The organism is Erythrobacter sp. HI0063 (assembly GCF_001635685.1).
In the GTDB taxonomy this organism is placed as follows: domain Bacteria; phylum Pseudomonadota; class Alphaproteobacteria; order Sphingomonadales; family Sphingomonadaceae; genus Qipengyuania.
Map to the genome: position 1 here is coordinate 1 of NZ_LWFF01000288.1, position 46,015 is coordinate 46,015.

General features: G+C 65.5%; 41 protein-coding genes. 13 read left to right on the forward strand and 28 right to left on the reverse strand.

What is annotated here, in order from left to right; translation table 11 throughout:
• The 21 genes from A3736_RS09875 to A3736_RS09975 form a co-directional block, all read right to left on the reverse strand.
• A partial coding sequence (locus tag A3736_RS09875; RefSeq protein WP_156502073.1) for a tetratricopeptide repeat protein occupies window positions 1-842 on the reverse strand: 842 nt, incomplete at its 3' end.
• 124 nt (window positions 843-966) lie between these two features.
• Entirely contained in the window at window positions 967-2,778 is a 1,812-nt protein-coding gene (gene ftsZ, locus A3736_RS09880; protein WP_067682441.1) for a cell division protein FtsZ, read from the reverse strand.
• A gap of 139 nt (window positions 2,779-2,917) precedes the next feature.
• A complete protein-coding gene (gene ftsA / locus A3736_RS09885; protein ID WP_067682445.1) occupies window positions 2,918-4,198 on the reverse strand; it encodes a cell division protein FtsA in 1,281 nt (426 codons plus the stop codon).
• Window positions 4,198-5,124 (reverse strand): cell division protein FtsQ/DivIB, encoded by a 927-nt coding sequence (locus tag A3736_RS09890; RefSeq protein ID WP_067682448.1) that lies wholly within the window; start codon window positions 5,122-5,124, stop codon window positions 4,198-4,200. Before A3736_RS09890 ends, ftsA begins: the two co-directional genes overlap by 1 nt.
• Entirely contained in the window at window positions 5,117-6,115 is a 999-nt protein-coding gene (locus A3736_RS09895; RefSeq protein WP_245173892.1) for a D-alanine--D-alanine ligase, read from the reverse strand. The genes A3736_RS09890 and A3736_RS09895 overlap by 8 nt, the downstream gene beginning before the upstream one ends.
• The gene (gene murB / locus A3736_RS09900) at window positions 6,085-7,047 is read right to left on the reverse strand and encodes a UDP-N-acetylmuramate dehydrogenase (RefSeq protein WP_082851430.1); all 963 of its coding nucleotides are present in this window, start codon (window positions 7,045-7,047) and stop codon (window positions 6,085-6,087) included. Before murB ends, A3736_RS09895 begins: the two co-directional genes overlap by 31 nt.
• Window positions 7,044-8,468, reverse strand: coding sequence for a UDP-N-acetylmuramate--L-alanine ligase (gene murC / locus A3736_RS09905; protein ID WP_067682451.1), 1,425 nt, complete (start codon window positions 8,466-8,468; stop codon window positions 7,044-7,046). Before murC ends, murB begins: the two co-directional genes overlap by 4 nt.
• The gene (gene murG / locus A3736_RS09910; RefSeq protein WP_067682454.1) at window positions 8,465-9,688 is read right to left on the reverse strand and encodes an undecaprenyldiphospho-muramoylpentapeptide beta-N-acetylglucosaminyltransferase; all 1,224 of its coding nucleotides are present in this window, start codon (window positions 9,686-9,688) and stop codon (window positions 8,465-8,467) included. Before murG ends, murC begins: the two co-directional genes overlap by 4 nt.
• Window positions 9,685-10,953 carry an FtsW/RodA/SpoVE family cell cycle protein gene (locus A3736_RS09915; RefSeq protein WP_067682457.1) on the reverse strand — a complete coding sequence of 423 codons (1,269 nt, stop codon included), beginning with the start codon at window positions 10,951-10,953 and terminating at the stop codon, window positions 9,685-9,687. Before A3736_RS09915 ends, murG begins: the two co-directional genes overlap by 4 nt.
• Window positions 10,950-12,248 (reverse strand): UDP-N-acetylmuramoyl-L-alanine--D-glutamate ligase, encoded by a 1,299-nt coding sequence (gene murD / locus A3736_RS09920; protein WP_067682460.1) that lies wholly within the window; start codon window positions 12,246-12,248, stop codon window positions 10,950-10,952. The genes A3736_RS09915 and murD overlap by 4 nt, the downstream gene beginning before the upstream one ends.
• The gene (mraY, locus tag A3736_RS09925; RefSeq protein WP_067682463.1) at window positions 12,245-13,315 is read right to left on the reverse strand and encodes a phospho-N-acetylmuramoyl-pentapeptide-transferase; all 1,071 of its coding nucleotides are present in this window, start codon (window positions 13,313-13,315) and stop codon (window positions 12,245-12,247) included. Before mraY ends, murD begins: the two co-directional genes overlap by 4 nt.
• A gap of 6 nt (window positions 13,316-13,321) precedes the next feature.
• Window positions 13,322-14,791 (reverse strand): UDP-N-acetylmuramoyl-tripeptide--D-alanyl-D-alanine ligase, encoded by a 1,470-nt coding sequence (gene murF / locus A3736_RS09930; protein WP_067682466.1) that lies wholly within the window; start codon window positions 14,789-14,791, stop codon window positions 13,322-13,324.
• The gene (locus tag A3736_RS09935) at window positions 14,788-16,281 is read right to left on the reverse strand and encodes a UDP-N-acetylmuramoyl-L-alanyl-D-glutamate--2,6-diaminopimelate ligase (RefSeq protein WP_067682469.1); all 1,494 of its coding nucleotides are present in this window, start codon (window positions 16,279-16,281) and stop codon (window positions 14,788-14,790) included. The genes murF and A3736_RS09935 overlap by 4 nt, the downstream gene beginning before the upstream one ends.
• Complete coding sequence (locus A3736_RS09940) at window positions 16,278-17,972, reverse strand: penicillin-binding protein 2 (protein WP_067682543.1); 1,695 nt, start codon at window positions 17,970-17,972, stop codon at window positions 16,278-16,280. The genes A3736_RS09935 and A3736_RS09940 overlap by 4 nt, the downstream gene beginning before the upstream one ends.
• Window positions 17,973-18,025: 53 nt before the next feature.
• Window positions 18,026-18,562 carry a hypothetical protein gene (locus A3736_RS09945; protein ID WP_067682472.1) on the reverse strand — a complete coding sequence of 179 codons (537 nt, stop codon included), beginning with the start codon at window positions 18,560-18,562 and terminating at the stop codon, window positions 18,026-18,028.
• A complete protein-coding gene (rsmH, locus tag A3736_RS09950; protein ID WP_067682475.1) occupies window positions 18,562-19,491 on the reverse strand; it encodes a 16S rRNA (cytosine(1402)-N(4))-methyltransferase RsmH in 930 nt (309 codons plus the stop codon). Before rsmH ends, A3736_RS09945 begins: the two co-directional genes overlap by 1 nt.
• Window positions 19,488-19,979: a division/cell wall cluster transcriptional repressor MraZ gene (locus A3736_RS09955; protein WP_067682478.1), complete on the reverse strand. Its 492-nt coding sequence runs from the start codon at window positions 19,977-19,979 to the stop codon at window positions 19,488-19,490. The genes rsmH and A3736_RS09955 overlap by 4 nt, the downstream gene beginning before the upstream one ends.
• Window positions 19,980-20,390: 411 nt before the next feature.
• A complete protein-coding gene (locus A3736_RS09960; protein WP_233999347.1) occupies window positions 20,391-21,113 on the reverse strand; it encodes a GldG family protein in 723 nt (240 codons plus the stop codon).
• 91 nt (window positions 21,114-21,204) lie between these two features.
• A complete protein-coding gene (locus A3736_RS09965) occupies window positions 21,205-21,621 on the reverse strand; it encodes a hypothetical protein (RefSeq protein WP_197465577.1) in 417 nt (138 codons plus the stop codon).
• Between the two features lie 39 nt (window positions 21,622-21,660).
• On the reverse strand, window positions 21,661-22,689 hold the full coding sequence (locus A3736_RS09970; protein WP_067682484.1) for a cysteine synthase A: 1,029 nt from the start codon (window positions 22,687-22,689) through the stop codon (window positions 21,661-21,663).
• A gap of 82 nt (window positions 22,690-22,771) precedes the next feature.
• Window positions 22,772-23,089: a 2Fe-2S iron-sulfur cluster-binding protein gene (locus A3736_RS09975; RefSeq protein WP_067682486.1), complete on the reverse strand. Its 318-nt coding sequence runs from the start codon at window positions 23,087-23,089 to the stop codon at window positions 22,772-22,774.
• 86 nt (window positions 23,090-23,175) lie between these two features.
• Here A3736_RS09975 and A3736_RS09980 point away from each other — a divergent pair, with 86 nt between their 5' ends.
• Entirely contained in the window at window positions 23,176-23,793 is a 618-nt protein-coding gene (locus tag A3736_RS09980) for a DNA-3-methyladenine glycosylase (RefSeq protein ID WP_067682488.1), read from the forward strand.
• Between the two features lie 35 nt (window positions 23,794-23,828).
• Window positions 23,829-24,632 carry an SDR family oxidoreductase gene (locus A3736_RS09985; protein WP_067682491.1) on the forward strand — a complete coding sequence of 268 codons (804 nt, stop codon included), beginning with the start codon at window positions 23,829-23,831 and terminating at the stop codon, window positions 24,630-24,632.
• 8 nt (window positions 24,633-24,640) lie between these two features.
• On the opposite strand, the gene A3736_RS09990 is transcribed toward A3736_RS09985, so the two are convergent.
• Window positions 24,641-24,931, reverse strand: a complete 291-nt coding sequence (locus tag A3736_RS09990) for a 4a-hydroxytetrahydrobiopterin dehydratase (RefSeq protein WP_067682547.1) — start codon at window positions 24,929-24,931, stop codon at window positions 24,641-24,643.
• 52 nt (window positions 24,932-24,983) lie between these two features.
• On the opposite strand from A3736_RS09990, the gene ccmA reads away from it, so the two are divergent.
• Both ccmA and A3736_RS10000 read left to right on the forward strand, forming a co-directional pair.
• Window positions 24,984-25,604: a heme ABC exporter ATP-binding protein CcmA gene (ccmA, locus tag A3736_RS09995; RefSeq protein ID WP_067682494.1), complete on the forward strand. Its 621-nt coding sequence runs from the start codon at window positions 24,984-24,986 to the stop codon at window positions 25,602-25,604.
• Entirely contained in the window at window positions 25,601-26,254 is a 654-nt protein-coding gene (locus tag A3736_RS10000; protein WP_067682551.1) for a heme exporter protein CcmB, read from the forward strand. The genes ccmA and A3736_RS10000 overlap by 4 nt, the downstream gene beginning before the upstream one ends.
• Before the next feature lie 9 nt (window positions 26,255-26,263).
• Here the strand turns inward: A3736_RS10000 and map are convergent, their stop codons facing one another.
• On the reverse strand, window positions 26,264-27,088 hold the full coding sequence (gene map / locus A3736_RS10005) for a type I methionyl aminopeptidase (RefSeq protein ID WP_067682497.1): 825 nt from the start codon (window positions 27,086-27,088) through the stop codon (window positions 26,264-26,266).
• 17 nt (window positions 27,089-27,105) lie between these two features.
• A complete protein-coding gene (locus A3736_RS10010) occupies window positions 27,106-27,960 on the reverse strand; it encodes a PdaC/SigV domain-containing protein (RefSeq protein ID WP_197465578.1) in 855 nt (284 codons plus the stop codon).
• Between the two features lie 58 nt (window positions 27,961-28,018).
• On the opposite strand from A3736_RS10010, the gene A3736_RS10015 reads away from it, so the two are divergent.
• The 8 genes from A3736_RS10015 to A3736_RS10050 all read left to right on the forward strand — a co-directional run bounded on the left by A3736_RS10015 (window position 28,019) and on the right by A3736_RS10050 (window position 35,442).
• Complete coding sequence (locus A3736_RS10015) at window positions 28,019-29,416, forward strand: M17 family metallopeptidase (RefSeq protein ID WP_067682554.1); 1,398 nt, start codon at window positions 28,019-28,021, stop codon at window positions 29,414-29,416.
• 102 nt (window positions 29,417-29,518) lie between these two features.
• Window positions 29,519-29,866, forward strand: coding sequence for a hypothetical protein (locus A3736_RS10020; protein ID WP_067682500.1), 348 nt, complete (start codon window positions 29,519-29,521; stop codon window positions 29,864-29,866).
• Window positions 29,867-29,869: 3 nt separating this feature from the next.
• Window positions 29,870-30,799, forward strand: a complete 930-nt coding sequence (gene argC, locus A3736_RS10025; protein WP_067682505.1) for an N-acetyl-gamma-glutamyl-phosphate reductase — start codon at window positions 29,870-29,872, stop codon at window positions 30,797-30,799.
• Window positions 30,800-31,063: 264 nt separating this feature from the next.
• Window positions 31,064-31,402 (forward strand): P-II family nitrogen regulator, encoded by a 339-nt coding sequence (locus A3736_RS10030; RefSeq protein WP_067682508.1) that lies wholly within the window; start codon window positions 31,064-31,066, stop codon window positions 31,400-31,402.
• Window positions 31,403-31,466: 64 nt separating this feature from the next.
• On the forward strand, window positions 31,467-32,876 hold the full coding sequence (glnA, locus tag A3736_RS10035) for a type I glutamate--ammonia ligase (protein ID WP_067682511.1): 1,410 nt from the start codon (window positions 31,467-31,469) through the stop codon (window positions 32,874-32,876).
• Window positions 32,877-33,063: 187 nt separating this feature from the next.
• The gene (locus tag A3736_RS10040) at window positions 33,064-33,654 is read left to right on the forward strand and encodes a lysozyme (RefSeq protein ID WP_067682514.1); all 591 of its coding nucleotides are present in this window, start codon (window positions 33,064-33,066) and stop codon (window positions 33,652-33,654) included.
• Between the two features lie 88 nt (window positions 33,655-33,742).
• Window positions 33,743-34,825, forward strand: coding sequence for a hypothetical protein (locus tag A3736_RS10045; RefSeq protein ID WP_067682517.1), 1,083 nt, complete (start codon window positions 33,743-33,745; stop codon window positions 34,823-34,825).
• Window positions 34,826-34,839: 14 nt separating this feature from the next.
• Window positions 34,840-35,442 carry a fasciclin domain-containing protein gene (locus A3736_RS10050; RefSeq protein ID WP_067682520.1) on the forward strand — a complete coding sequence of 201 codons (603 nt, stop codon included), beginning with the start codon at window positions 34,840-34,842 and terminating at the stop codon, window positions 35,440-35,442.
• Here A3736_RS10050 and A3736_RS10055 read toward each other — a convergent pair.
• From A3736_RS10055 to A3736_RS10070, 4 genes are all read right to left on the reverse strand, one after another.
• The gene (locus tag A3736_RS10055) at window positions 35,436-39,671 is read right to left on the reverse strand and encodes a translocation/assembly module TamB domain-containing protein (RefSeq protein WP_067682523.1); all 4,236 of its coding nucleotides are present in this window, start codon (window positions 39,669-39,671) and stop codon (window positions 35,436-35,438) included. The two genes, A3736_RS10050 and A3736_RS10055, sit on opposite strands and share 7 nt — an antisense overlap.
• On the reverse strand, window positions 39,671-41,776 hold the full coding sequence (locus tag A3736_RS10060; RefSeq protein ID WP_067682526.1) for an autotransporter assembly complex family protein: 2,106 nt from the start codon (window positions 41,774-41,776) through the stop codon (window positions 39,671-39,673). Before A3736_RS10060 ends, A3736_RS10055 begins: the two co-directional genes overlap by 1 nt.
• A gap of 88 nt (window positions 41,777-41,864) precedes the next feature.
• Window positions 41,865-42,725 carry an arginyltransferase gene (locus tag A3736_RS10065; protein ID WP_067682528.1) on the reverse strand — a complete coding sequence of 287 codons (861 nt, stop codon included), beginning with the start codon at window positions 42,723-42,725 and terminating at the stop codon, window positions 41,865-41,867.
• A gap of 184 nt (window positions 42,726-42,909) precedes the next feature.
• Complete coding sequence (locus A3736_RS10070) at window positions 42,910-44,166, reverse strand: threonine ammonia-lyase (protein WP_067682531.1); 1,257 nt, start codon at window positions 44,164-44,166, stop codon at window positions 42,910-42,912.
• Between the two features lie 109 nt (window positions 44,167-44,275).
• Here A3736_RS10070 and A3736_RS10075 point away from each other — a divergent pair, with 109 nt between their 5' ends.
• Window positions 44,276-45,961: an amidohydrolase gene (locus tag A3736_RS10075; RefSeq protein WP_067682535.1), complete on the forward strand. Its 1,686-nt coding sequence runs from the start codon at window positions 44,276-44,278 to the stop codon at window positions 45,959-45,961.
• The last annotated feature ends 54 nt before the right edge of the window (window positions 45,962-46,015 follow it).

Consider the following 46,015-nt stretch of genomic DNA (forward strand, 5'->3'; position numbering starts at 1 on the left):
GCCGCGCCGGCGCCGCGTGCGACGCGCGGATTGGCAGGAGCGTAGCTTGCTATGGCGGCATCGTCGCGCCCGATCTCGTTCGCCCGCGGGAAGGCGCCGAGATTGGCGGCTGCCGCCTGCTGTGCACGGGTCAGGCGCGGCATATAGCGCAGATAGGGCGCCATCCGCAGCGCCAGATCCGTCGGCATCAGCGCTTCGGCGATCCCCACAGCATCGTCCGCATCGCCCAGAATCGCGAGGCCGAAGGCCCGCGCCCGGAATGCCGAGCGGTCCTCACTCTCCAGCAGGGGGAGCAGCGTGGCTTCGAATTCCTGCCGGTTTCCGGTCATCGCCAGGCTGAGCGCCAGGCGGCGGCGGGTTTCGGGATCGTTGCCCTGTGCCAAAGCCGCGCGATAAAGCGCCTGCGCGCTCGCATTGTCACCAACAAGGTCGAAGGCGAGGCCGCGATCGGCGGCCATCGCCGCTTCCGGGATGCCCGCATTCTCAGCCTCAGCATAAAGCCGCAAGGCTTCGATCGGCTGGCGCTGCAAGGTGAAGCATCGCGCCAAGCCGAGCATCGCGCGGCCGTTGTCGGGCGCGATATCCTGTGCACGGGCGAAGAAACCGATCGCGGCGTCGATATCGCCCACTTGCACCGAAGCCTCGCCCGCATCGAGCAGCGCACCCAGATCGCGCGGCGAACGGGCAAGACGGCGCAGCGCATCGTTGAGATCGGCGGCCTCGCGAGGCGGAAGGGGCTGCACCACGGCCTGCGCGGATACGGATTGAGGCAGGGCGACACCCGCGGCGGCCAGGCCGATGACCGAGGCGCTCAGAAGTGACAGTCGATTCAGTATTCGCAAACCCGCGCTCCGTTTTCGGCGGGTGTCCGATGCCCGCGCTTTCGTGTCGTTGCGATCGCGACGATGGCGGCCCCGGTCTGGCTAGCGCCTGAACCGGAGCCGATCGTTGCCCGAACGGACCGAACTATTGGTTGTTCTGGCGGCCCAGGAAGCGCGGAATGTTAAGCGCGCCGCCCGTATCGTCGTCGTCATCGTCGCGGTCGTCGGCAGGTCGCGGTGCGCTGCCGCGCGAAAGGTTGGCCATCCGCTCGAACAGCGTGCTGCCCGATCCGCTACCGCCCGATCCGCCAGCCGGACGTGCCGCGCCCTTGCCCTTGTCGCCATCGGCGGTGCTTTCGCCGCTGCCGCGTGCGGGCTTGGACTGGAGGGGGCTGCGCGAGTCGGCGGCCATCTGGTCGTTGCCAAGCTGAAGCTCGTCCTGCGCTCCCTTCCGGCCGCTTTCCGTGCCTTCCGACAGATCGAGCGTCGGACGGCGTCCGCTGTCCCGGCCCCAGCCTTCGTCTTCCATATCGGTTTCAAGCGAACGGCTGTCCGTCGGGGACGCGAGCGAGGCGCTTTCCGAACGGTCGAAGCGCTCGGTATGCTCGTTACGCAGGCCCGCCAGCGGATCGACGATGTCGTCCACATCCTCGCCCTCGTCTTCGTCGAAATCCGAATAGGTTGCTGCGGTGCCGCGCGATCCCGCCCGACCGTCATCGGCGTAATTCGCCGAAGTCAGTTCCATCGGAGCGTCATCGGCCTGCGCACTGGACGGCGTAGGAGCCGGCGAGGGGACCGCTGGCGAGGGAGCGGGCGCAGTCGCGAAGCCGCCGGACATTGCATCGCTCTCGGCTTCGGCGGAGAGACCTTCGCTCAATTCGAAGGGCTCCTCGTCCTCCTCTCTCTGGCGCGGCAGGTCGAGCGCGGGGCGCTTGGGCGCGCGCGATTCGGACATGGCGAAGCCGCGCGACTGGCTCGGCATTGCCTGCCCGTCATGCTCGATACCGGTGGCGACCACGGAAACGCGGATCTTGCCGTCGAGATCGGGATTGAAGGCCGAACCCCAGATGATGTTCGCATCTTCGTCCACCAGCTCGCGAATGTGGTTCGCGGCTTCGTCGACTTCGAGAAGCTTCATGTCCTCGCCGCCGATGATCGAAATGATCACGCCCTTGGCGCCCGCCATGCTGACCCCGTCGAGCAGCGGGTTGGCGATGGCGCGCTCCGCAGCTTCGAGCGCGCGATTGTCACCTTCGCCCTCGCCGGTTCCCATCATCGCCTTGCCCATTTCGCTCATCACCGAACGCACGTCGGCAAAGTCGAGATTGATGAGGCCCGGCATCACCATCAGGTCGGTGATCGAACGCACGCCCTGCTGCAGCACTTCGTCAGCCAGTTCGAAGGCTTCCTTGAAGGTCGTTTCCGCCTTGGCGACCAGGAACAGGTTCTGGTTGGGAATCACGATCAGCGTATCGACGTGCTTCTGAAGCTCGTCGATGCCCGCCTCGGCGGCGCGCATGCGGCGCGTGCCTTCGAACAGGAACGGCTTGGTCACGACGCCCACGGTCAGCACGCCCTTCTTGCGCGCAGCTTCCGCGATGACGGGCGCGGCGCCGGTGCCGGTGCCCCCGCCCATGCCCGCCGCGATGAAGCACATGTTCACGCCTTCGAGCGCATGCTCGATATCTTCGACCGTCTCTTCAGCCGCCGCCTTGCCGACTTCGGGCCGCGCGCCTGCACCAAGGCCGCCGGTGATGTCGGGGCCGAGCTGGATGCGCTTTTCGGCAGCTGCATTGCTCAGCGCCTGCGCATCGGTATTGGCCACGATGAAATCGACGCCTTCGATCTGCGCTTCCATCATGTTGGCAATCGCATTGCCCCCGGCGCCGCCCACGCCGATCACGGTGATGCGGGGACGCAGATCGTCCGACGAAGCGGGGCCGATATTGATGCTCATTCGATATTCCTCCGGCGAAGACGTTTCGCCCTAATTTGCATGGCCTGTAGTCTGCCACATTCCGATTCGGCGATGCAAAGGGTTAATCGCCTTTTTTCACAGTGCTAGCTCCTTCAACGGCCCGGCCGCCGCGAGGTGCCTAGAAATACTCCCGAACCGCCTGCAACACTCTGTTTACGAGGCCGAAGCCCGAATAACGCCGGGTCGGCTGATAGCCCGGATCGACCGAGCGGATATCGACCGGATCGTCCGCCGCATAGAGACACAGACCCACCAGCGAAGCGAAGCCTGGGGTCGCATGCGCTTCGGGCAGGCCCTGCAGGCGCGGCGGCTTGCCGATCCGCACCGGGCGGCCGAGCGCGGCCTGAACGAATTCGGCGATGCCATGCAACTCCGCACCCCCGCCCGCAAGCACCACCTGCCCGCCCCTGCTGCCCGAAAAGCCCATGTCCTTGAGCGAACGGTGCATTTCGCCGGTCAGGTGCGCCAGCCGATCGGTGACGACCGCGACCAGCTCGGCGCGCGCGATGCGGTTGTGTTCGTCCGCTCCGCGCGCGATCGGGCCTTCGCCCTCTTCGCCCGGCGCATTGACCGGTATCATCTCGGAGTGATCGGTCGGGCTGGCCATCGCCGAACCGGATACGCATTTCAGCCGCTCCGCTTGGCTGCGACGGATCCCGAAGCTGGAAGCGATCGCATCGGTGATGTCGTTCGACCCAAGGGGGATGGACTTCAGCCCCAGCAGCATCCCCGCCGAATGGACCGAGATATTGGTGACTTGCGCTCCGATCTCGATCAGCGCGACGCCCAATTCGCGCTCTTCCGGCGTGACGCAGGCATAGGCGCTGGCGAGCGGGCTGGCGACCACCGCCTCGACATCGAGATGCGCGGTCTGGACCGCTTCGATCAGGTTCCTGACCGGCGCGCTTTCGGCCACCGTCACATGGATATCGACGCCCAGCGCCTCCGCATGGAGACCCGCCGGATTGGCGACGCCGTGCGCCCCGTCCAGCGTATAATGCGCGGGCTGGGCGTGGAGGACCATGCGCCCATCGGGCTGAATGTGGTCGCGCGCGGCATAGAGCAGGTGCTCGATATCGTCTTCTTCGATGCGCCGCCCGCCGATCGCGATTTCGACGCTGGCGATATGGCTCGACAGGCCTGCGCCCGAACAGCCGATCCACACGCTCGACACGCTGGTGCCCGCGCTCGCCTCGGCCTTTTCGAGCGCCTGACGGATGGCGAGGCTGGCGGCGCGCATTTCGGTGACATAGCCGCGCTTGACGCCTTCGGATTTGCGGTGGCTCGACCCCAGTACCACCATCGCGCCGTTCTCGTCCTGGCCCATGATCATGGCCGAGATGCGGAAGGAGCCGATATTGACTGCGCCATAGGCCCGCGTGATGCGGGGGCCAGCCATCAGTTGTCCGCTCCCGGGGCGGAAGCCCGTTGTTCGAGGCCGTTCATGCTGCAAGGCCCGCCCGTGCAGCGGAAATAGGCCTGTTCGGGCACGCGCATATCGACCGCGACGACCTTGCCGCCCAACAGCCGGTAATGCCCGTCCAGCTTGGCGAAGGAGACGAGCGCGCTCGCCGACTGATCCTCGCCTTCGGGAAGCGCGAGCATCTGGCCGGTCTTGAAGGTCAGGTTCCAGCGGCGATTGCCGACCCATTCGGCCTGTTCGACCTGGGGTTTGAGCGCAGGCGCGGCGTCGAGCAGCAGGTCCAGTTCGCCGACCTGCTTCTGTGCGCCCGGCCCGGCGATGGTGAGCTTGCCCTTGGCATTGGTGCGGCTGATGGGTTCGAGTTCGTGCCCCTCGGCATCGACCAGCATCAACCGGTCGGGCTTGGCGAGGACGGCGTGCTCTTCACGTTCGACGATGTCGACGATCAGCGTGTCGGGAAGCTGGCGCGACACGCGCGCATCCTTGACCCAGCTCAATTCCAGCAGGCGATCGCGCAGCGCATCGAGATCGACGAGAGGCATCGGCTGATCGCGCATGGCAAGCGCGCGTTCGTAAACCGTCAGCTCGTTCATTCGCTCGACGCCCGTCACCTTGACGCGGCGCACCTCGAACCCGGCATCGGACGCGGCTTCGGCCAAACGCGCATTGGCGAGCGCGGGCAGACCGGCCAGGCTGGCGACGAACCACGCAGCGGCAAGCGCCAGCGCCAGGATCGCGGCGACGAAAGCCTTGTGCAATTGCTCGTCCGTAAAAGGCAGCAGGGCCAGCATCTGGTCGAACAGGCCGACCGTGTGTTTCTTGGCGGCGCGCGTCTTCTGCGTCCGATTGCGCGCAGCGGCGGAGCGGCGCACGCCCGGGCTGGTGCGCTTGACCTTAGCCATCGGCAGGAGCCTTCACGGCGAAGTCGCGCAGAGCCGCGGCGATGATTGTCTCGACCAGCTCGCCATATTCCATGCCCGCATGGCGCGCCTGTTCGGGCACCAGGCTGAGCGGCGTCATCCCCGGCTGGGTGTTGGTTTCGAGCACGAACAGGCCGTCTTCGCCCTGTTCCTCGTCCCAGCGGAAATCGGTGCGGCTGGTGCCGCGACAGCCGAGCAGCTTGTGAGCCTTCAGCGCGATTTCGAGACAGAGATCGCGGATCGTCTCGGGAATATCGGCGGGACAGATATGGTCGGTCATCCCGTCGGTGTATTTGGCGTCGAAATCGTAGAAGCCGCTTTTCGGCTTCAGCTCCGTCACCGCGAGCGCACGCGGCCCGTCCTCGAAATCGACCACCGCCGACGTCATCTCGCGGCCCTTGATATAGGGTTCGGCGAGCAATTCGGCGAAATCCTGCCACGGGCCTTTCGCATCGCGTGCGATCGGGTTGCCGTAATTGCCATCCTCGGTGACGATGGCGACGCCCACCGAGCTGCCTTCGTTGACGGGTTTCAGCACATAGGGGCGCGGCAGGGGATCGCGCTCGAACAGGTCTGCGGTCCTAACGATCCGCCCGCCGGGCATGGGCACGCCGTGCGGCACCAGCGCCTGCTTGGTCAGTTGCTTGTCGATCGCAATGACCGAGGTGGCGAGGCCCGAATGGGTGTAGGGCACACCCATCAGGTCCATCATGCCCTGCACCGTCCCATCCTCGCCCGGCACGCCGTGGAGCGCGTTGAAGACGACATCGGGTGCGGACTCCGCGATGCGCGCGGCGACCTGGCGATCCATGTCGATCCGGGTGACGCGGTGCCCGCGCTCTTCCAGCGCCTTGGCGACGCCTTCGCCCGACATCAGCGAGACGGGGCGTTCGTTCGCCCAGCCGCCCATAAGGACGGCGATGTGGAGTTTGCGATCGAGGGTCACGGTCTGCCCACCCGGCGGATTTCCCATTCCAGTTCCACGCCCGAATTCTTGTAGACCCGGCGCTTGACCTCCTCGCCGAGGGTTTCGATGTCCTCGCTGGTGGCGTCGCCGGTGTTGATGAGGAAATTGGTGTGCTTCTCGCTCACCTGCGCGCCGCCCACCGTCATGCCCCGGCAGCCCGCCTTGTCGACCAGTTCCCAAGCCTTCTCGCCCGGCGGGTTCTTGAAAGTCGATCCGCCTGTCTTGGTGCGGAGCGGCTGCGAGGTTTCGCGCGCTTCGGCGATACGGTCCATCTCCGCGCCGATCGCTTCGGGATCGCCGGGCGTTCCTTCGAAGCGGGCCGAAACCACCACCGAATTGTCGGTCAGCGCCGAATGGCGATAGCTGTAATCGAGCTCGCGCTTCGTCAGCCGCATCAGATTGCCGTCCTGCATGACTACGTTGCAATCGATGAGCACATCCGCGACTTCGCGCCCATAGGCGCCGCCATTCATGCGCACGAAACCGCCCACCGTGCCGGGAATGCCGCGCATGAATTCCATGCCCGCCACGCCCGCATCGCGTGCCGCACTGGCGACGAGGATGCCATGCGCCCCGGCCCCGCAGGTCAAGGTGCACGCGTCGACCTCGATCCCGGCGAAGGGCTTGCCCAGCTTGATCACCACGCCCGGCACGCCGCCATCGCGCACGATCAGGTTCGAGCCGAGCCCCAGCGGCATGATCGGGAGCGCACCGTCGAGCCGCTCGAGGAACAGGATCAGATCGTCCAGATCGGCTGGCTCGAACAGCCAATCGGCAGGGCCGCCGGATTTGAACCACACCAGCTTGGCCAGCGGCGCGTCATGCGTCAGCCGCCCGCGCAGGCCCGCGGTCGAGATCGGTGCGCTGACGCCGCCCTCGACCTCGCAATCGGGCGCTTCGCCGCTGTCCCAGTTCAAGGCATCGTCGGGCTGCGTCATCCGCGCGCCCTTTCGGCGATCAGTGCTTCGGGAAGCTCGGCGGCCCAGCGCGTGATGTCGCCTGCGCCGAGGCAGACGATGAGATCGTCCGGCTTCAACTCCGCGCCGAGCACCGCGACCAGCTCGTCCATATCGCCGACGCTGGCGGCGGAGCGGTGGCCGCGCGACTTGAGTCCATCGACGAGAGCCTGCGAATTCACGCCCTCGATCGGTTCTTCGCCCGCTTCGTAAACGGGCGTCACGAACACCTCGTCCGCTTCGTTGAAGGCGCTTTGAAAATCGTCCATCAGATCGCGCAGGCGAGTGTAACGGTGCGGCTGGACGACCGCGATCACGCGGCCCTTGGTGGCCTCGCGCGCGGCACCCAAAACCGCGCGGATTTCGACCGGATGATGGCCGTAATCGTCGATGACCACGGCCTTGCCATCGCCCACCGGGACTTCGCCCGTCTTGGTAAACCGCCGCCGCACGCCGCCGAAGCTGGCGAAGCCGTTGCAGATCACTTCGTCCGGGCATTTCATCTCGATCGCGACTGCAATCGCGGCGAGCGCGTTCTGGACGTTGTGGCGCCCCGGCATGGGCAGACGCACGCCTTCGATCCGGCGATCCTCCTGCCCGCGCCGACGCACGATTACGTCGAAACAATTGCCGCCCGCATCGGGCCGGACGTTGACGCCGCAGATATCCGCCTGGAGATTGAAGCCGTACGTCACGACATTGCGATCGCGCACCAGACCGCTCACCGCCTGGACTTCGGGATGATCGATGCACAGGATCGCCGCGCCATAGAAGGGGACATTGTGGATGAATTCCACGAAGGCGGCCTTCACCCCGTCGAAATCGCCATAATAGTCGAGATGCTCGGGATCGATATTGGTGACGACCGCGATCGTCCCGTCGAGGCGCAGGAAGCTGCCATCGCTCTCGTCGGCCTCCACCACCATCCAGTCGCTATCGCCCAATCGCGCGTTCGAACCGTATTGTTCGATGATGCCGCCATTGATGACGGTGGGATCGACATTGCCGCAATCGAGCAGTGCGGCGATCATGCTGGTGGTCGTTGTCTTGCCATGCGTCCCCGCCACCGCGACGGTGGATTTCAACCGCATCAATTCGGCCAGCATTTCCGCGCGGCGCACCACGGGGATGCGGTTTTCGAGCGCGAAGGCGACTTCGGGATTGGTGCGCTTCACCGCGGTGGAAGTGACGACGACCGCCGCGCCCATCACGTTTTCCGCCGCATGGCCGATTGCGATCCGGACCCCGCGCGAACGCAGGCGCTCGACCACCGGGCTTTCCTTGATGTCCGATCCCTGCACGCTGTAGCCGAGATTGGCCATCACTTCGGCGATGCCGGACATGCCGATCCCGCCTATGCCGACGAAATGGATGGTGCCGATATCGGTGGGCACGCCTCTCATGGCTTCGACCTTTCGTGCATGTCGCGCGCCGCGCCCTGCCCCGCAGCCACGCCCTGCGAAGCGCCGCGCGCATTGTTCGCGCCGACGCGGATCACGTCCATCATTTCCGCCCCACCGAAGCTTTCGACGAGATCGGCAAGATCCTGAACCGCATTGGGCCGCCCGCAATTGAACGCCGCATGGGCCGCCTTGCCGAGCCCTTCGGGGCTGTCGGCGATGGCCTTGATCTGCTTGGCGAGTTCCTTGGCGGTGAAGCTGTCCTGCCGCACCATCCGCGCCCCGCCCGCCTTCACCATCTCGCGGGTGTTCGCCGCCTGGTGATCGTCGGTCGCGATCGGAAGCGGGATCAGGATCGCCGGTCGGCCAACGGCGGTCAGTTCCGCGATGGTTGACGCGCCCGCGCGCCCGATGAAAAGATGCGCATCCGCAAGGCGACCGGCCATGTTTTCGAAATAAGTCCCGAGTTCGGCGGGAATGTCGTGGCTGGAATAGCGCGCGCGGACCGCTTCCAAATCTTCCGGGCGGCATTGCTGCGTCACCTGGAGTCGCTGCCGCAAGGCGGGCGGCAGCATTGCGAGCCCGTCGGGCACCACTTCGGACAGAACGCGCGCACCCTGGCTCCCGCCGGTGACAAGGACGCGGAACAGCCCCTCTTCGCTGAGCGCGGGAAACTCCTCTTCACGCAGGGCCAGCACTTCGGCGCGAACGGGATTGCCGACCAGATGGACCTTGTCGGCATATTTGGGCTTCAGCCGCTCGACCTGCGGATAGGCGGTGGCGATCGCATCGACCTTGCCCGCCAGCAGGCGATTGACGCGGCCCAGCACGGCGTTCTGTTCGTGGACGACGCTGGGAATGCCCATCGACGTCGCAGCCCACAGGGCCGGAAAGGCGGGATAGCCGCCGAAGCCGACCACGGCGCTGGGCTGAAAGCTCTCGAACAGGCGCACCGCCATGTTCCGTCCTTCCCACACGGCCTTTGCGCCCGCGAACCATTTGACCGGATTCTTGCCGAAGCGCCCGGCGGGCAGGATGTGGGTGGTGAGGAAATCGGGCCGTCCGGGAATCTGCGCGCCGCGTTCGTCGGTGATCAGCGCGACGTGGTGCCCGCGCCGTTCCAGCTCGGTCGCGAGGGCGAAGGCGGGCAGCAAATGGCCGCCCGTGCCCCCTGCCGCGAGGACGAAGTGGCGCGCCGCACGAGTGTTGTCCGGCCCGCTCATGGATAGATTTCCCGCCGGATCGCATCCGCCTGTTTCTTCGGCGCGCGGCGTTCGTTCCAGCCGATCACGTCAGCCAGGCCGCGCGTCTCGCGTTTGAGGAAGGGATTGCGCCGCGTTATCGCCAGCAGCAGCCCGACCTCCAGACAGAGCGCGATCGTGGACGATCCGCCATAGCTGATGAGCGGCAAAGTCATCCCCTTCGATGGAAACAGCTGCAGATTGACGAGGATGTTGATGAACGCCTGCCCCGCGAACAGCGTGATCAGGCCCGCACCCGCAAGCAGGGCGAACAGGTCGTCTTCATCGATCAGCTTCATCAATACGCGCGCCACGATGGCGAGATAAACGATCACGACGAGAGCGCAAACGATCAGGCCGAATTCTTCCCCGATGACGGAGAAGATGTAGTCGGTGTGCGCTTCGGGCAGATTCATCTTTCTGAGGCCCAGCCCGTATCCGCTGCCCGTCCAGCCGCCCGCCAGCAGCGTTCGCTCGGCCAGATCGACCTGGTCGAAAGCCGTGCCACCGCCCATGAAACTGTCGATGCGGTGGCGGGCGTTGTCATAGAGGAAATACGTCGCGACCATGGCCGCGCCGCCGATCCCGACCAGCGCGCCCATGCGCTGCACGGGCACGCCCGCAAGCAGGATCAGCACGAACCACGCGCCGAAGAAAAGGATGGTGTCGCCCAGATTGGGCTGCATCATCAGGAGCGCCGCGACCACGACCAGCGCCACTGCCGACAGCGCGATCACCGGCAAATTGGGGTCGCGCATTCGCCATGACAGAATCCAGGCGACGGCGATGGCGAAGGCGGGCTTCAGGAATTCGGACGGCTGGAAGCGCATTCCGAAATCGAGCCAGCGCCGCGCACCGTTCACCTCCGCGCCGACGATCGGAACGAGGAACAGCGCGCCGAGCATTCCTGCCGCCAGAAGCAGCCCCCCGCGCCGGGCGTTTTCGCGGCTGACCATGCTGATGGCGATCATCACGCCGATCCCGATCGCCTGCCAGGCGAGGTGGCGGTAGAAGAAATAGAGCGGATCGAGCGTCTGCGTCGCAGTCGAAAGACGGTCCGCGCTGGCAGGACTTGCGGCGGCGACGGCGACGGTGCCGAACGCCATCAGCGCCAGGATCAGGCCGAGCAGCACCCGGTCGATCTCACGCCACCAGATCGTCAACTCGGTCCAGCGGGAGAGCTTCTGGCCGGGGCGGCGCATGCCGGGGCGGGTGGCGCCGGGCACGTAAGGACGCTGCATATTCATGCGCCGAGCTCGCTGACGGCCTTGCGGAACGCCTCGCCGCGCTGTTCGAAATCGCGGAACTGATCGAAGCTGGCGCAGGCGGGGGAGAGCAGGATGGTGTCGCCCGCCTGCGCCGCAGCGGCAGCATCGCGCACCGCGCGCTCGAGCGTTTCGCTGCGCGTGACGGGGACGCGGCCCTCGAGCAGCTCGGCAAAAGCGGGTCCAGCCTTGCCGATGGTGTATGCGGCTATCACGTGCGGCAATTCGGGCTCGCACTCGCCTAGCCCCGGCTCCTTAGCGAGGCCGCCGACGATCCAATGGATGTTCTCGAACGCCGCCAGCGCAGGCGCGGAGGCGGCGGTGTTGGTGCCCTTGCTGTCGTTGACATAAGCGACGCCGGAGGTTTCCGCGACACGCTCCATCCGATGCGGCAGGCCGGAATAGCTTTCGAGCCCGGCGCGGATCTGCTGCCCGGAAAGACCGAGAATATCGCCGACCTCGATCGCTGCTGCGGCGTTTTCAAGATTGTGCGGGCCTTGCAGCGACTGCCAGTTCGCCTGCTCGCCAGGCTCGAAACCTCGATTGCTGAGGACGTCTTCGAGAATGCTGGCAATTGTGCCTTCGGCGAATTTCCCCAAGGCCCGCGCGTCGGTGAAGCGGGCGATGGAGTTCTGTCCGCTCGTCTGCATCGCGAGCAGGCGGGATTTGCTTGCGGCGTATTTCTGGAAATCGCCATCGTACCGATCCAGATGATCCGGCGTGATGTTCAGCAGCACCGCCACGTCGCAATCGAGCGAATAGGTCAGGTCGATCTGGTAGCTCGAAAGCTCCAGCACATAGACCCCGTCCTCGGGCAAAGGCTGCTGCTCCAGGATCGGCAGGCCGATATTGCCGCCCATCGTGGTGGGAACGCCCGCAGTCTTGAGGATATGATGAACCAGCGCGGTCGTTGTGCTCTTGCCATTGGTGCCGGTGATGCCGACGACCTTGTGCGGCGGGAGAGCCCGGCGCGCCTGCGCGAACAGTTCGATGTCTCCGATTACCGGCACGCCGAAGCTGTCGGCATGGGGCTTGATCGGATGGGTGTTGAGCGGAACGCCGGGGCTAACGACCACGCCATCGTAACCGGTCAGGTCCGACTGCAACGGGTCTGCAATGCCCGTGCGGCCGACGAAGGGCGCGCGTGCGTCCTCGCGATCGTCCCAGGCCAGCACGTCTGCCCCGCTCGCCAGCAGCGCTTCGACCGTGGCCCGGCCCGATCGCGCCAGGCCGAGCACGGCATAGCGCCTGCCCTTCCAGGCCGGATTCGTGATCACCGCAGCTTCAACGTCGCCAGACCGAGGATCGCTAGCACGATGGCGACGATCCAGAAACGGATCACGACCTTGCTCTCGCTCCAGCCCAATTGTTCGAAATGGTGATGGATCGGCGCCATGCGAAAGACGCGCTTGCCCGTTCGCTTGAACCAGAACACCTGGATGATGACCGAAAGGGCCTCGAATACGAACAGGCCGCCGACCACGGCCAGCACGACCTCGTGATGGGTCGCCACCGCGATCGCGCCGAGCGCTCCGCCCAAGGCCAGCGATCCGGTGTCGCCCATGAAGACCGCTGCGGGCGGCGCGTTGAACCACAGGAAGGCGAGGCCCGCTCCCATGATCGCGGCGCAGAAGATCGCCAGCTCGCCCGCGCCGGGCACATGCGGAATGCCGAGATAGCTCGAATAGTCGACGCGCCCCACGAGATAGGCAATGAGCGCGAACGTACCCGCCGCGATGATCACCGGCATGGTGGCGAGGCCATCCAGCCCGTCAGTCAGGTTGACGGCATTGCCAGCGCCCACGATCACGAAAGCGGCGAAGACGTAATAGAACCAGCCCAGCTCGATGCCGAGATTGTTGAAGAACGGCACGTAGAGAAACGTGTTGATCTGGCCGACCACAATCCAGCTGGCGATCCCCGCCACTGCGAATTCGAGCGCGAGGCGCGTCTTGCCCGACACGCCCTTGTGGCTCTTCTTCGTGACCTTGTCGTAATCGTCCATGAAGCCGATCAGGCCGAAGCCGCCCGTCACCGCGAGGCACGCCCAGATGAAGGGATTGCTGAGGTCCATCCACAAGAGCAGCGAGATCGACATGGCGACGAGGATCATCAGTCCGCCCATCGTGGGCGTGCCGCGCTTGGCGAGGTGGGTCTGCGGCCCGTCTTCGCGGATCGGCTGGCCCTTGCCCTGTCGCACGCGCAGCATCGCGATCATGCGCGGCCCGATAACGAGCCCGATCAGCAGCGCCGTCAGCAGCACACCGCCCGCCCGCGCCGTCTGATACCGGACGAGATTGAGCAGCCCTTCGAACTGGAACCATTCTGCGAGGATATAAAGCATGCGCGGTCAGCCGTCCCGGCGTGTGAAATGATCCACCAGCTGGCCGAGGCCGACCGAGTTCGACCCCTTCACCAGCACCGCATCGCCTGCAACCACGCCGTATTCCGACAGCGCGCCGATGGCTTCCGCAGCGTTATCGCAATGGGTGAATCCGCCCGCGAAGCCAAGCGGCTGGCCGGGCGCTTTCCCCAATTCGCGCGCCAGCACGCGCATTTCCTCGCCCACCAGCACCGCGTAGTCGATATTCGCGGCAGTCAGCGGCTCGGCAAGCTGAGCGTGGAAGGCCGCGCCGAAATCGCCCAATTCCTTCATGCTGCCGAGCACGGCGATGCGGCGACCGGCGGGCGTGTTGCCCAATTGGGCCAACGTCGCGCGCATGCTGGCGGGATTGGCGTTGTAGCTTTCGTCGATCAGCAGCGCCTTGCCGCCCGGCGCGCTGATCTGGTGGCGCGCGCCGCGCCCCTTCAGCCCGCCCATTTCGGCAAGCGCCAGTCCGGCGGCAGCCATGTCGCCCCCGGCGGCGCGGACGGCAGCCATCACGCACAGCGCGTTGGTAATCCAGTGTTCGCCGGGCTCCGCCACGGTGAAGCACATCCGGCCTTCTGGATATTCGCAAGTGACGAGCGATCCCCCATTCGCGCTCGGGATCGCATCGAGCAACCGCAGGGTTGCATCGCGCGCACGCCCGAAGCTGACGACCTGTGCGTCGAGCTTATCCGCATGAGCCTTGAGCCGTGCGAAATGCGGGCTGTCCGCCGGGATCACCGCCGTGCCGCCCTTGACGAGACCGCCGAAGATTTCCGCTTTGGCGTCCGCGATCGCCTCTTCGCTGCCGAGATTCTCGATATGCGCGGGCGCGATAGTGGTAACCACCGCGACATGGGGGCGGACATGATCGCTCAGCTCGGCGATCTCGCCTGCATGGTTCATCCCCATCTCGAACACGCCGAAACGGCTGCGCGCAGGCATCCGCGCGAGCGACAGCGGCACGCCGACATGATTGTTGTAGCTGCGGATCGAGCGGTGCGCCTGCCCCCGGCTCGACCGTTCGAGCGCGGCGAAGATCGCTTCCTTGACGCCCGTCTTCCCGACCGACCCGGTGACGCCGACGATCTTGGCGAAAGTCCGCTTGCGGGCGGCGGCGGCAAGCGCATGAAGCGCTTCTGTCGTGTCCGCGACCAGAACGTGAGGATAATCGACCGGCCGATCGACCAGCGCGGCGGCGGCGCCATTGGCAAACGCCTTGTCGAGGAAGCGGTGGCCGTCCATCGCTTCGCCCTTCAGCGCCACGAACAGATCGCCATTGCGGATGTCGCGGCTGTCGGTGTCGATGCCCGAAACCTGGAAATCGCCGCTTGTCGTTCCGCCCGTGACAGCGGCGATGGTCTGCGCGTCCCACAGGGCCAGCGGCAGCCGGTCGGAGGGAAGGATCGGCCAGCGCTTCAATGCGGGATGACGGATCAGGGCAGCGCTCATTTCGTGTTCTCCGCAGTTGTGGCAGCGCACAGCCGCGCAACTTCGACGTCGTCGAAGGGATGGACCCGCATATTCTCTCCCGAGCCGATGATCTGACCCTGTTCGTGCCCCTTGCCGGCGACGAGGACGATGTCCCCCTCGCCCGCTTCGGCGATGGCGCGCGCGATCGCGTCGCGCCGCCCGCCGATTTCCAGTGCCTCGCCGGTGACGCCCTGCATCACAGCGGCACGGATCGCGCTCGGCTCCTCGCCGCGCGGATTGTCGTCCGTAACGATGACGAGATCCGAGCCTTGCGAGGCCGCTTCGCCCATCGGCGCGCGCTTCCCGTGATCGCGATCGCCGCCCGCGCCGAACACGGTGATTAGGCGGCCTGCGACATGCGGGCGCAGCGCCGCGATGGCGGCAGTCAGCGCGTCCGCCGTGTGGGCGTAATCGACATAGACCGGCGCACCGCTCGGCGCGATGACCGCGCGTTCGAGACGTCCGCGCACCGGCTGGAGCCGCGCGACCGCATCCCAGACCCGGTCCGCTGCGATCCCGCTGGCGAGCGCCAGTCCGGCGGAGACAAGCGCGTTCGAGACCTGATAGGCCCCGATCAGCGGCAGGCGGAAGGTACGGGTCTGTCCGTCGTGTTCGACGGTCAGTTCCTGGCCCAGCGCCGTCGCCTCGCGCGCGACCAGACGGATGCCTTCGCCCTGTTCGCCAACCGTGAAGGGGCTCAGGCCGCGCTTTTCCGCATGTTGGATGGCGCGCGCGGTCCATTCGCTGCTGTCGCTTCCGGTCCAGATTACCGCCGTCGCGCCGTCGCTCGCGACCTCGTCGAACAGCCGCATCTTGGCGAGGAAATACTCTTCCATGTCGGCGTGGTAATCGAGATGGTCGCGGCTGAAATTGGTGAAGGCGACCGCCTCGACCGCGATGCCTTCATTGCGGAACTGGGATAGGCCGTGGCTCGACGCTTCGTAGGCGACATGGGTCACCCCTTCGCGCGCCAGGCCGCTGAGGTTCGACAGGAAGGTCACGATGTCGGGCGTGGTCAGCCCGGTCGAAACGCTGCCATCGGGCGTGGTGACGCCCAGCGTGCCGATACTGGCCGCGCGTTCGCCCGCCATGCGCCAGATCTGGCGCGTCATTTCGACCGTCGAGGTCTTGCCGTTGGTCCCCGTCACCGCGACGATATGCGACGGAACGGGAGCGAAGAATTGGGCTGCGAGCTGCGCGAAGGCGCGGCGCGGTTCGGCGTCGGCGATATGGGCGGCGATATGGGCCGCGCCTTCGACATGCGCTTCGGGCCGGGCAACCACCGCCACGGCGCCCGCTTCGATCGCGGCGGGGATGAAATCCTCTCCATTCACGCGCGCGCCTTGGAACGCGCCGAACACGGTGCCGGGCGCGACCTTGCGGTTGTCGATGGCGAAGCCGGTCACTTCGGCCTCGCCATTGGCGGGACAGGCCACGCCCGCCGCGTCGCAGAGCTTCGCCAGCTTCACCGGTTCGCCTCGGGGATCAGCGGTTTGATATCCGAAATATCGATATCGCGCGTGCTGTCGGGCCGCACGCCCAGCATCGGGCCGATGCGCGGGACGAGACGGCCCACGATCGGTGCGGCGTTCCAGGCGGCGGTACGCTGGAAGCTGGAGGCGAGCGTACCCTGCGGTTCGTCCAGCATGGCAATCACGACATAGCGTGGGCGGTCCATCGGGAAGGCGGCGGCGAAGGTCGAAACCAGCGTCGACCGGCGATAGCCGCCCGCGCCCGGCTTTTCGGCGGAGCCCGTCTTGCCGCCCACGCGGAAGCCCGCTGCATCGGCATTCTTGCCCGTGCCGTAAATGGTGGTCGCGCGCAGGATCTGGTTCATCCGCGCCGAGGTCGAGGCCTTGAACACGCGGCGGCCTTCGGGCGCTTCTCCGGGTTTAAGCTTGTGCAGCGTCGCGGGGCGCCAGACGCCGCCATTGACCATCGTGGCATAGGCGCTCGCAAGGTGCAGCGGCGTGACCGCGATGCCGTGGCCGAAGCTGACCGTCATGCTGCGCAGGCGCGGCCATTTCTCGCCCGGCCAGATCGGGAAGCCCTTGGCCGGCAGTTCGATATGCGGGCGTTCGGCCATGCCCATATCCATCATGTACTGGCGTAGCTTTTCCGGGCCGAGCTTGTCGGCGATGCGCGCGGTGACGGTGTTGGAGGAATGAATCAGCGTGCTCGGCACGTTGAGGCTGGCGCCGAGAAAGTGGCTGTCCTTGATCGCGAAGCGCCCGACCTTGACCGGCGAGGCGTCCCAATGGGCACCCAGATCGCGGACCACGCCGGCATCGATCGCCGCGGCGACAGAAAGCGGCTTGAAGGTGGAGCCAAGCTCGTAGACCTGATTGGTCACGCGGTTGAACATCAGGGACGCGCCGCGTTCGTCGATCTTGTTGGGGTCGAATTCGGGTAGCGACGCCAGGGCCATCACCTCGCCCGTGTCGACATCCAACACGATGCCCGCGCCGCCCTTGGCATCGACCAGCTTCATGCCCCGGCGCAATTCGTCCTCGAGCGCGCCCTGCACCCGCATGTCGATCGACAGCGCAACCGGAATGCCCCGGCTCGCCGGATCGCTCAGCTGCTCGTCGAGCACCTGTTCCATTCCCACGCGCCCATGCCCATCCGCCGCGACATAGCCGAGAACGTGGGCCGCCATCGATCCTTGCGGATAGTGCCGGTCGTTTTCCTGGGGCATTTCAAGCGCCAGCTCGCCGATATCCTGCACGCGGTTGGCTTCTTCTGGAAGAACACGGCGGCGCAGATAGCCCGCTTTGCCCGAAGCGAGCTGTTCGGCCACCTTTGCCTCGTTCAGATCGGGGAAGATCGCCTTCAGTTCGCGCGCGATCGTCGCCGGATCGCGCACGAGCGGCGCACCGTCTTCGCCCAATGCCTCTGGATTGAACCACAGAGCGTAGGCAGGGAAGGCCCGCGCCAAAGGCACGCCGTTGCGATCGACGATCTCCCCGCGATCGGGCAGCAGCGCGTCTTCGAGCGAGGTCGCCGCCACCGCACGGTCCGATCCGCCGAGAAAGGCGATCCGCACCAGCGCCATCGTTGCCACGAAGAGGAAAGCGAGCACGATCCAAAGCACGCGCAGCTTGGCCTGCGCCAGCGAGTTCTGGCGGATGACCGCGAGCTGTACGCGCGCCTGCGGCATCGCGGCGCCGAAGCTGGTGCCGCCGGTGGCGCGCGTGATCGGGGAATAGGCGTTCACTGGCCGGTCTCCGCCAAAGCGCTCGGCAAAGCGGGCGAGCGGGCGAGACGCTGGGTCAGATTGCCCGCCGCTTCGTATCCGCCGGAATCTAGATCGCTCGCGTCCTCGCCGTTATCGCCTGCCGTATCGGTATCGGCCATCCATTCGGCGAAAAGACCTTCTTCGGCCTGCGGACGCGCCTTGGCGACGCGAATCGGATCGGGCGCGTCGAGGCCGCGCGGCAGGCCGAGCACGGCGAGTTCCCGCTCGCTTTCGAGATATTGATCGGCGCGCGGCGCGACATAGCCGAATTCGACCGCGTTCCACTGCGAAAGCTGGCGCTGGCTGGCGCGGGTCTGGAATTCGACCTCCAGCATCAGGGTCTGGCGTTCGAGCGCGATGATCTGGCGCTCCGCCAGCCGCACGTCGCTTTTCACGGCATTCACCTTGAAGGTCAGCGCAAGGAAGGCGGCAAGGCACAGGCTCAGCGCCAGCATCCAGCCGATCTGGCGGATGCGGCTGCCGTGCGGGCGAGAGGGGGGAGCGCTGGCCATCAGGCTGCTTCCCTCGCCGGGGTGGCACTACGCACCGCGTGCCGCAGGACGGAAGAGCGCGCGCGGGGATTGCGTGCGATCTCGGCCTCGCCCGGTCGGATCGCCTTGCTGACGCGCGTGAAGGCGGGCTCGAAGCTGTCGACCTGGGGCAAGTGGCGCGAGGCGGCAGGTGCGCTCGACGCATCGCGCAGGAAGCGTTTGACGATCCGGTCTTCGAGGCTGTGGAAGCTCACCACGGCGAGGCGGCCGCCTTCGCCGAGCAGGGTTTCGGCTGCGGCAAGGCCCTGCTCCAGCTCGTCCAGCTCGCCATTCACATGGATGCGCACCGCCTGGAAGCTGCGCGTCGCAGGATCCTTCTTGTCGTGCGGTTTGTGGCCCAATGCCTTCCTCACCACGCGGGCGAGATCGCCAGTGGTCTCCAGCGGGCGCGCGGCCACGATGGCGCGGGCGACGCGGCGCGACTGGCGCTCCTCGCCGTAGAGATACAGCACGTCGGCGATCTGATCGGCATCGGCGGTGTTGAGGAAATCGGCGGCGCTCTCGCCCGTCTGGCTCATCCGCATGTCGAGTGGGCCGTCATGGGAGAAGGCAAAGCCGCGCTCCGCCTGATCGAGCTGCATCGACGAGACGCCGATATCCATGACGACACCGTCGACACAGGCCACGCCCGCGTCACGCAGCGCGGCCACCATCTGGGAGAAGCGGTGCGGGTGGAGCGTCAGGCGGTCTTCGTATTCGGCGACCATCGCCGCGCCGTTGGCGATCGCATCGGGGTCGCGATCGAAGGCGTGGACCTGCGCCCCCTTGTCGAGAATCGCGCGGGTGTAGCCGCCTGCGCCGAAGGTGGCATCGACGATCACGTCGCCCGGCTTCGGGTCGAGCGCGGCGATCACCTCGTCTAGGAGGACGGGGATGTGAGGCTGGCTCACTTGCGCTTCGCCTTGGCTTCAGCCTCGGCCACCAGCGCCTGGCAGGCGGCCTTGGCAGCGGCCCAATCGTCGCCCATGCGCATCAGTTCGGTAGGGTTCCAGACGCTGAAAAACCGGCCGCTGCCCTGGAAGAACAGGCCGTCCTCGATACCGGCGAGGCCGCGCAGATAGTCCGGCATGACGAACCGCCCGCTATCGTCGAAGGGAAGCTCGGCGAAGCCGTAGAGCTGGCTCGAACGGGTTTCCCGGTCGAAATCGCGCTGGAACTTGAACGCCATCTCTTCCTCGCGATCGAGCTGCGCCTCGAATTCGAGTTTGCGGGACAGGCCGAAACCGACAAGACAGTTCCAGCGATCGTGCTTGGTCAGACATAGGGTGCGGGAATCGCTGCTTTCCTTCACCGCCTTGCGAAACAGCGGCGGAAGGACATAGCGGCCTTTATCGCCCGCAGGCGAATAGGCTTGTCCGCTATATCCCCCGAAAAGCACCCGCTTCCGCCCCCAAATACGCTCAGGTAAAAATCACCATCTCCACTCGGCACACCTTCCCCGCCGCCGAAAGCACCCACGAGCTTGCAGCGTGCCCCGAGCCGGAGGGCGCGAGACGGATTCGGTCTGTCCGATGTGTCACAGGGAATACAGCGGGAGCGCGGGGGATGGAAGGGAAAAGTAGGGGATTTTTGGGGATTTACCGATAAACAACTGTTTTTGTGTATCTTTCTCTCGGCGCCATCGTAAACGCATTCTTACTTTCGATGCTTCGGTAATCCGCCACCGATCGGCGCGAAAATGCTCGAAATCTGCGGATTTCGGCCACTCTCGCGGGCCATTCACGAGGAAAATGTCTGGAGCGGCGGGAGCCCCCAACCGGCCTCTCCCGCGATTTCCCCGAACCGGGAGTCAGGTGCCGAAGGCGTCGTTCAGGATGCCGTCCAGGGCCGCGTCGCGCCGATCCTCGCCGGAGTGGTCCTCGCCGGAGTGGTCCTCGGCTTCCCCGCCGTCGTCATGCGGCTCGCTCTCATCGAGCACGGCGGCATCGGCGACGAGCAGCGCGCGTCCCTGGCCGATCGTGCAACGCGCCATCAGGCGGCTCTGCGACAGGGTACAATCGGCCTCGCCGCCCTCCTCGCGCAGCCGGAACGTGCCGGCGATCCGCACCGGAACAGTGAGCCCGAACGCGTCGACCAGTCGCTCGCCCTCGTCCTGGCCCGAGTCGAATTCTAGCTCCAGCCCCCAGCGCGCAAGGATCGGAGAGAGCAGCGCCACATCGTGCGGGCGTCTCGGGTCTCCCAGCCGGTATTCGGAATGGCGCGTCAGCATGGGATCGGCGAACACGATCACCTGCCCCCCACTCCGCACCCAATCGTCGAGAGCGACGTTTTCCTCTGCCGAAAGCGCCCGCGGCTGAGCCAGGATCAGGCGGCTGAGCGGCGCGAGCGTTTCGGGAGTCAGCACGTCAAGCGGTTCGAGCGCATAATCGCGCTCCAGCGCACTGCGCACCCAGTTCATTTGCTGTCCGTCATCAAGGAGATCGGAAAACTCGACCGCCTCGTTCCAGTAGATCGGCAGCGTGGACATCAGGCCGAGGCGAGGCTGAGCCGCCTGTTCGCCCACCTGTTCCACCGCAGGAGCGGAATCTGCGCTGGGCGAGCAGGACACGCACGCCAGCAGGCAAGCGACGAGCGCCGTGGTCGCTCCCGGCGAGCAAGCGCGTTTATTGCGGCGGGCTATTTTCGCCTCCACCCTGTTCGGGCAGGATGGGCGCTTCCCCGCCCGCTGGCGTTTCCGGCACCGGGTTGGCCGGCAGGTCGGGAACGACCCCGGCATCGATCAGCGGATCGGAGCGCGTCGGTGTGGCGCTGGGCTGGTTGGTGGCGACCGCTTCGGGAACCGCCGTCCGCTCGGTTTCGTCGGCACGGGTTTCGATAAGATCGATCAGGCCGATCAACAGGAGCGTGCCCGCAAGTCCGGCGATTCCGACTTGGAGCCGCTGGGTCGTTTGCGCGCGCGTTCCGCCCAGCGGCACGGATGGCGCATCGCCCGAAAGGCCGGTGGCGGCGTCGACCGTACGGGCCTTGCGCCGGGGATCGAACAAGCGAGCCATGAAGCCAGATAGGGCGCGCAGGCGCATCGGGTCAATCGCCTTCGCGCCACGCCCTCAACCGCCGTATCAGGCGGCAGGTTCGAGCCAGTCGAACACCGGCAGGTCTTTCGCGCGCAGCCATTCGGGATTGTAGAGAGTGGAGAGATAGCGGAAGCCTGTGTCGCACAGGATCGTCGCCACGCGCGGATTTTCGCGGCCCTGTTCCTTCAGATGCCGTCCCAGCGCAATCGCGCCCGCAACATTGATCCCGCTCGACAGGCCGAGGCACAGCCCCTCTTCGCGCAGCAGGCGGCGGACCCATTCGAGCCCCTCTTCGTCCGAAATCCGGAACTGCGTATCGATCGGTGCGCCTTCGAGATTGCCGGTGATGCGCCCCTGCCCGATCCCTTCCGCGACCGAGGAGCCTTCCGACTTCAGCTCGCCATGCGCGTAGTAATCGTAGAGCGCAGCGCCGTGCGGATCGGTCAGCGCGATCGCTACGGTCTCGTCGAATTCCTTGAGGCCCATGCCGACGCCCGCGATCGTGCCGCCAGTGCCCGCAGCGCAGGTGAAACCGTCGATCCGGCCTTCCAACTGCTCCCACAATTCCTTTGCGGTGCCTTCGATATGCGCCTTGCGGTTGGCGGTATTGTCGAACTGATTGGCCCAGATCGCACCCTCGGTCTCTTCGGCGAGGCGGCGACTCGTGTGGACGAAATGGTTGGCATCGGAATATTTGGTCGGCGGAACGGTGACCAGCTCGGCGCCCAAAGCGCGCAGCGTGTCCATCTTTTCCTTGGACTGGTTGTCCGGCATCACGATGATCGTGCGGTAGCCCAGCGCATTGGCAACCAGCGCGATGCCGATCCCGGTATTGCCCGCCGTCCCTTCCACGACCGTTCCGCCGGGCTTCAATTCGCCCCGCGCCTCGGCATCGCGGATGATGTAGAGCGCGGCGCGATCCTTTACGCTCGCGCCCGGATTGGCGAATTCGCACTTGCCGAAAATATCGCATCCGGCAGCCTCGCTCGGCCCGGCGAGGCGGACGAGCGGCGTGTTGCCGATCAGGTCGAGCGTATCGGCGCGCCTATTGGCGCTAAGGGGTATGGCAGTCATGCCGAAGAGGTAAGCAGTCGCTCCGGCGGTCGCAAACTAGATGCGCTTGCAGGCCGCAAAGCGATCCGAAATCAGTCTTCCATCAGTCTTCGGGCGCGATGGTCACTTTCAACCCGTCCAAGTCGCCTGTGAAGGGGATCTGGCAGCCAAGCCGCGAATTGGCATCGCGATGGTCGGAGGATTCGAGCAGATCGTCCTCGTCCTCGCTCATCGCAGGCAGCTTGTCCTGAAAGGAAGGATCGATGTGGACGTGACAGGTCGCGCAGGAGCAGCAACCGCCGCACAGCGCCAGCAATTCGTCGAAGCCGTTGTCGCGGATCGCCTCCATGACGGTCAGCCCGTCCGCGACGTCGATCTCGGATGTTTCACCTTCGCGGGTGGTTACGATCAGCTTGGGCATTGTCGCGGCCTCGTTCCTGTGGTTTGCCAGTCGCCGCGCTGCTACGGGGCGAGCGCAGTTTTGGCAAGGAGCGGCAGCACGCCGGCATGGGACTGACCGCAGAGCAATTAAGGGACGGGATCGACGCGGTTGCGGCAAAGGAGCCGCGCGTGGCCGATGCGCTTGCCAGAACCGGCTATCCCGAACCGCGCCTGCGCGATACCGGGTACAAGACCCTGCTGCGCACCATCGTCGGCCAGCAGGTCTCGGTCGCCGCAGCGGCATCGGTGTGGACCAAACTGGAGGCCGAATTGGGCGAAGATTTCACCCCCGCCTGCCTACTCGAACGCGATTTCGAAACCTTGCGCGCCTGCGGCCTGTCGCGCCAGAAACAGGGCTATGCCCGCTCGCTATGCGAATTGGTCGCGGACGGAGAGCTCGATCTGGAGAGCCTGCCCGGCGACGACGAGGCGGCGATCGCGGACCTGACCAGGATCAAGGGGATCGGGCGCTGGTCCGCGGAAATCTACCTGCTGTTCGCCGAAGGGCGCCCCGATATCTGGCCGGCGGGCGATCTCGCCGTCCAAGCAGGGCTCGGCAAACTGCTCGACCTGAAAGAACGCCCGAGCGAGAAAGAAACCCGCGCGCTGGCCGAGCATTGGCGTCCGCATCGCGGCGCGATGGCCATCTTCACCTGGCATATCTACAACAATCCGGCGCTTTGAGCCGACGCTTCGAGACGATTAGGGAGAGACACGACATGGCGGACCGCAAGGCTATTTTCATCAGCGGCGGAGGCTCGGGCATCGGGCGGGCGATCGCGATCCGCTTCGGGCGCGAGGGCTGGTTCGTGGGCCTCGGCGATATCGACGCGCATGGCATGGCGGTGACCGAGGATTTCCTCCCCGGCGGCTATTCCTACACTCACAAGCTCGACGTCCGCGATCGCGCAGCATGGGACGAAGCGCTGAGCGGCTTCGCCATGGCGGCGGGCGGCCGGATCGACGTGGTGGTCAACAATGCCGGTATCCCGCTGGGCGGCACGCTGATGGAAAACTCCACCGACGAGATCGAACGCTGCCTCGACATCAATCTCAAGGGTGTCCTGTTCGGCGCGCAGGCGGCGTACGAGCATTTGAAGAAGACCGCGCCGGGATCGTGCCTGCTCAACACTGCCAGCGCGGCGGGCATTTACGGGACGCCGGGGGCCAGCGTCTATTCCGCCACGAAATTCGGCGTGCGCGGGATCACCGAAAGCCTCGACGGAGAATGGGCCGATGACGGGATCGCGGTGCGCTCGCTCTGCCCCAGCTTCATCGACACGCCTCTGCTCGACAAGAATCCCAATGCCGGATCCAATCAGGACATCCGCCAGCGCGTGACCGATGCCGGGCTGGAAATCACTCCGGTTCAGGATGTCGCGGATGCCGCGTGGGACGCTGTGCATGGCGACAAACTGCACACGCTGGTGGGCAAGACCGCCAAGCGGCTGGGCTTTTTCAGCCGCTGGATGCCGGGCGTGGTCCGCAAGCAGACCCGCTCCAGCGCCCGCGGCCTGGGATAGGGTCTCGGTTAGAGAAGCGCGCCGATCGCCTTGGCCATCTTCATATCCTTCAGGGACAATCCGCCCGCGTCATGCGTGGTCAGCGTGACGTCCACCTTATTGTAGACGTTGAACCATTCGGGGTGATGATCGCGTTTTTCCGCAATCAGCGCCACGCGCGCCATGAAGGCGAAGGCTTCGGAGAAATCGGCGAATTCGAAGCTTCGCTCGATCGCCTTGCCCTCTCGCGAGAGCGACCATTCGGGCAGTGCGCGCATCCAGCTGTCGCGTTCTTCCTGGCTCAATTCCTCGACCGGCATGATATGCTCCTGCGCTTGTGGGGTGCCCGCCTTTTGCCTATCGCTGGCCCCCATGCAAGGGGCGGGTCTCACGGCGCGGGAGCTTTATTGCCGCAGGGGCGACCGGCCGCTGTTCGGCGGTCTCGATCTGACGCTGGAGCGCGGCGAGGCGCTGCACCTGACCGGGCCGAACGGGATCGGAAAGTCGAGCCTGATCCAAATTCTCGCCGGACTGCGCAAACCGTCCGATTTTCTGGCGGCAAAAGGCGAGGGTTTTTCGCGCGGATTCGTCGATTGGTCGGGCTCTGTCGCCCTGCTCGACGGGCGACTGGCGCTGGACGAGGCAGTCACCTTAGACAGGGCGCTCGCCTTCTGGACCGCGCTCGACGGTTCGGAAAAGCTGACCAGCAAGCATGCCGAAACGCTTGGCATCGAAGCGCTGATGGACGTGCCGGTGCGCTATCTTTCGACCGGGCAGAGGAAACGCGCCGGCCTCGTGCGCCTGCTCGGCCAGCAAGCCGATCACTGGCTGCTCGACGAGCCGCTGAACGGTCTCGACGCGGATAGCGTGATAGTGGTCGAGCAGCTGATTGCCGATCATCGCGGAACTGGCGGTATCGCTATCGTCGCCTCCCACCAGCCGATTACAATGACCGACGCGACCGCTCTCGATCTGAGAGAGTATCCGTGGTGATCGGAACGCTCCTGCGCCGCGATCTCGCGACGCTGCTGCCCGGCGGGAGGCGTGGCGGTACGCTGCTGCCGCTCCTTTTCTTCCTCGCCGTGGCGATGCTCTATCCCTTCGCGGCCGGGCCCGAGCCGCAAATGCTCGCCCGTACCGGCGGCGGCGTGATCTGGATCGCGGCGCTGCTGGCGGCGATCCTGCCGCTGGAGCGGTTGATTGCCGCCGACTTGGAAGCAGGCATCTTCGATCAGCTATCGCTGCGCGGCATATCCGAGGAATGGGCGATGGCGAGCCGGCTCGTCGCGCACTGGCTGGCCTTCGGGCCGCTGCTGCTCCTCGCAACGCTCCCCGCCGCCACGCTTCTCGGCCTGTCGGGAGAAACGGTTCGCGTGCTGCTGCTGGGCCTGCTCGCCGGAACGCCCGGCCTAGCCGCGATCGGCCTCGCCATCGCGGCGCTTACCGCCGCCCTGCGCCAAGGCGCGGCTCTCGCCGGACTTATGGTGATCCCGCTGGCGATCCCGATCCTGATCTTCGGTGCAGGCGCCCTGTCGCGCCCGGACACGGCGGGATTAGCCCTGACGGCCGCCATCAGCCTGGGCCTGTGTGCAGTGACGCCGTTCGTCGCCGGAGCGGCGATCAGAGCCGCACGCGAAGGCTGATCGCGCCGTTCAGTAAGGTGGCTTGTCGAGGCCCTTCGGGCTGCCGGTGAAGATCTCGTTCCCGGTCTCGGTGATGCCGATCGAATGTTCGAACTGGGCGCTCAACGATTTATCACGCGTCACGGCGGTCCAGCCGTCGTTCAACACCTTGGCATGCGGGCGGCCGCCATTGATCATCGGTTCGATGGTGAAGAACATGCCCGGCTTCAGCAGCGGCCCAGTCCCGGCCTTGGCCGCGTGAATCACTTCGGGTGCATCGTGGAACAGGCGGCCCAGCCCGTGGCCGCAGAATTCGCGCACCACGCCATAGCGATACTGGCGGGCATGGGCTTCGATCGCGGCGCCGATATCGCCGACGCGCGCGCCCGGCTGCGCGGCCTCGATGCCGAGCATCAGGCATTCGTACGTCACTTCGACCAGCCGCTTCGCCTTGAGCGAAGGCTCCCCTGCAAAGAACATCCGGCTGGTATCGCCGTGCCAGCCGTCGAGCAGCGGGGTCACGTCAATATTGAGAATGTCCCCGTCCTTGAGCGGCTTTTCACCGGGGATCCCATGGCAGACGACGTGGTTGATCGAGATGCAGCTGCTATGCGTATAGCCGCGATAGCCGAGCGTTGCAGGCGCAGCGCCGCCATCCAGCATCAGCTCGCGGATCTTGTCGTCGATCGCGGCGGTGGTCACGCCCGGCTCTACCATCGGGGCGACTTCGTCGAGGATCTGCGCTGCCAGCCGTCCGGCGCGGCGCATGCCTTCGAAACCCTCTTCGCCATGCAGCTTGATGGTGCCGTCGCGATAGACGGTCTCGCGCCCGTCGATTTCCTGATATTCTGTCATGGCGCGCGATGTAGCGATCAATCGCCCGAAATGCGAGCTTGCTTCTGCGGAGCCCGGCTGAAGGCCTCGACATAGTCGGGATGGACCGCGTCGATGACGGCGGAATCGACCGGAAAGGTAAATTCGTACGATCCCTCGGCATAGGGCCCCGCGACGTAGGGGCCGATCAGAATGCCGATCCTGTCGAAAGTCTGCGTGTTGCTCGATCCCAGAAGCACCGTCACTTCGCGCGGTTCGGGACATGTGTTGAAGGCGTTGTCCGACTGCGGATCGACCGCTTCGCCGCGACGCGTGGCCCGTTCCGCGTCGAGAGCGTCGCAGAATCTACCCCACAACGCAGTCTTGAAAGCGGCGGCGCTGCGGAACAGGTCGAGCGGGGCGCGGGCGGTATCGGCGCGCTTGTCCCAGACCAGGCTGTCATACCCGTAATTGGGATGCGCCCCGCCGGTATAGGAATAGATCAAGGCCGAAAGGCTCAGCCAGTCGGTAATGTCGGCAACCGTCTCCCACTCCTTTTCCGCAGCGTGAGGGCGAAACTCCCACCCCTCCCCGCGCGCGGCTGCCTGATCCTCCGCCGCCATTGCCTGCGCTTCGCCAAGAGCGGTCTGCGCCTCGCTTTCGAACCGCGCCGCCAGCTTTGGAATGGCATTCGCCGCTGCCGGCCAGGTGTGCGAAAATTCGGCCCGCTCGTTCTGGAGCTCGACCGCGCCGGGCTCGGCATCGGTATCATTCGCGGCATCGGCGACCGGTCGATCCGTCGTTGAGCCTGCGCCCTCTTCCAGGCCCACTTTGGCCTCGTATTCCTGCGCTTCGCTGCAGGCACCGCTCGCCAGCACACTCGACAGCAGCAAGGGAATCAGGAACAGGCGCATCGGGGGTGGGTTTCCTGTGCGAAGATTGACGTGAGGGAATAGAAGTATGAACGGCATTATGAACGCGGGCGAAGCATTGATCCAGCCCGATCGCGGGCAGGACGCGATCGCGATCCACCTGACCGATAGAAACGGCTTCGAGGGTTTCGCAAAAGGCTTGAACGCCGCCCAGCGAGCAGCGCTCGGAGCGCAGAAATTCGACGGGAGCGGCTATCAGACCGCGATCGTGCCCGATGGGGAAAGCTGGTTCGCCGTCGGCGGCGTGGCCGATCCGCAAAGCCTGTCGAGCTGGTGCCTCGCAAAGTTGGCCGAGGTCCTCCCCGAAGGCACCTATCGTTTGGCGAAGGATGCGTCGGGCGGCGATCCCGGCCCGGCGCTGCACGGCTGGCAGACCGCACAATACGTGTTCGATCGCTACAAAAAGCCGGAAAAGCCCACCGGGCCGCGCATTCTCCTGACCGAGAAGGCAGGCCGCATCGATGCGGTCCGCGCCGAGGCAGAAGCCGTCTGCCTGGTGCGCGATCTGGTCAACACGCCCGCAGAGGACATGGGGCCGGAAGCGCTGGAGGAGCGGATAGAGGCGCTTGCGAAGACCCACGGTGCCACGCTCGAAACAGTGCGCGGCGATGCGCTCGAACGCTGCTACCCCATGGTCCACGCCGTCGGCCGGGCTGCAGCGCGCCGCCATGCGCCGCGCCTGATGCATCTTACCTGGGGCAAGGAAAGCGACCCCGTGCTGGCCGTGGTCGGCAAGGGCGTCTGCTTCGATTCGGGCGGGCTCGACATCAAGGGCGCGTCGGGCATGATGCTGATGAAGAAGGATATGGGCGGCGCGGCGCATGCGATCGCGCTGGCCGGACTGATCATGGAGGCGGGCCTCAAGGTGCGGCTGCATCTGCTGGTGCCCGCGGTCGAGAATGCGATTTCGGGCGAAAGCTTCCGCCCCGGCGACGTGCTGTCTTCGCGAAAGGGGCTGACTGTCGAGATCGGGAACACCGATGCCGAGGGTCGCTTGATTCTGGGCGATGCCCTGACCCGTGCGAGCGAGGAGAATCCTGATCTGATCCTCGATTTCGCCACGCTGACCGGTGCGGCGCGCGTGGCGCTGGGTCCGGACCTCCCCGCCCTGATGGCCCGCAATGATGCGACGGCGGATGCGCTGATCGCGGCGGGCAAGGCGCATGACGATGCGCCGTGGCGTCTGCCTTTGCCCGAAGCCTACCGCGAATATCTGGCCTCCGACATCGCGGACACCAATAATGCGGCGAGCAACGGCTTTGCCGGGGCCAGCGTGGCCGGATTGTTCCTCGACAAGTTCGTCGGCGAAGGTATCGATTGGGCGCATTTCGATACCTATGCTTGGCGCCCGCAGGCCAAGCCCGGTCGCCCAAAGGGCGGCGATGCCTACGGCCTGCGCGCGGCGTGGCACATGCTCAAGGATCGCTACGGGTCGTAAGAGGGCGCAACGCCCGGTCATGCAGCCGAACTTGCGAGCCGCGCCCGAGGCGGCTAAGCGCGCCAGATTCAATCCATCAACAGGTACGATCGCCCGACTTCCGTGAGCAGGCCCGCAGACTATTCGCTTCCGACCGAAACGGTGGGCCTGACCGGTCCGGTGCGCAAACCCGCGCCCGGCACGAAGCCCTTGCGTGGCGATCTGGCGCATATCGCGCTGGCGGGCCAATATCTCGCGACGCAATATGTCGTTCCCCTCTGCCGCAAGATAGGCCCGAACAGCGTCCAGTTGCGGCTCGCCATGCGCGAAGACGCGGATATCGGGGCCAGCCTTCCCGCCGGGACGCCGGTCGAGTTGCTCGATTGCGCGGGCGAATGGGCGTGGATTGCCTGCGGACCCGAAGGGCCGAGCGGCTATGTCCAGCTCGGCGCACTCGAACCGACGGAATAGCCCATGGCCGACCGGATCTTCATCGACGGCGCCGCCGGAACCACCGGCCTGGAAATTCTCGACCGCCTGAACGGCCGTAGCGAATTCGAGCTCATCCAGCTCGACGCAGCGCACCGCAAAAGCGCGGAGGCCCGGCGCGAGGCGCTGAACGAGGCCGATATCGCGATCCTGTGCCTGCCCGACGATGCGGCGCGCGACGCGGTCGAACTGCTCGATCCTGCAAAAGGCACGCGCATCATCGACGCATCGAGCGCGCATCGCACCACCGAAGGCTGGTGCTACGGTTTTCCCGAACTGGTCGGCCGCGAACGCGTGGCCGATGCGCGCCGGGTCAGCAATCCCGGCTGCTATCCCACCGGTTTCCTCGGCCTCGTCGCTCCGCTGGTGCGCGAAGGACTTCTCCCCGCCGATTGGCCTTTCACCGTCAACGCCGTCAGCGGCTATTCGGGCGGCGGCAAGGCGATGATCGCGGATTTCGAAAGGGACGATGCGCCGGGCTTTCGCGCCTACGGGTACGATCTTCGCCACAAGCACTTGCCCGAAATGCAGGCGCGGGCCGGATTGGAGCATTCGGTGCTGTTCGCCCCTGCGGTCGTGCCGGTCTATCGCGGTATGATCGTCGAGGTGCCGCTGCATCTCGGCGCCATGGCGGGCGAACCCCATGCCGACGATCTGCGCGCTAGCCTGGCCGATTTCTACACCGGATCGTCGGTCGTGTCGGTGCGTCGCGACGGAAATCCAAGCGAACTCGTGCTTCAGCGGGAGGCCGAGCCTTGGGACGGGATGGAATTGTTCGTTTTCGGCAATGAGGGCGGCAGCAACGCCCGCCTCGTCGCCCGGCTCGACAATCTCGGCAAGGGCGCGAGCGGGGCGGCGATCCAGAATCTCAACCTGATGTGCGGCCTGCCGGAAACGACGGGTCTGTCGCCCTAGCCTGCCTGTTTTTCAGGCAGCGCTCGCCCGGTGTTTGGGCAGCAGATCGTCGCATGAGGCGATCCGATTTCAAGCCCGGCTCGCCCGACTATGCAAAAGATACCGGAATGCGCCCTTTGCCGCGCGCTTTCGATCCTCTAGGCTACCTGCGAGCGGGTCGAAACGATCTGGCACGATTCTTGGTAATCGATCCTTAAGGATCGCCCGGATCGGCGAACCGCGCAGCGCCGAAACGCCTTACAGGTTGGGGGAATTCCCGGTTTCATGAAGAAGATCGAAGCGATCATCAAACCCTTCAAGCTCGACGAGGTGAAGGAGGCGCTGCACGAAATCGGCGTGTCCGGCATCACAGTGACCGAAGCGAAGGGCTTCGGCCGCCAGAAGGGCCACACCGAACTCTATCGCGGCGCGGAATACGTCGTCGACTTCCTCCCCAAGGTGAAGCTCGAAGTCGTGGTGAGCGACGATATCGCCGAACGCACCGTCGAAGCGATCGCCGCCGCCGCTCAGACCGGCCGGATCGGGGATGGAAAGATCTTCGTCTCCTCCCTCGAAAGCGCGCTGCGCATCCGCACCGGCGAACGCGACGACGACGCCATTTAACGCCAACACCCAAGAGACATCCCGCCGCGAGGCGTAACTCGAAACCAGCAAGGAAATTGATCACATGAGCAATGCAAGCGACGTCCTCAAGCGTATCGAAGACGAAGGCATCGAATGGGTGGATCTTCGCTTCACCGATCCCAAGGGCAAGTGGCAGCACCTGACCATGGTCGCCAAGACGCTCGACGAGGATCAGCTCGAAGACGGGCTGATGTTCGACGGCTCCTCGATCGCGGGCTGGAAGGTCATCAACGAAAGCGACATGATCCTGAAGCCTGACCTCGAGCGGGTCTATGTCGATCCCTTCAGCGCCGAGCCGATGCTCATCGTGTTCTGCGACATCGTGGAGCCCTCCACCGGCGAATGGTATGCCCGCGACCCGCGCACCACCGCCAAGCGCGCCGAGGCGTTCCTGCAATCGACCGGCGTGGGCGACACCGTGTATGTCGGCCCGGAAGCCGAATTCTTCATGTTCGACGATGTCCGCTTCGAAGACGGCTATGCCGGCTCGGGCTACACGCTCGACGATATCGAGCTGCCGACCAATTCCGGCCGCGAATACGAAGCGGGCAACATGGCTCACCGTCCCCGCGCCAAGGGTGGCTATTTCCCCGTCGCGCCGGTGGACAGCGCGGTCGACATCCGTGGCGAGATGGTCTCGACCATGATCGAAATGGGCCTGCCCTGCGACAAGCATCACCACGAAGTCGCCGCCGCGCAGCACGAGCTGGGCCTCACCTATTCGACCCTGGTCGAAACCGCCGACAACATGCAGATCTACAAGTATGTCGTGCACCAGGTCGCTCATGCCTACGGCAAGTCGGCGACCTTCATGCCCAAGCCGATCAAGGACGATAACGGTTCGGGCATGCACACCCACTTCTCGATCTGGGATGGCGGCAAGCCGACCTTCGCTGGCAATGGCTATGCCGGCCTTAGCGACAATTGCCTCTATTTCATCGGCGGAGTCATCAAGCACGCCAAGGCGCTGAACGCCTTCACCAACCCGACCACCAACAGCTACAAGCGTCTGGTGCCGGGCTTCGAAGCGCCGGTCCTGCTCGCCTATTCGGCGCGCAACCGTTCGGCTTCGTGCCGCATCCCCTACGGTGCGGGCGAGAAGGCGAAGCGCGTGGAATTCCGCTTCCCCGATGCGATGGCCAATCCCTACCTCGCCTATGCCGCCTTGCTGATGGCGGGCCTCGACGGGATTACCAACAAGATCCATCCGGGCGAAGCGATGGACAAGAACCTCTACGATCTGCCGCCCGCCGAACTGGCCGACGTGCCGACCGTGTGTGGTTCCTTGCGCGAAGCGCTGGAGAACCTGGAGGCCGATCACGACTTCCTGCTGAAGGGCGATGTCTTCACCAAGGACCAAATCGACGCCTATATCGAACTGAAGTGGGACGAAGTCCTGCGCGTCGAAACGACGCCGTGCGCGGCCGAGTTCGATATGTACTATTCCGCTTAACCTTTAGCGGTTAAAGGCCAGCCTTCACCGAGCGGGGCGTCCGGAGCGATCCGGGCGCCCCAATTTTTTGTCCGGCTGCCTTAGGATCCTGTCGCGAGCGACTTTACTCGGCAAAAAACCATTTTCCTACAGGCCCATTGCGCGACTACTTGCTCCGCCTCCCTCGATTCGGCGCTGGAGGCCCCCGATGATCCGCAAGCCTTTGTTCGACTTGATCCGCCGCCTGCTCGGCCGCCCCTTTCGGCAGGACGAGGTCGATCTGATCGACGCGGCACTCGACGATCTCGACGATCCGGATTCCAAATTCCTCCACCCCCACACCATCGGCCCCGGCGGTATCGCGCTGATCAAGCATTTCGAGGGCTGTGCCCGGCGTCGCGACGACGGAATGGTGGCGGCCTATCCCGACCCCGGGACGGGCGGCGCTCCATGGACGATCGGCTGGGGCTCGACCGGGCCGGGAATCGGACCGGATACGGTATGGACTCAGGACCAGTGCGATGAACGATTCGCCCGCGATCTCGAAGGATATGCCGCCGAAGTCGCGGATGCGATCGGCGATGCTCCGACCACGCAGGCGCAATTCGATGCGCTCGTCAGCTTCCATTACAACACCGGCGCGATCGGTCGGGCGAGACTGACGCGACTGCATCGCGCCGGCGATCACTCGGCGGCGGCACGCGAGTTTGCCCGCTGGATACACGCTGGCGGAAGGGTTCTGCGCGGCCTCGTGAAACGCCGGGACGCAGAAGCACAGCTTTACCGATTCGACCGCTAATCCTTTTCTCGGACGCTCGTCTCGACTCGTCGTTACTGTGGAACCGGGTGCGAAATACGCCGTTGGGTTTCCGATCAGGAGTTAACAAATGCGTATTCTTACCAGCAGTGTAGCGATCCTCGCTCTCGCCGCGACAGGCGCGATCGCCCAAGGAAACGGCAAGGGCAACGGACAGGGAAATGGTGGCAACGATCGCGGCGGCCCGCCCGCCGCTGCCCAGGCCGGACCCGACGCGAAGGGCAATCGTGGAAACGGCAACAATAAGGGCAATGGCAACGCCGAACGCGGCGGTCCGCCGGTTCAGGCCGAACGGGGCAATGGAAACGCGGGCAACCCCAACGCGCGAAATGGCAATGGCAATGGAAACGGCAATGCCGGTGTCCGCACGCTCGAACGCGGCAACGGCCAAGGGGCAGCCAAGCAGATCGAGCGCGATTTGCGCGGAAATAACGGCAACGGAAACGGCAATCGCAACGCTGCGAACAATCGCGGCAACGGCGCGAATGACGGGCGCATTCTCGATCGCACGCTCGACCGGACCCGGGACCACTATATTCAGACCGAAGGCCGTTATGGCGGAACCTTCGGCTATGCGCCCTCGGTGATCGACGGGTGTCCGCCGGGATTGGCGAAGAAGAACAATGGCTGCCAGCCTCCGGGCCTTGCGCGTCAGCGCGCGCCTTACGGTTCGATCTACCAACCCTCACTTTTCGGGTTGTCGGGTTATGATCGCGGCAATTACTTCTACGACGATGGCTATCTGCTGCGGCGCAGTGGGTCGGATATTGCCGGTTATATTCCCCTGCTCGGCGGTGCGCTGGCGATCGGAAACCAGTGGCCGAATTCTTATGGCAGCAGCAGCCTTCCCGATTATTACGTCGATTATTACAGTCTGGGCGGGCCGCAGAACTATCGTTACGCCGACGATGTGATCTATCGCGTCGATCCGACGACGAGCGCGATCCAGTCGATCGCGGCGCTGCTGACGGGCGATCAATTTACCGTCGGCCAGCCGATGCCGCGTGGCTATGACGTCTACAACGTCCCCTCCGCCTATCGCGATCGCTATTACGACACGCCCGAAGCCAATTATCGCTACTCGGACGGATACGTGTACCGGGTCGATCCGCAGACCCAGCTGGTGGCCGCAGCCATCGACCTGCTGACCTGAACCGGAGTTTCATAATGTTCAATCGCACTTGGCGCTCTCTGGCGCTCGTCACTCTGCCTGCCAGCCTGGCTCTCGCGGCATGCAGCTCCGAACCGGGGGAAGCCCCTGCAACCGAAGCGACCGATCGGGACACGGTCGCTCAAGCGATCGCCTCTGCGGGCAATCTTTCGACACTGTCCGGCGCTCTTACCGACGCGCAGCTTGCCGGAGTTCTCGATGGATCGGGCAGCTATACGATCTTCGCTCCGACCGACGAGGCGTTCGCGGCCCTGGGCGAAAGCGGCCAGCTGCTGCTCGAAGTCGAACAGCGCCCACTCCTCGTCGGCCTGATGCGCGAACATATCGTGCCTGGCCATATCACGCCCGACGCAATCCGCCAGGCGATCGACGCGGAGGGCGGCCCGGTCACCATGACAACCATGGGCGGCGGATCGCTGACTTTCTCACGCGAAGGAGACGCGATCAGCGTTTCGCGCGATGGCACTAACAGCGCGACCTTCGCAAGCGAGGGCACGGAAGCCGGAAATGGAGTCGTCATCCCAATCGATGCCGCTCTGATTCCTCAGGGCGCCACGAATGCGGGTGCCAGCGACGAGACCGGTGCCGCCGCTCAGTAATCGCGACTGATTTCGGCCACCACGCTTTCGCGGCCGATCGTCGATACCGAAGCGAGCAGCGCCAGCCAGCTCGTGATGCGGAATTCGACTTCGGTCGCGGAATAGCCTCTGCCGTCAGTGATGATCTCGACATAGAACCGGCGGCCGAAATTCTTGCCCAGTGCAATTCCGGTTCCGCGATCGAGCGCCGGATCCGCGCTGACGATACGCAGCCGATCGAGCCCGATCGCGCTGCGCAATTGATTGATCGGATCCATCCCGCCCCCACCACGCAAGGACGCGACCGCCGCGCCCAATTGCAGCGCATCGGTAGCGGACAGGTTCGTGATCGATCCGCCGAACAGGAGGCGGGCGAGAATTTCCTCTTCGGGCAGAGCCGGGTTCGAACTGAAAGTGATTTCGGGTTCTTCCGAACTGCCCACGACGCGCACCTCCACCTCGATCCCGTCGCGCTCGCTTTCCGCGCGGATATCGAGACTGGGATCGATGGGGCGCGTGACGTCGAACTCGATCATTCCGCGCGACAATTCGAACCGTGTTCCGGCAAAGGTGTAATCGCCTCGCACCACGCGCGCCTCGCCACCGATGCGCGGATCGTCCGTCGTTCCGCGCAGACGGATATCGGCGCCCCATTCGCTGTCGAGCCCCATCCCGTCGACGTCGATACGATTGTTGCCCCGCGCATCGATCAGGTACCGCCAGGGCCGTCCGGGGGCCACGCGCTGGCCGATATCGGCGGGCCGATTGATCTCGCGCGTGGCGATGCGGGGCAGGCGCATATCCTCGGCAGCCGTGGCAAGTTGCCAGCTCGCGCGGTTGATCCGTACTCTGCCTGCGATTGTCCCGCCGAAACCGTCGGAAACGATGCGCAAGGGGCCGGTCACCGTCGCTTCGATGCCGTTGGCGTCGAGGAGTTTCGCGTTCGCCGCAGCCGCCTTGAGGTCGAGCTTGGGGCCGCGCGCTTCGAGGAAACGGCCCTGCACGCGCTCCCCCAGCCCTTCCAGATCGACCGTTCCGCTGCCCGTGACCGTTCCGCCATTGGGCGCGGTGCCCTTGAAGCGCAGCAGGCGCAGGCGCGATCCGGCGAAATTGCCGCGCACGGCAACATCGCGAATATCCGTGCCCGATAGAGAGCTTCGCACTCGTAGCGCCGTGCTGCGCAGCGACCCGCGCACGCGCGGATTGGCGAGCGTACCGGTCGCGTCCGCTGCAATGGCGACCGGGCCGGTAAGGTCGAAGGCATCCACTGCCGCAAGCCTCCACAGGCTCTCCGCTGCGCCCTGATACCGCAATTGCGCCCGCAACGCGCCGCGCCGCAATCGCTCGTCGAGCGTTCCGTCCTGCGGCAATCCGGCAATCACGGCCTGGATCCGTCCGCGCCTGATATCCTGGTTCTCCACCACTGCGCGGGCCTCCAGCCGGTTCGCAGTCAGATTGGCGACCAGCGCGAGGTCGACCGGTCGGCTCGACAAGACGAGGCCCGAGCGTGCCAGATCGTCGACCTTTACGCGCGCCTGGCCCCGCGGCAATCCATCGGCGCCCTTCGCGAATTCGATCCGGCCCGAAATCGTGCCACCGAGGCCCAAATCGGGCACGGCGATATCGGTGAGCGAAAGCGGCATCTGCGAAAGGGCCAGATCGAATGCGGTTTCGCCGCCTCCGAACCGTCCTGATGCAAGCACGCCGCCTTTGCCGAACTTCACCAGAGTGCGGTCCATTCGCCAGCCGCCATCCTCCAGCTTCGCGAACACGGCGCGGCGCGGCATGGTAATGCGCCGTCCGGCAAATTCGCCCTGCGCCGCCAGCGTGATCCGTTCGGGCGCGATGCCTGCTTTCAGATCCATCGCGAAGCTGCCGCTGCGGCGTCCGGCGATCGAAGCATCAATCGTGCCGCGCCCATTCGTCACTTCGCCCTGCGCAGCGAAGCGACCGATGAAGAGCGTTCCGTAGGTAAGACCCGCGCCGCGCGTAGTGCCGGACACGGTCGAATTGCCATCCGCGATCAGCCCGCGCGCATCGACCGTCGCGCGCGCGATCGTGATCGGAGTGACACCGCCGAACACCGCGTTGCGCGCTTCCAGATCGAGGTCGAAACCCTGCCCGCCGCCGCGCGGCGCCAGCGCTATCGTGCCATCCAGACCTCCGCCCGCCAGCGCCAGATCGCCGGCAATGCCACCGTCCGTCAGCGTCAGATCGCCGCGCACGTCCGTATTCGAGACGCTGAGCCGTTCGATCGCGATCCGCGTCGGCCCGTCACCCGGAGCGAGCAAGGTCAGCACGCCGTCGAACGGGCCGAGCGTGGAGCCGCCCTCGGTCTCGATCCGGAATCCGTCCCCGTCCGGCGCTATCGCGAGGCGCACATCGCGCAAACCTGCGGCAGGCAGAGGATCGGCGAAAACCAGCACGGCCTCCGGCCCGCCGGGCGCAAGCCGTCCTTCGATCGTGAACGGCCCGTAATCGACATGGCGACCAGTCCCGGCCAGCGTCGTCACACCCTGCGCGATCGTCCCGTCGAGCCGCGCCGTCAGCTTGCTCGCGGCGACGTTGAGACCGTCGAAGCGCAAAGGCGCGCCGGAGCCGAACTGCAATCCGCCGCGCAGCCGGATCGGCTCGCCCGCCAGATTGGCCAGCGTCGCATTCGTCACCGGGTTCACTCGTGCATCGAGATCGGCGCGCACCTGCCAGGTTCCGGGTGCGATAGTTGCTCTGATCCGGGCCGAACCGCTCGCCCGCCCGATATCGTCGAAGGCGACCTGCTGGGCGCGCACACCGCCTGCAATGCCGAACAGGCCGCGCGCCAGATCGCCCTGCACCGCGACATCCGCACTCGCCGTGGGAAACCGCAGAGCGAGATTTTCGGCGGTCAGTCTGCGTCCGCTGAGCACGGCCGTGCCGCGAACCGTGCCGTTCGCCAGCCTGGGATCGAGAAGCGAATTTCCAGTCGTAATGCGCGCCAGCCGGGCGTCGAGCGGGAAGGTCCAGCGCGAACCGTCATAGCGCGCAGTGCCCCGCTGGACGAGATCGGCGATGCGCGTGCCGCCGCTGACCACCTGCCCGACTTCCAGCGTGTGATCGACAGCGAGATCGCGGAACGCACCGTCGATAGTCGCCGCGAGTCGGGCACTCTCAAGCCGGATACCGCCGAACAGGCCGGGATCGCGTAATGTGGCGGACAGCGCGAGTTCGTCCACGCGATTTTCGGCGAGATCGATCAGCCCTTCGGCCTGCGCAGCGAAGGCGGGCGCCGAGACGGCATAGGTCCCGTCAATCCGGCGATTGTCGATTCGCGCTTCGGCCCTCACCGACACGGTCCCGTCGAACATGTCCGCCAGCAGTCCTTCGAGCGCAGGCGCAGGTGTCGCTTGGCCGAGCAGGCCGAAACGACCGGCGCGATTGGTGATCCGGAACGCTGCGAAGCGCTCGTCTCCCCGTCGCACCAACAGCGATCCGTCCCATCGGCTCCAGCTGCCATCACCGACGATGCGCGCACGATACGGCGCTTCGGCGCCCAGCAGCCGCGCGATGGCCCCGGTTTCGGGCGCGACGTAATTCAGGCCGAGATCGAAGCGGTCCCGGTCGGGTGCGGCATCGATCAGAGCGGCAAAGCGATCGCCCGATCCCATCGAGCCGCGCGTATCGACCTTCAGCCGACGATCTCGCAGCTGGACCTCTGCGAGCAGATCGAGCGTCTCGGCCCGGCCGCCCAGGATGCCTTCGGCAAGCGTCAGGCGTTCGATGGCCAGCCTGTCTATCGCGATATCGAAACCGGGCAGGATCGGCCCGTCCTTCTCGCTGGGCAAAAATTCGGGCAGGCGCATCAGCGTGGCGCGCCGCGCGGTGAATTCGTCGATATCGAGCGTATTGCGCAGCCATGCGCCCGGATTCCAGTCCACCTCCGCTTCCGGGATAGTCATGAACGGTCCGGTCGGATCGGAGAGCACCACATCGTGAAGCGTGGCGCGACCGTAGAGATTGCCCTCGATCCGCCCGATACGGATATTGAGCCCGTTGGGCAGCGTGCGCGCCGCAATGCGGTCCGCCAGAAAACGCTCCCCGACGGGCGTGTTGAGCGTGACGACCGCTGCGACGATTAGCAACAGGACAGCCGCCGCAATCCCGGCCAACCATTTCGTGGACCGGCCCGCAATCGCGCGCTTGCGGCCCTTTGGACGCGCCGCATCGTTGGGCGCCGTTTCGACTTCGGCTTCGGGTAGCGTCTCCTCGTCCATCAGAACGCCTGACCGAGCGAGACGTAGACCGCGACCGGACTGTCATTGGGCCCGGGGTTGAGCGGAACGCCGACATCGACGCGCAAGGGACCGAAGCCGGTGTAATAGCGCAAGCCCACGCCGACCCCCAGCTTGATCTCCTCGAAATCGGGGATCACGTCCGGACTGACCGAGCCTGCATCGAGGAAGGGGACGACCGATACCGCGCCGTCGAAGAGCCCGGTGCGGATGCGCGCTTCGATCGCGCCTTCGACCACGCTGCGCCCGCCGCTGGGGTCGCCCAGAGTGTCGCGCGGGCCGATCTGGCGGAAGCCATAACCGCGCACCGATCCGCCGCCACCCGCGTAATAGCGGCGCGAGGGCGCGATGTTCTCCAGCTCGGTTCCGGGAATGGCGCCGAACGCGACGCGGCCCGCCACCACGACGCTGTCAGTGACCCGGCGATAGGTCGAGGCATCGGTCCGGGCGCGCAGATAGAAGCTCTGCGTTCCGCGATTGCGCGAAACCTCGGGGGACAGATTCGCCGAGACGCGGAAGCCCTCGGTCGGATCGAGCAGATCGTCGGTCGTATCGAGCTGGATGAAGCCGGGTATACCCGCGACGAGGAAGGTCGAACGCGGCGCCGCGACGCCATTGACCGCCGGAGGGCGTTCGTCCGTGGCGACCAATTCGACGCCTATCGACCAGCTGACGGGTTTCTGGAACAGCAGCGTCGAGCGCCGCTCATACGTCGCGAGAAGCCCCGCCGTGTTCGCGTCGAAAGCCGGGCTGTCGATCGTGCTGGCATAGGCATCGAGGCTCAGAATCCGGTCGCGCCCGCCGAAATTGTTCTTGCGCAGCCCGACGCCGAGCAATTGTTCCTGCGTCCCCAGGATACCGCGCACCTTCAGCGCGCCTTCCGGCGGGAAGAGATTGCGGTGCTCCCAACTCGCCGCGACGCGCACGCCTTCTTCCGAACCGTATCCGATCGCGCCTGCGATGGTGCGCAGGTCGGCGCGTTCGATCCCCACATCCATCGCCACCACGCCCGGCTCGTCGCCGCGCGGCGCGCTTACTTCGCGCGGGTCGATCGTGACTGAAGAAACCAGTCCGGTGGCCGTGATCGCACGGCGCAGATCGAGCTCCAGGCTGCGCTGGTAGATATCGCCCGGATCGAAACGCGCGATGGTGGCGAGGTGATCGCCGGACAGGAAATCCTCGTCGCTGCTGGTCACCGCGCCGAACACATATTTGCCGCCGGGCGTGACCGGCATGGTCAGATCGCCTTCATTGCGCTCGTGATCGATCAGCAGCTGCGGTTCGTCTATCCGCGCAAAGGCGTAGCCGAACTCGCCCAGCGCCGTGTCGAGGTCGAAGCGTTCGGTCTCGATCCGGTCGCTCTGCATCGGTTCGCCGCTCTCGATCTCGAAGGCGCGCCGCAAAGTTTCGGCATCCGGCGCCATGGCGAGCGCGCCCAGATCGATCGCGCCGAACCGATAGCGTTCGCCGGGAATGACATCGAACCGCACGGTAGGATTCGGCGTCGCGCCGTCATTCGCGCTTGCGCCGCCCGGTGCAGTCGTCCCGATGGAGCGCACGATCCGCCCGTCGTAAAACCCGTAGACCCGCAGCAATTCGGCCAGCAATTCCTCGTCCTCGCGGGCGCGCGCAGCGAGCTGGGCGATGTTCTCACCGTCTCCGTCCAGCTCCTCGATGGTGGAGAGGGCTTCGAACCGCTCCACGAAATCGCCGCGCTCGGTGAAGGGCGGATCGAGTTGCGGAAAGCCGAGCGTGAGCGAATCGTTGAGGCGCACAAGATCGGCCTCGGTAAAGGCCACATCCGGCCCGGCGACGTCGAGATCGGCGAACTGGATGTCCTCTTCGGGAAGGTCGATTTCGATCGGCGACAATTGGAGATCGTCCGGCCATTGTACCGAGATTTCCGGAGAGTCGTCCAACGGCGTTTCGGGATCAAGCTCGTCGATCTCTTCCCCGCCCAAATCCGTCTCGTCCGGACCTTGCCCGAATTCTTCAATGGCCCAGTCCTGCGGGTTCTCCACCGCGCTATCGGGGATCAGGTCTTCCAGGGCGGCGTCGGTCGCCTGATCCTGCGCCGCCAGCGGCATGGCTATGGCGAGCGTGAGAATTCCGCTCGCGCAGAGAAAGCGCCCGGCAACCGGCCGCAGAATCTTGCCGAAGGTTAGGACAAAAGCGTCAGCCGACGAAGTCGTAGCGTGCGGATTCCGACGCGTCAGAAGGCACGGCGTCCTTGCAGGCGCGGCCCTGAAGGCGTTCGGGCGAGCGCGAGGCGGTGGCGGAGGCGATGAGCCTCGTCTGCTCCTCATCCGAAATCCGCTCCCATCCCGACCGGGCAAGCCGCTCCAGCGGCCGGAACCTGACCTTGTATTGCATACGGTCCGACCCGGCGACCCAATAGCCGAGATAGACATATGGCAGCCCACGCTCTGCCGCCAACCGCATATGATCCAATATGATATAGGTGCCAAGCCCCGAACGCTCCGCATGGTCGGGATCGTAGAAGCTGTAGATCATCGACAGCCCGTCAGCCTGTACATCGGTGAGGCAGGCACCGACGAGACGGCCCGGACGTCCGTCTTCGGTAGGCTCACGATATTCGATGACGGTGCTGGTGACCGGCGTGTGCTCCACCATGTCGGCGAAGTCGGTTTCTTCCATATGCGTCATCCCGCCGCCCGGATGGCGAACGGAAAGATATTTCTGCAACAATTCGAACTGTTCCTCGGTCGCCCAGGGGCGGCAATCGGTCGCCACCAGATCGCGATTGGCCTTGATCAGCCGCTTCTGGCTGCTGGACGGACGGAATTCCGGCGCCACCACGCGCACCGAAACGCAGGCCTGGCAATCGAGGCAGCTGGGGCGATAGGCCACGGTCTGGCTGCGGCGGAAACCGATCCGGCCCAGCGCCTCGTTCAGCTCGTCCGCATTCTCGCCGCGCAATTCGGTGAACACCTTACGCTCGCTCTTGCCGGGCAGGTACGGACAGGGCGACGGGGCGGTCACGAAAAAACGGGGGAAGCGGATCGGTGCCGTCACGGCGGGCTGTCTCCTGGGCCTTTACGGACAGGGCGAAGGATGCCGCCCTTGTCTGGAGACATGTTTATGCCTGTTTCGATCCGCCGTTAAAAGGTTCTTAACCACGTTTTCTGCGTAGCCTTGATCCGATGGTCGCATTCGCGGAACGGGACGCGTGGTTAACGGCTGAAAAATCGCCCTCGCGTCAATCGACGGCGACTTCCTCGACCGAATAGCCTTTGTCGCGCAAGGCCGCGACCAGTCCGCGCATCTGCGCCTCGTCCCGGGCCTCGCACTCGATCTCGGTGAACAGCCCCTTGGCGGGCAGCGAGGTGAAGATGCGCTGGTGGTGGATTTCGAGAATGTTGACATTGTGCGCGTCGAACACGCCCATCACCCGGAACAGAGCGCCCGGCCGGTCCTGTAAGGTGATCCTGAGCCGCGCCATCCGTCCGCTGCGCACCAGATCGCGCAGCAGCACATTGGCGAGCAGGCGGGTGTCGATATTGCCGCCGCACAGCACCAGCCCGACCTTGCGCCCGGCGAAGCGTTCGGGATGGTCCAGCACTGCCGCTAGCCCCGCAGCGCCCGCGCCCTCGACCACGGTCTTTTCGATCTGCAGCAGCAGCGAGACCGCGTGTTCGAGCGCCGGTTCGTCCACCAGCAGCACTTCGTCGACCAGTTCCGCGATGATCTGCGAGGTGAATTCGCCCGGCGCCTTGACCGCGATTCCCTCGGCCAGCGTGTCCCCGCCGCAGGCCATGTCCTGCCCGCGCAGATGCGCGTACATGGACGGGAACAGCTTGGCCTGGACACCCACCATTTCGATCGCCGGGTTCAGCGCCTTGGCCACTGTCGCCATGCCGCTCATCAGGCCGCCGCCCCCGATGGGGACCACCAGACAGTCGAGATCGGGCTTGGCCTCCAGCATCTCCAGCGCCACCGTTCCCTGTCCTGCCGCGACATGCGGATGGTCGAAGGGGTGGACGAAAGTCAGCCCGCGCTCGCTTTCAAGCTTGCGGGCATGGGCATAGGCCTCGTCGAAGGTCTCGCCATATTGCTCGACCTTGCCGCCCACGCTCTCGGTCTGCATCACTTTGACGGTCGGCGTGGTCGTTGGCATCACGATCGTGACCGGCACGCCCAATCGCGTCCCGTGATAGGACAGGCCCTGGCTGTGATTGCCGGCAGATGCCGCAATCACGCCGCGCGAACGTTGCTCTTCCGGCAATTGCAACAGCGCGTTCAGAGCGCCGCGCTCCTTGTAGGCGGCGGTGAATTGCAGATTCTCGAACTTGAGCCAGATATCGGCGCCCGTGATCTTGGACAGCGTCTGCGAATGCAGCATCGGCGTTTCCACGATCTGCCCCGCGATACGCCCGGCGGCGGCGCGCACGTGATCGATGGTGAGAAGAGCGGTCGCCTTCTCGGAAATTGCGGTGCTGTCCTGCTGCTGGCTCATGGCCGGTGCCCTACGGCGCGCGGCCAATCGGCGCAATCGCGCAAAAATGCCGGATGGCTTCGCGCTTAGCCCTTCCGCAAGGCGCCCTTCCCCGATAACCCGTCACCCCATGACATCCATAAAGACCGCCCGCCGCCTGTTCCTCGCCAGCGCCTGCGCGCTCGCGACCGCACTCACCGCAACGCCCGCTCTCGCCGATCAGCTGATCGAGAATGTCGACGGCGTGCGGATCGACGAGGACGGCAATATCGACCGTTTTACCGCGCTGCTGATCGACGACGGCGGGCGCGTGAAGGCGGTTTACGACCGGAACGACAATCGCCCGCGCGACGTCGATTATCTGCTCGACGGGGAAGGTCGCGTCATGCTGCCGGGCCTGGTCGACGCGCATCTTCACGTGATGCAGCTCGGCATCGCGCAGCTCACGCTGGACCTGTCGGATACCAATTCGCTGGAAGAAGCACTCGACAAGATCCGTCGATTCGCAGCCGAAAATCCCGCCCGTCCGTGGATTTTGGGGCGCGGCTGGAATCAGGAGAAATGGGGCCTCGGTCGCTTCCCGACCGCTGCGGAACTCGACAGTGCGGTGTCCGATCGGCCCGTCTGGCTGAGCCGGGTGGACGGCCATGCCGCCTGGGGCAATACGCTGGCGCTCGAAGCGGCAGGCGTAAGCGCGGCCACCGCCGATCCGGAAGGTGGCCGGATCGAGCGCCTGCCCGGTTCGCGCAAGCCATCAGGCGTGTTCGTTGATGCCGCCGAAGCGCTGGTCCAGCGCGTGGTCCCCGCCCCGCGCCCCGCCGAGCGCGATATGGCTCTCTTGCGCGCGCAGGAACTGCTGCATTCGATGGGGATTACCGCCGCCGCCGACATGGGCACCAGCATGGACGATTGGCACACCTTCCGCCGCGCGGGCGATGGCGGGCGGCTGACATTGCGCATCATGTCCTACGCGACCGATGCCGATACGATGGAAGCCATCGCCGGTCCGCGCCCGACGCAATGGCTGTACGACGACAAATTGCGGCTCAACGGCATCAAGCTCTATCTCGACGGGGCGCTCGGTTCGCGTGGGGCCTGGCTGAAGCAGCCCTATGCCGACGATCCGGGCAATACCGGCCTGCCGTTGATGAGCCCGGCGCAATTGCGCAACGTTATGGTACGCGCCGCCAGCGGCCAGTTCCAGATCGCCGTCCACGCGATCGGGACCGCCGCCAATGCCGAAGCGCTGAATGCCGTCGCCGATATTTCCGACAGCTTTTCGGGCGATCGGCGCTGGCGGATCGAACATGCGCAGATCGTCGATCCGGTCGATATCCCGAAATTCGCGTCGGCCAAAGTGATTGCCTCGATGCAGCCGGTCCACCAGACCAGCGATCGCACGATGGCCGAAGCGCGCCTCGGCCCGAACCGGCTGGACGGCGCCTATGCCTGGAAGACGATCGCCGCGACGGGCGCAATGCTGGCTTTCGGTTCGGATGCGCCGGTCGAATCGCCCGATCCCTTCGCCGGACTCGCCGCTGCCTTCACGCGCACCGATGTGAACGGACAACCCTTCGGCGGCTGGCGGCCGCAGGAAGCGGTCAGCCGCGAACAGGCGCTCACCGCCTTTACCGCGAATGGATCCTATGCCGGGTTCGGCGAAGGGCGATTCGGCAAGCTGGTGGTCGGCGAACGGGCCGATTTCGTGCTGGTGGATCGCGATCCTTTGCTGGCCACGCCAGAACAGATCCGCGACACCATGGTGCTCGAAACCTGGGTGGGCGGGCGCCGGGTCTATGCAAAGGATGCCGAATGAGTCTTTGTCTACGGCGTCGGTCGGTCGGGGTTCCGGATCGCGTTAACCTCAGCT

What these genes read in the sequence shown, in the direction of transcription:
- ccmA (WP_067682494.1), top strand. Translation starts at nt 24,984, where the DNA reads ATGCAAGGGGCGGGTCTCACGGCGCGGGAGCTTTATTGCCGCAGGGGC.
- A3736_RS09970 (WP_067682484.1), bottom strand. Translation starts at nt 22,689, where the DNA reads ATGACTGCCATACCCCTTAGCGCCAATAGGCGCGCCGATACGCTCGAC.
- A3736_RS10075 (WP_067682535.1), top strand. Translation starts at nt 44,276, where the DNA reads ATGACATCCATAAAGACCGCCCGCCGCCTGTTCCTCGCCAGCGCCTGC.
- A3736_RS09945 (WP_067682472.1), bottom strand. Translation starts at nt 18,562, where the DNA reads ATGGCCAGCGCTCCCCCCTCTCGCCCGCACGGCAGCCGCATCCGCCAG.
- glnA (WP_067682511.1), top strand. Translation starts at nt 31,467, where the DNA reads ATGAGCAATGCAAGCGACGTCCTCAAGCGTATCGAAGACGAAGGCATC.
- A3736_RS09990 (WP_067682547.1), bottom strand. Translation starts at nt 24,931, where the DNA reads ATGCCGGTCGAGGAATTGAGCCAGGAAGAACGCGACAGCTGGATGCGC.
- A3736_RS09890 (WP_067682448.1), bottom strand. Translation starts at nt 5,124, where the DNA reads ATGGCTAAGGTCAAGCGCACCAGCCCGGGCGTGCGCCGCTCCGCCGCT.
- A3736_RS09980 (WP_067682488.1), top strand. Translation starts at nt 23,176, where the DNA reads ATGGGACTGACCGCAGAGCAATTAAGGGACGGGATCGACGCGGTTGCG.
- A3736_RS09895 (WP_245173892.1), bottom strand. Translation starts at nt 6,115, where the DNA reads ATGGGAAATCCGCCGGGTGGGCAGACCGTGACCCTCGATCGCAAACTC.
- A3736_RS09915 (WP_067682457.1), bottom strand. Translation starts at nt 10,953, where the DNA reads ATGAATATGCAGCGTCCTTACGTGCCCGGCGCCACCCGCCCCGGCATG.
- A3736_RS09965 (WP_197465577.1), bottom strand. Translation starts at nt 21,621, where the DNA reads ATGCGCCTGCGCGCCCTATCTGGCTTCATGGCTCGCTTGTTCGATCCC.
- ftsZ (WP_067682441.1), bottom strand. Translation starts at nt 2,778, where the DNA reads ATGAGCATCAATATCGGCCCCGCTTCGTCGGACGATCTGCGTCCCCGC.
- mraY (WP_067682463.1), bottom strand. Translation starts at nt 13,315, where the DNA reads ATGCTTTATATCCTCGCAGAATGGTTCCAGTTCGAAGGGCTGCTCAAT.
- murC (WP_067682451.1), bottom strand. Translation starts at nt 8,468, where the DNA reads ATGAGAGGCGTGCCCACCGATATCGGCACCATCCATTTCGTCGGCATA.
- A3736_RS10045 (WP_067682517.1), top strand. Translation starts at nt 33,743, where the DNA reads ATGCGTATTCTTACCAGCAGTGTAGCGATCCTCGCTCTCGCCGCGACA.
- A3736_RS10015 (WP_067682554.1), top strand. Translation starts at nt 28,019, where the DNA reads ATGAACGCGGGCGAAGCATTGATCCAGCCCGATCGCGGGCAGGACGCG.
- ftsA (WP_067682445.1), bottom strand. Translation starts at nt 4,198, where the DNA reads ATGGCTGGCCCCCGCATCACGCGGGCCTATGGCGCAGTCAATATCGGC.
- A3736_RS10070 (WP_067682531.1), bottom strand. Translation starts at nt 44,166, where the DNA reads ATGAGCCAGCAGCAGGACAGCACCGCAATTTCCGAGAAGGCGACCGCT.
- A3736_RS10030 (WP_067682508.1), top strand. Translation starts at nt 31,064, where the DNA reads ATGAAGAAGATCGAAGCGATCATCAAACCCTTCAAGCTCGACGAGGTG.
- A3736_RS10060 (WP_067682526.1), bottom strand. Translation starts at nt 41,776, where the DNA reads ATGCCGCTGGCGGCGCAGGATCAGGCGACCGACGCCGCCCTGGAAGAC.
- A3736_RS10010 (WP_197465578.1), bottom strand. Translation starts at nt 27,960, where the DNA reads ATGCGCCTGTTCCTGATTCCCTTGCTGCTGTCGAGTGTGCTGGCGAGC.
- A3736_RS09985 (WP_067682491.1), top strand. Translation starts at nt 23,829, where the DNA reads ATGGCGGACCGCAAGGCTATTTTCATCAGCGGCGGAGGCTCGGGCATC.
- A3736_RS09975 (WP_067682486.1), bottom strand. Translation starts at nt 23,089, where the DNA reads ATGCCCAAGCTGATCGTAACCACCCGCGAAGGTGAAACATCCGAGATC.
- murB (WP_082851430.1), bottom strand. Translation starts at nt 7,047, where the DNA reads ATGACGCAGCCCGACGATGCCTTGAACTGGGACAGCGGCGAAGCGCCC.
- A3736_RS10040 (WP_067682514.1), top strand. Translation starts at nt 33,064, where the DNA reads ATGATCCGCAAGCCTTTGTTCGACTTGATCCGCCGCCTGCTCGGCCGC.
- map (WP_067682497.1), bottom strand. Translation starts at nt 27,088, where the DNA reads ATGACAGAATATCAGGAAATCGACGGGCGCGAGACCGTCTATCGCGAC.
- murF (WP_067682466.1), bottom strand. Translation starts at nt 14,791, where the DNA reads ATGAGCGCTGCCCTGATCCGTCATCCCGCATTGAAGCGCTGGCCGATC.
- A3736_RS10050 (WP_067682520.1), top strand. Translation starts at nt 34,840, where the DNA reads ATGTTCAATCGCACTTGGCGCTCTCTGGCGCTCGTCACTCTGCCTGCC.
- A3736_RS10055 (WP_067682523.1), bottom strand. Translation starts at nt 39,671, where the DNA reads ATGGACGAGGAGACGCTACCCGAAGCCGAAGTCGAAACGGCGCCCAAC.
- murG (WP_067682454.1), bottom strand. Translation starts at nt 9,688, where the DNA reads ATGAGCGGGCCGGACAACACTCGTGCGGCGCGCCACTTCGTCCTCGCG.
- argC (WP_067682505.1), top strand. Translation starts at nt 29,870, where the DNA reads ATGGCCGACCGGATCTTCATCGACGGCGCCGCCGGAACCACCGGCCTG.
- A3736_RS09940 (WP_067682543.1), bottom strand. Translation starts at nt 17,972, where the DNA reads ATGCCGCAGGCGCGCGTACAGCTCGCGGTCATCCGCCAGAACTCGCTG.